Here is a 43,697-nt window from a genome sequence, read left to right on the forward strand (position 1 = left end):
GACATTGGCTTACAAAGTATTTGCCTGCTGCATTCGAACGTGCCACTGCGGGAGGCGAATCAATTGCCGTCCTCTTTATTGATTTAGACAAGTTTAAAAACATCAACGATACATGGGGACATTCGACAGGAGACAAACTGCTGCATCTGGTATCGTCGAGACTCCGCAGTGTGCTTCGGCCTGGGGATACCGTGGCGCGATTTGGGGGAGATGAATTTATCGGTTTGCTTGAAGGTGTAACGCATGAAAACCACGTTATCGAAATAGCGAATCGAATTCGTCACGCGCTTGCGCAGCCTTTTGACATTAAACAGCGTAGTTTCGCGATAGGCGCTTCGATTGGAATTAGCATGTTCCCTAAAGACGGGAGAGATGTGGAAACGCTAATCCGAAATGCCGACATCGCCATGTACGCTGCAAAGGCAGAACCGACAACCAGGCATCGCTTCTTCGAGCAAGAGCTATTCACACGTATCCACCACCAGACCGAGCTACAAAGAAGCTTGAATCGCTTCTTCGAGCAAGAGCTATTCACACGTATCCACCACCAGACCGAGCTACAAAGAAGCTTGACTCTGGCAGTTGAAGCGGACCAGTTTGTCGTCCACTATCAACCGCGATTTGACGTCAAATCTGCCCTCCCGGTAGGCATGGAAGCATTGGTTCGATGGCACCATCCCGAAAAAGGCCTTATCTTTCCCGCAGAATTTATTGCAGCGGCCGAAAGCTCGCATTTGATTGTACAACTCGGCGAAATCGTGATGAACAAGGCTTGTCAACAAGTCGCTGCATGGCGCAATCAAGGATTGAACCTCTTCCCTGTATCCGTTAATGTATCTGCGAAGCAATTCCATGAAAACGGTGTCAGTATGCTCCTGAAGTCAGCTTTGCGCCGCTACGACCTTCCGCCGTCGTCGATTGAAATTGAGTTGACCGAATCTATCATGGCTAGCCACTCCGAACAGGTTTTCAATGAACTGAAAACTATCCACGCATTGGGGGTCTCTGTTCATCTGGATGACTTTGGTACTGGTTATTCATCACTTTCAACTCTGCAAGAACTTGATGTGGATGTATTAAAGCCGGAGCAAAGAGGGTGAAGTCTTTTTCAAGGCCATAATATCGATGGCGAAGGCATTGGGCATGCGCGTCATTGCTGAAGGGGTAGAAACTGATAAGCAATTGCAAGCGTTGCGACTTCTTGAGTGCGATGAAATTCAGGGATACTTATTCTCTCAGCCCCTGCCACCAGAAGAGGTCGTCAAGTATTTTGAGAGGCGTGTTGAGGTTGATTAGATTGGACTTTCTTCGGTAGTCAGTCGAGAACCTTTTCCTTTGGTAGAAACTCAATGCCCGTCCTTCGAACCAGCTCAGCGTAGCTAATTGGTTTGCTCGCACGTGCTCCGTCATTGTTTCCAATCCAGTGTGCCCAGGCGCGCCCTGTTGTTGCGTCGTAGACCGGCTTGTATAGGTATTGGGTACCCACACTCGATTGTCACCAATCGTCTTGGGCTTGACTTCATAGACCGGGCCGGTGATGACGTAGACGCCTCCTTTTCCCGCACTGGCGGACGTCAAGCATGTGTTCGTCAAAGCGGCAGCCCGGGTCAACAACCGGGCCGAGAATAGCCATCAACCTACCCGGGAACGCGAGCGGCGGATGAAAGGTTTCCACTCACTGGCACGAACACAGACCTTCCTCTCCAGCTTTGGGCCGATTCGGCAGCATTTTGCCCTCAAGCGTCATCACCTTGCCGCCGCGCGCTATCGAACTGAACTTGCCAGGCGCTTCGTGTACTGGCATCAGATCATTGGTCTCGCCCAAAATCCGTGCACTGCTTTTTGAGCATTGATTGGACCAGCTCTCACTGTGTTCCTGATTCATTAACGTGACAGAAACGCATTCCCTTGGTGTTTAACATGGCCGTCCACTCAAGATCACAACAGGACCGTTGGCCTGAAGCCGCCGACCGTGCCGTTAATGCGACAGAACCCTTCATCGAGCGTCACCCGTTTCAGCTTGATTCCTCCATGTGCCGGCAATGAGTTCCTAAAATGTTTACTTAACTCGTTCGAAAAAACATTTGATGTAGCGGCCATGAACGTTACGTTGACTTGAGATCTTGTTCGTCTATGACCCGGCCCCATTTCAGATATTCTTCCCTGAGAAAGAGGCTAAAGTCGTTTGGACTGCTGGCAATCCATTGCGAGCCCTGAGCATTGATGCCATCACGCAAAGCCTGATCTGTAAAGGCTTTTTGGATGGCCGCGTACAGCCTGCCGACGACTTCCTTGGACATGCCGGCCGGCCCAAAAACGCCCCCCCATGCCTCGGCTGCAAAATCGGGCAGCGCTTGCTCACTGATCGTCGGCACGTCCGGGAACAACGTAGAGCGGCGCGTACCGCCACTTGCCAGCAACCTGACTCGGCCCGTCTTGATATGCGGCAGAATCGCCGATGCAGAGGTGAACATGACCTGAGTATTGCCAGAAATAAGGTCCACGATGGCGGCACCGTCCCCTTTGTAAGGTACGTGCATCATCTCCACCTTCGCCAGAGCCTTGAACAGTTCGGCGGCGACATGATAGGGGCCCCCTTGACCCGACGAACCGTAGTTCATTTTCGTGCCGTTTCGGCGCAGGTGCGCAATAAGCTCCGGCACGTTAGCTGCTGGCACTGATGGATTCACGACCAGTACGGTATCCCATGTGACGAGACAGCTGATCGGCGTGAAGTCCTTGAACGGATCGTAGGAGACCTTTTCAAGATGCGGAGCAATGGCCAGCGGACCGATTCCTCCCATCAGCAACGTGTAACCGTCCGGTTCTGCTCTTTTAACGTATTCGGCCCCCACTCTTCCATTGGCCCCGGCACGATTGTCGATCACCAGGGGTTGTTTTAAGATCGGCGCCAGAAATTTTGCGATCAGGCGCGCGGTATTGTCCGTCGCGCCCCCGGGAGAATAGGGCACGACGAATTGGATCGGTTTGACCGGATACATGGCCTGCTGCGCGTGGGTGAAGGTGGTGGTTGTCGAACCTGCCAATGCGGCAACCGCGCCAAGAAATCTCCTGCGTTCCATTGCTGTCTCCTTGCGTAATTGTTAATAGCAATAATGCCCGTTTCACCTACCCTGCATTGGCCGCTTTGGACGCTTTTCGACGAAAGCCCGCGCGCTTTCTGCAAAATCTTCCGTCAGGTGCAGCTTGAGCGGGTCGGTCAGGATGGCCGCTTCCCGCTCCGCCTTCTCGATGGCGAGCCGATGCGCGCGCACCATGGCCCGCACACTCAGCGGCGGCATTTGCGCGATTCCCCGCGCCAGCTCAAAAGCGGTCGTCAGATAAGCGCCACGGGGCGCTACGCGATTGATCAGGCCGGCGGCGAACGCCTGCTCGGCGCTAAAAAAGGAGCCAGTCAGCGTCGCTTCAAGTGCGAAGCTGCCAATGCCGCGCAGGCGCATGAGAGATGCATAGCGCACGCCGGATAGTCCCCGCGGCGTTTCGGTAACCTGGAATTGGGTGCCCTCCTCCGCCACCACGAGTTCGGCGCTGAATGCGACGCCAACCGCCATGCCGATCGCATAACCGTGGACGGCTGAAATGACAGGTTTCCAATTAACCGCCCGGGTAAAGATATCGGCCCCTTTGGCTCCAAAGCCTTCCGGGCCACCGAGCAGGGTAAGCTCTTCGCGGGTGCGCAACTGGCGTTGGTTAACGTCGGCGCCGCTTGAGAACGCGCGGCCGTTCCCGGCGAGCACAGCGACATTGGCGTTGGGATCGCCATCGAATCGCCGCAATGCGTCGACCAGCGCCAGCACGAGCTCGTCGCTAAACGCGTTGAGCTTTTCTGGCCGGTTCAGCCGGATGGTGGCGACCTGGTCGACACACTCGTAGTCGATTAATTTTTCCGTGGCAATAGTCATTCATTTTCCTTTACTGGATTCTGCTTGAACGAAGGTACGCTATAGATGGCATTGTCATGGCCGCATCGTGTCAGCCCGGTGTTACTGTGGCTCGATATTCGCGCTCTGCGCCACTCTCTTCCACAAGACGATGTTCTCCTGCTGGAATTTGCGGAATTCGGCCGGGCCGATCGGCATCACTTCCATACCGGTCTTTTCCAGGAACTCCCTGGTTCGCGGGCGCTCCGCAATCTGTGCTATCCACGCCGTGAGTTTGGCGGCAACCGGCTGGGGCGTATTCGCCGGTACCGCCGCCCCTACCCAGGTATAGGTGATAAAGTCGCGCAACCCGCTTTCGACCGCAGTAGGCACCTCTGGCAGGTTTTTCAAGCGCTGATTGGAAGCGACCGCCAACGCGCGTACCTTGCCGCCCTGTAGCGCCGAGAGGCCAGTGGTTGTATCGACCAGTGTAAAGTCGACCTCGCCGGACATGACAGCCCGAGCGGCATCGGGTGCCCCCTTGTAGGGCACATGGGTGGTCTTGATGTGCGCCATCTCGTTAAACCATTCCGACATGAGCTGATAGCTCGCCGCGCCCGCTGCGTAGTTGAGCGCCCCTGGCCGCTTTTGGGCATCGTTGATCAAATCCGTGATCCCCTTGTGAGGACTGTTCTGCGGCACCAACAGGATAACGGTCGAACCCATCAGCATGGAAAGAGGCGCAAAGTCCTTGACCGGATCATAGGGCAAGGTACGGAACAAGGCGACGTTGGTCGCCAGCGTCGACGTGCTGCCGATAAGGACCGTGTGGCCGTCAGCCGGCCCATTCAGGACGCTCGACGCGGCGATGAAGCCGCTGCCGCCAGGCTTGTTTTCCACAACGACCGGATGACTGGTCAGCTTGGACAGCTCGTTTGCGTAATACCGGGCTGTGGCATCTGTACCGCTGCCCGGCGGGAATGGCACGACGAACTTGATAGGCCGAGTTGGAAATTCCTGTGCCGCCGCCGGCGCGAACCAGGCCGTCAAGGCCAGGCAAGCTACGACAGCCGCCGTCGACAGGAGGGAGTCCCGCTTTTTCGCCCAACCATCTTGCATCCTGCTTTTCATGGTTTGTCTCCTATTTCCGTTTTTCTGTTGTCGGATACCTTTACCCTACTTGCCTTTAAAGGTCGGTTCGCGTCGCTGTCGCCAGGCATCGTGTGCCTCATGCGCGTCTTCGGTCTGCTGCAATATCATGAAACGATAGACGTCCACCAGTGCGGCGTCACCAACATTCGGAATGTCCAGGCCGCGGTTGATCGACTCCTTCACAAGGCGGCCAGCCAGCGGCGGCATGGCAGCAATTGTTTCGGCGACTTGCATCGCCTCTTTCATGAGAGATTCGTGCGGCACCAGCCATTGCGCGAGCCCGATACGATGGGCCTCGTCCGCTTTCAGCGGAAAGCCCATCGCCACGCGCATTGCGTTTCCCTTGCCAACCCAACGCGCGAGCCGCACTCCGCCGGCATGCGCGGGCAATATGCCGAGCCGAACTTGCGGCAGGCGCCATTCGGCCCGTTCCGAAGCGATGATCAAGTCGCAGGAAAGCGTGGCAATACAGCCGATGCCGATCGCATACCCATTGACCGCGGCGATAATTGGCTTGGAGAACTCGGTCAAGATATGGGTCACAAACTTCCTGGCCCTGGGCAATTCCTCGATGAACTGGGCGGCGGAATGCGTGGCATGCGTATTTTCGTCCTTCAGGTTGGCGCCTGCCGAAAACGCGCCACCCTCCTCATCGCCCGTAAGGATGACGCACCGGATGTTGCGGTCGCCTTCCATTCGTTCACATAGCGCAATGAGGTCTTCGTTGTAATCTTCGCCCCAGGCATTGCGCGCTGTGGGGCGGCTTAGCGTAAGAATTGCGACGTGCCCGCGTTGTTCAAATAACACTGGCATGGCTGTCTCCATTTTTATTGTTGCAGAAGGCTGCAGTCACACAATTCCCTTGCTGCAGAGCTCATCAAAGTCTTTGCCACCAAAGCCGAGTAACCGGCTCAGCACGTCACGCGTGTGTTCACCCAAAAGCGGCGGCGCCAAACAGTACTGGACTGGTGTCACTGACATACGGATTGGACTGGCAAGAATGGGGATTTCCCCAAGTTCGGGATGGCTGACGCTGGTTGCCGCGCCGCGCGCCTGTATATGGGGATCGGAAAAGACCGCGGCCATGTCGTTGATGGGTCCACATGGCACGCCAACTTGTTCAAGTTTGTTAATCCAGACTGATGCCGTGGCCGATTGCAGGACCGGGATAATTTGGCAGTCGAGCGCCGCGCTGTGTTGCACGCGTAAGCCGGAACTGGCAAAACGCTCGTCGCGCGCCAGTTCCGGCAATCCCAGGATGACGCAGAAGCGCGCGAACTGGTCGTCATTGCCGACCAGGATGACAATCTGCCGGTCGGCGCACGAGTACACGCCGCTTGGATGGGTGACCGGGTTGGTATTTCCCATCCGTGACTGGATGCGTCCGGTCGCGAGGTAGTTCAGGCCGAAGTAGGCCAGCGAAGACACTTGCACATCTAGCAGGCTCAGATCGAGGTGTTGTCCCACACCGCTTGCGTCGCGATGCCTCAGCGCGGCGAGAATGGCGACGGCAGCGTAGATACCGGTCATGAGATCGATCACCGGCATGCCGGAGCGCTGCGCCCCCCCTCCCGGTCGGTCGTCGCGCTCGCCGGTAATGCTCATTAGGCCCCCCATGGCCTGGATAATAGTGTCATAACCGGCACGCGCCCGGTACGGGCCCGTCTGCCCGAAGCCGGTGATGGAGCAATACACCAAGCGGGGATTGATCTTGGACAAATCCTCATAGCCCAATCCATAGCGCGCCAGGTCGTCCGCCTTGTAGTTTTCAATAAGGACATCCGACACCTCGGCTAGCCGCCGGATGATGTCGGCACCTTCCGCGCTCGCCAGGTTGACGGTAATGGATTGCTTGCCGCGGTTGGCCGCGCAGAAATAAGCCGACGCCGCCACGCCATTCTCACCTAACGGCACGGAAGGTTCCCACCGTCGTGAATCGTCACCTTGCCGAGGTCGTTCAACCTTGATCACTTCGGCGCCCAGGTCGGCGAGTATCTGCGAAGACCACGGTCCGGCAAGAATGCGGCTCAAATCAAGAACGCGAAGGCCATTCAGGGCAGTCATCGCGGGGAGATCATTTCTTAGTGGAATTTTTTGATCACTCATCACTTCATCCTGTGGTTCCATGCATTGCACTATGGCGCGCCCGTTATAATTCGTCCACTACGTTTTTTAAATCACACTAATTTCAAAATCAAATTACTGACATGGACTTGAAAGAACTTCGCTGTTTTGTAGCCGTCGCCGAAGAGCTCCATTTCGGGCGAGCCGCGAGCCGCCTGCATGTCTCCCAGCCACCTGTTACCCAAAGTATTAAGCGGTTGGAAGAAAGTCTGGGCGTGCAATTGCTTATCAGAACCAAACGCTATGTGCAGGTCACTGCTGCGGGTGCTGCGCTGCTGGAGGAAGCGCGGCGGATCTTGGCGCAGGCGGACAACGTGCAGCGTGCAGTGCAAGAGGCGGAACAAGGGCAAAGAGGGGTGCTGCGCGCCGGCTTCCTTGCGACCACGGTATTTACTGATGCCCGCGAACACTACCTGCGGGTCATTGCCGAGCTGCGCGGAGTTTCAGTGGGCTGGGAAGAGATGAATTCGATGGACCAGGTTAAAGCTTTACAGCTCGGTCAGATCGATATTGGCTTGGTCCATACGCCACTTGAACGGCATGGACTGGATGCCAGGCCTGTGGCGCGTGGGCCATTGGTCATCGCTGTGCACGCTGCGCACCGCCTCGCCTCATCAAGGGCGTTGCGGCTACAAGCGCTGAAGGATGACCATTTCATCCTGCCGCCGCGGCATACGGCTCCGGGGTTCTACGATAACATCATCACCGCCTGCAATGCAGCCGGTTTCAGTCCTGTCATTCCACATCAGGCGCGACATATGCTGACGATGATCAGCCTGGTGTCAATTAACGCGGGGGTTGCACTGGTGCCTGACTGGCTGAGGACCTGCGGCATACCTGATGTGGTTTTCCTGGACATCATTGGACAAACGCCAATGGCGGAAATTTCAGTGTTGTGGAATCCGCAGAACCAGTCGCCGGTGCTTGCGCGGGTGCTAAAGCTCTTCGAGACCTGTTATTGATCCGGCATCGGTTTGTAGAGTTAAGAATAATTCGAGCGGCATAACTAACTGGGCCATGTTGGAGGTATTTTTTCACCCGGTCAGGCGATTAACTAATTTTGCGCAAATGACGGATCACTGCGTTCTTTAAGTCTGCCTTATGGCGCGCTGGCCGGTTATCGAGAATCAGAAATACCTTGCGCTGTACATCGCGCACCAGGCGCTGCATGAACCTGATCAGCAACACTGGGTTCATCGCCTGTTTCAGAATCATCCAGCGCACAGTGCTACGATTGGTCACGGCAGGACAGGCAGCGAGTGAGTGTTTGGCTTAAGGCTATGCTGAACAAGCTGTTGATTTCTGAAATCAGGCCGACGTGATCGATTTGAATCGGAAATTGGCGGCGTTCAGCCGGTTATTTCATGCCCTTGCGGGCGGCTCACTGGGCGTTTCCGCCCGCTTTCGCCCATTACGGGCGCACCTGTGCCATCAACCGATGGCGTGACAGGTAAATATTTGCCAGGGTCAGCGCCGTGAAGGCGCGGCATGCATTCTTGGCCAGACCGCGATCGCGCACCCTGGTGAAGCCCCACAGCCACTTGACCACCGCGCACAGCGCTTCCCATGGCACGATGCGATTCATCGCCTCCAGAAATTGATCGCGCCGCGTCGGCTTGCGGTATTGCTCGAAGCCTTGGTCCGCCGCCATCGCCAGTGTCTGCTGCTTCATCGTCGTTCGCCGTGTCCGTCGTCAATGATGCCTGTAACGCTTGAGCAACCTTTCTCGTTTACTTGTTCAGCATTGTCCTAATTCCGGTGCAGGGTCAACGGGCCTTAACTTAATGATGCCGATGGTCCTGTAATACGGGGGCGAGAACAGAAGCATCCAGCAAGGCATATGACAGCTTTTCATTTATTTTTTTAGCCGCACTTAATATCGCGCGTCCATATAAGTACCTAACTCGATCAAAAAACTAATTCCCTGTTCATATTATGCACAAATATTCAATTTTCTTTGCTCTTTAGTTTCCCAGATGTTTGAATCATTCCTGCCATTTAATCATTGGTGGGGATAACACGAGCAGTGAAACGTTACTAATCTCGAATCAAGATGCAACTCGCCGCGTATGGTTGATCACATCGGCAAGATTCTGCTTCGCATGCCGTAGGAGTAGATGATGCGCTATGTCGTGGCATTTCGGCGTGAAATGTCTTAAATGCAAAATCAATAATATTGGAGGCTGACGTGCTTAATAGAACGAATCTCAGGCGCCACACGATTGTCGCTGGTGTATTTTTTATCGCTGTGCTTTCGGTGCAAAAAGTTTGGGCGGATGTGCCGGACTACCCGGATCGTTCGGTGAATGTCGTCATTCCTTATCCGGCCGGTGGCTCTGGAGACACCACAGTGCGTTTTATTGGGCGCAAGCTCTCGGAGCGCTGGGGCAAACCGGTTATCGTCGAAAATAAAGCTGGAGCAAGTGGAATTATAGGAACTCAGGCTGTGGGCAAAGCCTCTCCTGATGGTTATACGGCATTGTTCACAACTACGCTGCACATCCAGAATGAGGCTGTAGGAAAAAAAGCTCCTTATAATCCAATTACCGACTTTGTACCGGTTGGCCAAGTCTTGCGATCGCCCGCCGTACTCGTTGTGTCAAGCGCGGTGTCAGCGAACTCTTTCGGGCAATATGTCGATTTTGTTAAATCACAGCAAAGCAAACCTAGTTTTGGCTCTGCCGGGAATGCCACCACCTCTCATTTGTATGGAGAACTCTTCACCCGAAAGACTGGGTTGACGGCTGTTCACGTTCCTTACAAAGGGGGTGCGCCCATGATGACAGACCTTCTGGGCGGACATATTAATTATGCGGTAATTGATGTCGGGTCGGTCATGCCGATGCTAAAGGCTGGCAAGGTAAAAGTATTTGCAATTACTGGAGCAGAGCGTTCATCGCTACTTCCTAATATCCCTACCTTTAAAGAGCTTGGGTTTACTGGATTTGAGTCTTATGGCTGGATGGGGTTTCTTTTACCGAAGAATACACCGACGTCTGTCACTGAAAAGTGGGAAGTTGCTTTGTCCGCGATTACGAAGAGCCCCGAATATACAGAACTTATCAATGGACTCGGCATGGAGCCGACTACGATTCAGGCAGCGCAGTTTTCCTCCGTGCTCAAAAGCGATATAGCAAATTGGAGAAGAATTGCCGAAGAAGCTCGCATCACCGCTGAATGATCAGGTATTAACTTAAAAATAATCGAATTTAATGGAAATAAGGAGTGTTACCGTGCCCGTTTTACATGTGTATTTATTTGAGGGTCGGACTGAAGAGCAAAAGGCATTGCTTATGAAAGCACTAACTGACGCCGTGGTAACTACACTTGGCTCTCCTACTGGAAACGTCAGGATCATGATTCAAGAACTACAGAAGGAGGACTACGCGGTAGGAGGCGTATCCGTCAAAGCCATGGGAAGATGATTACGGAGGTCGTCTAACTTCAGCCCGTGCATCCAGGGAATGCTAAAGAGGCTAGGCATTCACGCGACAGGACGTTCAACAACCCATCGCGTTATGCCAAGGTTGGTGCTATGGCCGGCCCCGCTTACCGGCAATCGGCATTATTGAGTTAAGGCCTGTTGTTCCCTGAAACGCTGCGGCGGTAAGTATTTCAAGGCGCTATGCGGGTGCTTCGTGTTGTAGTGCTTAAACCAGCTTCCACGTTGCTGCATCACCATCGTAGCGTCCGGGCGCGCCGCCAGGCTCGCATAGTCACGTTTAATCGTCTTGACCAAGCTTTCCTCCATGCCGTTGCTCTGCGGGCTTGACACCGGCATGGTGACTGGTTTGAGGCCAAGCAGTTTGGCAAAGTAACGTGCCTCTGCAGCGGTATAGCAATTGCCATTGTCCGACAGCCATTCAATCTCTGACGGCGGTCCGGCATCGCCAAAGCGATATTCCGTTGCCTGCATCATCAAGTCACCCACCAGGCCCGCATCGATGCCTTTGGTGGCAGCAACCCAACTCATCACTTCACGGTCACAGCAATCCAGCGCAAAGGCAATACGTACCCGTTCACCGTTGTCGCAAGACAGCTCAAGCCGTCAGAGCACCAGCGGGCGTTGCTCTTCCCGACCGCTACATCTTGCCATCATGGCGCCGCTGGTTGACTGGGCGCTGTCCAGGTCGGTACAACAGCAAGTGATGATCACGCATGATGCGGTAGACGCGTTTATGATTGATAGGCCGACCATCCGGCATGCCATTCAGTCGTAGTACGCCCCGAACCCGTCGATAGTTAAAGCTCGCCAGATCGTGGACGACTGAACGAATGGCTTGTTGAGCGGCCGAATCATCGTTCTTGCTGCGGCTACGCCGAGGGCTTCGCAGACCAGTCTCAATGATTGAGCCTGAGCAAGACGGCGAGCGCGCAATCCACTTTTTTGCCTTGGCAAAGTCCACCGCTTCCTCGAGGAAATCGTTCTCCAGTGTCTTGCGCCCCAATTTGCGCAAGCAGAGCATGAAACGAGAAGAGATACAGCGAAGATGACGATTTTCGTCCGGTGATTTTACCGACTCCTATGCAATTTTATACATATAAAGGCACCGAATAATCCTAGCCCCTTGGATCTGCTGACTCATAATCAGTAGCGAATGTCCTGAATCCGCTCTGCCTCTGCTCCGTTACATCGGCGGCTTCAATCGCCTTTTGTGAGGAACTTTTGCTCTAGCCCTGGTTTTAGCGTCACATGTTTTTGTAGCCGTCCGCCTATTGCCCGTAAATCCCTGTCTTGACCAGACAAAGCTACCAACGAGATACCGAATGGAAGGCCGTCTGGGCGCATGCTGGCAGGTATCGCTAGCGCACACAAATCGAGTGGGCTAACAGGATAGGTGTAATAACCGATATTGTTGTTTAAGTCGATTGGATTCGCCTTAACTTCTTCACAAAAATACGCGCGACCGACTGTGGGCGTTACCAGAACATCGACTCCACGAAGAAGCTTTTTTACTTTTCTCCGAAGCTCAGTCATTTTATAAATTGCCCGGACAGTGTCTGTACCTGAATAGCTCAGGCCCTTTTGGATCATTGATGTCACTGCGGGATGCACTGTTTCTGGATGCCTTTTGACCAGCTCGCCATAACTAACTGCACGCTCGGCGAGCAAGCCGCTATCAAATGGTAACTTGCCCGCTTCAATAAAAATTGAAAAATCGACCTCAATTGGTTTTCCACCGATAGCCTTCATCGACTCAACGGCTCGCCAATACGCATTTTGCGCATGTACGTCATCAAAAAATTTCAGATGTTCCTTAGTCGGAATGCCGAAAGTGAATTCACCCTCTAATATCGGAGCAAGGGATATATCGTCCGCGTCTTCACGGCTGAAGATGTCAGTGTCATCATATCCACGAATGACTTCCAACACTTGGTAGCCGTCTTCAACAGTGCGAGCAAAAACAGGAACGCAATCGAAATAGCGATTGTTGTAGATTAAGCCGGAGCCGCTGACCAGCCCTAAAGTTGGCTTGACCCCAACGATATTATTCATGGCCGCCGGCACTCTGCCGGAACCGCCGGTGTCCGAGCCCAAGGAGAATGTAACTATGCCTGCAGCAACGGCGACGCCCGAGCCAGAGCTTGACCCGCCCGATATATATCGTTCGTCGAATACGTTGCGGCAATGGCCCCCCATTGTTCGTGTGCCGTTTAACCCGGTGGCAAACTGATCGAGTGCATTTTTGCCAATTAATATCGCGCCTGCATCAAGCGCTTTCGTAACGCTGGTGGCCGAGACGTTCGGTATGTGGTCGAATCCTTCGCAACCACAGGTAGTGCGCATGCCGATGATATCCACATTGTCCTTTACGGAAAATGGAATGCCATACAAAGAGGGAAAATCCTTACCCTGGAATTGTTTTTCGATACGCTGCGTTTCTCGCAGGGCGATTTCTTTATCGACTAGCTCTGTCCATGCATAATCCTGGCCTCTTGCCTCTATGCGTCGAAAGACCTCAGTCACGACATCTACCGGGGTAAATAATTTTTCCCGATAGCCGTCTCGAAGCGCTTGAATGTCTAAACCAAGGTTACTTAAGTCCATTTTCACTGTGTCCTTTCTTTGCACGATTTTCTATTCGGCGTGCGTTTCCTCAAGAGCCTCGGCTGTGAGGCGCTGCATGAATTTCTTTCGGCGATAAGGTGGAATATTAGGTATTCCAGTGAACCACTTTTGTCGAAAACATACCGAATAACTTGTCTGCAACCGTGGAAATCAGACCCAAGATGATCAGTCCCGCAACCATATGCCCGATTTGCATGTTCTGCTGCGTGACTTCAAGTCGATAGGCGACGCCACCAAATGCACCGGCCAACTCAGCTGCTACCAAGGTGTAAAACGATACGCTGATCGCCGTCCTCAACCCCATGAAGATGTATGGCAGTGCACCGGGCAGCAAAACCTCAAATAGCATCATTTTCTTGGTGGCGCCAAGACAGCGCGCCGCACGAATCAATGTTTCATTGACACGCTGGACACCCAAATGCACAGATAACCAAACGGTAAAGAACACGCCCCAGAACACCAAAAACCATTTTCCAAGTTCGGTCAAGCCAAACCATACGATGACGATTGGTACGAAAGCCACCGGCGGGATGGGGCGCAGCATCTGAAAAATTGGCGAGAAAAATGCAGCAGCTATCCGGTTTCCGCCTGTTAGCACGCCAACGAATATGGCGGTGATTGCACCCGCGAGATAACCAACGACGACGCGGGAGATACTCCAGCTCAAATCCGTCACTAAGGTTCCCGAAACAGCATAGTCATATGCTGAAACGGCAACCACCGTCGGCGGAGGAAATAACACGGCGTTGACTGCGCCCAGTCGAACCACGATTTCCCATAGAAGGACGACTAACGGCAACGAGCCCCATCTAGCCAGGTTTTCCCATACCTTGTGGGTGTTTTTCTTCATGATGCTTCTCTTAATTAAAGGTGATCTTCACTCGGTCAGGAGCAACCGACTTGAGGGGTTCGGTAAATATCACCTTGGAAAAGTCTGGCATCGTTGCGCCGGAAGGAGCATTGCCGGTGGCTAGGCGCCACGACGAGTGGGTCTTAAGCACGTCAAGCGTCATGTTGTCCAGTGTGACGCCGAAAACGTATTCATCCCATATTAACGCCAAATCGTCGCGGTTCATACTGACTGCCGAGGCCACCGTCGTAATCGCTTCATCACGATTCACCCTCATCCATTTTTCGGCCTCCAACATTGCTTTTATGAATTTGGTGGTCGCGTCACGGTTCGATTGCAAATAACTCTGCGTCGTGACTATATTAAAGGTTTCGGCATAAATGCCCTTGGTATCCAGTTCTTTTACTTTGCTACCGAGTGCTTTTTTTGCGTTCGCGATATGTGGTTCCCAAGTATCAATGACGTCAACACCGTTTGCCGCCAATCCAGCTACCATATCCTGCGGACGCAAACTCACTGTGGATACATCTTTTTGGCTTATGCCAGTTTTTTTCAGCAAAGCCATCGTATAGACTTCGCTTCCGGTTCCGACCGTTTGACCAATGCGCTTTCCTTTTAGATCCGCCAGACTATTTATCCCGCTGGCAGTACTGACAAGAGTCTTAAGATAGGAATACTCCATACGAGCGAGTAAAGCGATTGGCTGCTTCGCCATTGCTGAGGCAGTCACTGGGGCTTCTGCGGTTGTCGCAATATCTGCACCGCCACCCAGCGTCGTTTCTAGGGCTTGTTTGCCTGAGGTAAAGTTTATGACGGTGACATCCAAGCCGGATTTTTCGAAAAATTGCTTGTTTTTCGCGACGATCACGACGCCAGAAATCGGTGACAAGTTTTGCGCAAGCCTGACCTTGATGAGGTCGGCAGCAAAAGCCCCTGATGTCAGCACGCACGAACAAGCTAGCGTCGCGACAAGCACTGTACGGCGTAAAATTGGATAGCGTTGAGTATTCATGGAGGCAGTTCCTTCTATAGTTAAGTGTGACATTACGTTGTGTGCAATGGTCCTTCAGGCCCAAGTTCCATTGATAAGCCCTCTAACCCACCACTACTTATCTCGGAGCCCATCGATTTGATGCTTTCTTCGCGAATCAATGTCTGCAGTTCATGCCGGATGTCTAGAAATTCCTTGGAGCTTGTCATGTCGGGTGTGCGCGGACGCGGCAGTGGAATCTTTAATTCCGCCTTGATTTTTCCAGGCCTTGCCGTCATCACGTAGACCTTATCCGACAAAAAGATCGCTTCCTCGATGTCATGCGTAATAAACAGCACGGAGATACGTTGTCGCTACCACATGTTGGTTAGGATTTCCTGCATTACCACCCGAGTCTGGGCGTCGAGTGCGCCGAAGGGCTCATCTATGAGAAGTACTTGCGGACTGGTGACCAACGCGCGAACGATGCCGACACGTTGCTTCATACCTCCAGAGAGCTGATCAGGGTAGTGGTTTTCGAAAGCGAGCAATCCAGTAAGCCCCAGAAATGTTCTCGCAATCGTTTCGCGTTTGGACTGCGAAATGCCTTGTGTCTTTAGGCCGAACTCGACGTTCTTGCGAACAGTTAGCCAAGGAAATAGCGAGTATTGCTGGAATACGACGCCACGATCGACTCCGGGCTGGTCCACCGATTTGCCGTCGACCTTGACTGTCCCCCCCGATGCCGGCGTGAACCCTGCGATTACATTAAGCACGGTCGATTTGCCGCAGCCCGATGGTCCGATGATCGATACAAACTCGCCAGGCTCTACTCGCAGTGATACACCATCCACCGCAACCGTGTTGGATTTTCCGCTTTCAAATTCCACTTTCAAGGACTCGACAACAATACGTCCCCTTGCGCCTTTAGCGGGTTGAACTGCGTGCACTCCCGACGCTGCCGCTTCTATAGCAAAAGCAGTCCCGAATAATTCTTGGTTTGTCAAGTTGCATTGAATTGCCATGTCATTCATTTTGCTTCTCGCCCTTAAGTTATAACCAGTTATGACGAGCTGGGATCAGCAATATGCGTGCCACAGAAATTTTCAGGGATTTTGGTTATGCTGAGACGCAAAAAGGCGAGCAGGATCATCAAACACTTCAGGCTCGATTTTTAGGCTATTTAGCGCCCCTTTTTGATTTAACGAAGCACCAAATTGGAAACCGTGCACAGCATTGATGCACTTGCTAAAGCGGTGCGAGGCTGCGATACATAAACAGAGTTCCGACGATAAGGCACAATACGCCTACGAATTTCTTTACGTTGCCGCTATCGACGCGATGGATAGTATGGGCGCCTATGATCACCCCGCAAATTTCAAAGATCGTGATAAAGGATGCGAGATGAAAATCGATGGTTCCAAAATGCGCATTCGCAGCAGTTCCAGAAATCGCCCCGACAATTTGCACTACTTGGCTGATACCGATCGATGTTAATACCGGAAAGCCGCACAAGACCAAAAGCGGCACAGCGAGCACTGGCCCCCCACCCCTGCTAATCCCGAACCAAAACCAGCGATGCCACCGATCGCCATCAATAACAGCTGCTGACGCTTAATGCTCGAACTGAACAAAGGCGCGGCTTTTACTTTGCTCGCTTTAAAAGTATTGATACCTGCGAGAATGATGATCACCGCAAGAATGAGAGAAAGGGTTGTTGTGCTCAAGTATGAGCTGATCCACTGACCGTCCCCCGGAATTAGTACCGGGCTAAGGCAGAAATTTTCGGCTCAGTAATGGAAGCCTGTGGTGGCTCTAACTATTGGGCCCGACGATTCCAGGCGATGGGGCACCAAGTAGAGCTCATTAATGCCAGCTTGGTAAAACCTTTCGTTAAAGGTAACAAGAATGATAGGAATGATGCAGAGGCGATTTGCGAAGCGGCGTCACGCCCCACGATGCGTTTTGTGCCAATAAAGACGGCACAGCAACAAGACATTCAGGCAGTCCATCGCGTGCGTAGTTTGCTTATGAAGGAGCGTATCGCGATCAGCAACCAGATTCGAGGCCTGCTGGCAGAATACGGAATCGTTGCGCCGAAATTGCCGACTAGTGTTCGGAAACACATGCCTCGCATTCTAGAGGAATCAGGTGACGACTTAAGTTCTTTGGCCCGCAGTGTATTTACTGATCTTTACCAAAGACTTGTAGAAGTGGACGCAGCAATCGCTCGTTATGACCAACGTGTCCAGCAAATCTTTAGCTCCTGCTCGATCTTCAGGAAGATCGAGCAGGTTCGCGGGGTGGGTCCGTTGATAGCGACCGCTATCGTTGCAGCAGCCGGTGATGGCAAAGAGTTCAAACGAGGGCGGCAATTTGCTGCCTGGCTCGGTTTAGTCCCAAGGCAGCAATCATCTGGTGGAAAGTCACGTTTCGTTCACAAGGAATCGATCTCGATTGCCTATGCGAAAGGCTTGGGCGATGTAGAACTGTCAGGCAAGATCGGCACAACACAGACCGAGATCGACCGCCTGTGCAAGCGCCTGCAGGCAAAGGCGATGCATATTTATGTCGTTTATGAAGCAGGCCCCTGCGGCTATGGCCTGTACCGGCATCTCGTCGCGAAGGGACTCGCGTGCATGGTGTGCGCGCCTTCGCTCATCCCGCGCAAGCCAGGAGACCGCGTCAAGACCGACCGGCGTGACGCCATCAAGCTGGTGCGTTCGTTGCGTGCAGGCGATCTGTCAGCAGTGCATTTACCCAACATCGAAGATGAATCGTTTCGGGATCTGGCCCGGGCGTGGTCGGCTATGTGCATAAGAGCATTGAGCTCGTGAACTCAATGAGGTGCGAGTCAGCGGATTTCATCGGGGCCCGCAGCAGGGTTACTGGCTGCAGTAAGGCCGTATATACAGATGCAACCAATCCTGTGCGTCAGAGCAAACGAAACTGCTTCGCAAACGGGAAGCGTTCATATACATGCACATGATTCGCAAAGGCCAGTTCAGGGTCGAAGGCTGCGAGGGCATGTCGTTTGCCGAGCAGTTTTACGCATTGGCAGAACGAATCCGCCCTGTGTGAGCGTCACATGATTCGGTAGAGATTCCTGTGTCTTTTTCCAGCTAACGCGACAGAGCCCGAGGAAGAGTTCATGAAAATCCCGGATTGGTGCAGCTACGTTTCGCAACTCCAAAACTATCTTTTCCTTGTATCGAACGTCGGCCTTCCCGCCGATTGTGTTGAAAGCCTCCTTGAAACTTGACTTGAATATCCTTTTGGAAAGTTTTTCGAGACTCTAGAGACATACAAAAGTCTTTCGATGTTTAGCCTGACTAGAGCTATGTAGGACGAAGCTCGTGCGATACTTACCCGCAGGGCAACATGTTGTACCGCAAAGCATATCTTGTTATAATTGTTTCATAAATCGTTTCACATGAGCCGTGCATTTGTGGCGTTTTGACTGTAAATCAGTCTTCTAAAAATCGTTTCATATATGAGCCAAGCTGTTGCGCAAGCTTTGTTGAAAATTCTGCGCACGCGTGGCCGGATGCAGGCCGGTGAGTTACTTGCCCTATTAGGCGTCTCGCGCCCTACGATGATGCGTGCAGTACGCAATCTGGGGCGCGAAATCATGTCACGCGGCTCTGCACGTGCAACGTCTTACGCTGCCCGGCGTGCCCTGCGCGGCATGCTGGACAGCCTGACGTTGTACCGGGTCGATGAACTTGGTCATGGTACGCGTGTAGGTGTACTCGATCCCGTCTATCCGGAAGGTTGCGCGCTGGCACTCGAAGACAACGCATTGTTGGATTGGCCTCTCGACCGCGACATGATGCAGGGCTGGTTTGGCAGTATGCCCTATCCTTTAGACGACATGCGGCCGCAAGGCTTCCTGGGACGCAATTTCGCACGCAGGCACGCTAACCTCTTGCAGGTTCCAGAAAATCCCACTGAATGGCGTGAAGACGATATTTTGTATGCCCTGTCGATCATGGGTTCGGATACGCCGGGAAATTTCATTCTTGGCAAGGCTGCTTACCAGCGCTTTCTCGATGAGGACGTTCATGATGAAAGTTTCATTGCCGACGACGAAGCACTCATCGCTCAGTATCTGCGCCTTGCGCACGAGGCACTGAGATTTGGTTTAGAAGGATCATCAGCTGCAGGCGAATTCCCAAAGTTTACCGCGCGTCGGTGTGTCGACGGCCAGGCAGTGCATGTGCTGGTCAAGTTTTCCGGTGACGACGATTCTCCTGGAACTCGGCGCTGGGCTGACCTTCTGGTCTGTGAGCACTTGGCGCTAGAGGTACTCTCGCGGGAGCTTGGCTTAGCCACGGCAACAAGTCGCATCTTGCAGGCAGGCGGCCGCACGTTCTATGAATCTGTCCGCTTTGACCGGCACGGCGCGCGCGGACGCTCCGGCGTATGCACCTGGTCAGCAATGAATGCCGCGCTGTACGGCATGACCGGGAACTGGCTGGAAGCCGCTGAGAGATTGCATGCAGACGGACTCTTGCATTCGCATGACGCACAGGCGATCTGCAGGATCTGGCATTTTGGCCGCCTAGTCGCCAACAACGATATGCATGACGGCAATCTGGCGTTTCGCGCCGGTTCCACTCCGGCGCTTGCCCCAGTGTACGACATGCTGCCGATGCAGTATGCACCAGGGCGCGGCGTGGAACTGCCACCAGTACAATACCAGCCTACCAGGCCACTGCCGGAACAGGAAAACGACTGGAGTGCCGCTGCACGCGCGGCGCTTGCTTTCTGGTGGCGTGCTGCCGACGATGTTCGCATCAGCGTCGATTTCCGCCGGACCTGCGCTGACAATGCCGATGCACTGCGCGCACGGATCGTCGAGTACGGCCGCCCCGTTTAGCGGCAATTGGACTGACTGACGCCGGCTGAATTTGCCCGCCAGTGCTGGGCCAGGCACGGATTTGAAGCAACAAGGAGCTGAAAAACTCGACCTTAGAACGGCACTAATTCCAGGCAGGGGAGCAAAGTGTCTTGAATCCATTCGACTGGATCGAAGAAAAATGTGCAAACAAATCTTCTCCGCCCGCGTCCGGTGTAATGAAACCAAAACCTTTGGCATCGTTAAACCACTTTACAGTACCTGGCGCCATCACCTGCTCCTATCGTAATAAATCATTTTAACCAGCCGTCTCAAGCGTAACGAGCGCGAATGCCGGACACGCGAGTCTGCCTCGGTACTGACGAGCGGATTTTCATTGTTTCGGGGTTAGGATTGCGTTTTATTGATTTAACGCAATAGTTGGTACTTGTAGTTATTTATGTAAAGGAAGCGAGGGAGTTAAAGCAGGACTGGCGGGCCGGTCTATGCTGCACCACTCCTCAATTTCTTTGATGAGTTTTCGGCTTATGTAAATCAACCTTGCATCGCCGTTTTTCCGGGTTCCGCAGTACGGGCATTCAATCATCCCATGAGCGAGGCCATCGCCGAAGGATTTACTGAACTGCTCGACTTCAAACAAATGTCCACAGCGGTCATTTGTGCACTTGTCCAGATGCACTGACATGGGTATCTCCATTTATTGTCGTTTTAATGGGACGTATGAGCATAACAGGCGTCCATTCAGTTGCAAGCTCCGGCCCGCTCTGCAGAACGCCCTTCCGTTATACCTCCGCCTGTTTAAAGAACAAGGACCAGGCTGGCTCCTTATTGCAATTGGATTAATAAACGTCTACATTGAATAACAAACAGATGCTACTTGAGCGAAGAAGCCACCAATCACAATATATATGCTTCCTCGAAAACCTAAACTGCTGGTCGCTGAAGTGCCGCGTGTTATCCCGGTCGTAGAAGAAGCCTGGACCGGCTACTTTGATGTCACGTACTGCACGACCATGGACGAAGCGCAGTTGCTGCTGCATGAACCCTTTGACGTGATCGTCTGCGGTACGCACTTTGCACAAAGCCGGATGTTCGACTTGCTGCGTCATGCCAAGGCGTTACCACTAGCGTGCGACACTCCCTTCCTATGTATCCGCGTATTAGATGGCGAGTTGGACGGCAACGCGTTTCAGAGCATCAGCATGGCGGCGAAGGCGCTGTCGGCTGCCGGTTTCATTGACTTGAACCGCTGGCGACGCGAATACGGTTTTGATGAAGCGCGCGCAAAACTGCGACAGCTCGTTTATGAGTTAGCGGGTGCAGATCATCTGGCTTAGTGCGCACGGCCGGAAGCTACCAACAGATGATCGGTGTCCCTTGCGGTGATAGGATTTAATCGATGCGACGGTGCCGCACAAAAGCAAGACTAGCGAACCTGGACGAAGCGACATAAGGTTTCGGGTTCGCGCAGCCTGAATTGAAACAGCGGCATGATTCTCTCGCCATGTGACCTCACGAACCGCAGTCACGCAGACTGGACAGTGTCTTCCTCAACTGTAGGCAAACAATCGGGAACATGATGACTCGGCTAATTAATACTGAAAAAGGTCGCGCATCGTATTTTTATTGTACGCACTGTCGTGATACACCGGTGTCCGATATTGACCGCTATCAATAGTTCCAGGACCCGGACAGGCGTTTATCGCTGTAGAATCGCGTCCCATGCAGCCATCGGAGTGAGACCTCGATTTCAAAAGAACAGGCTGCATCCACCGGAGCTGGCGGGAGGAACGAATACCAGCACCACATTCCTTTACACGTTACCGCCTTGCTCACCTTTACCAGTGCGACGTTACTCTTCTCGAATGACAGTGCGGCGCAAAACCTTACGGGTGAACACAGGCGCTGAGCTGTGCTCCGGACGACTCACACCCCGTTTAACTGACGGCGATGACAGTGCTGGCAAGGCCTTTGCCGCTGGCATGATACTGGCGATCATGTGCTTGTAAATGAACTGCATGCTGGCGCCATGCCGCAACAATACTGCATGCTGATCGAATGACTCGATCATGCCAACCTGCTTCATGCCACTCACCAGGTACACCATGACCGTCATGCGTTGCCTGCGCAAGTCATTCAGGTATTGCCCTTGGACCGTATCGCTCTTGTTGCGTGCCATAGCTACCTTATTCCCTGCGTTACAACGCTACCCTCGCCCACTGCAGGAAAAGGTTCGTGCGCCGGACTAGATGTCATATCGCTCCAGCATAACTTCCGCGTTCAGCGGAATTGCCGGCAACGTGATGCTGGAGATGGGACCAGCGGCATCTTTTCTNGCGCCGGACTAGATGTCATATCGCTCCAGCATAACTTCCGCGTTCAGCGGAATTGCCGGCAACGTGATGCTGGAGATGGGACCAGCGGCATCTTTTCTTTTACGTTGCCCTGTTTTTGGCGTGGCCATCGTCAACAATTGCTGACGGAGTAATCTGGCCAGGGAAATGCGTTTTTGCGACCGGCTCAAGCCAATATGGCTTTGGTACTGAAAGCCGTCGTCAAAAATGATCTGGATCTGGCACTGGCCTTCACCCTTTTCTGGTGCATCCTTGGCCCACCGTTCCAGAACAGCATTTGCCAGGGCTAAACTGCTTACGCGCGCCTGTGCTACCACGCCATCGATGCGTTCAATCAGAATGCGTGCAATATCGATCTTGTCACCGTGTTCAATGACCAATTTCTCATCCTTTGGCGCGTCGTTGCGCTCAGTCTGGTAAGGCAATTAACAATCCACCGACCTGTACCTGCATCGGCACAAAGAAAAAAGCCCGCAGACCTTGCGGTGCGCGGGCGAATCCAATTCAAGGAGAGTTGGAGGAGACAAATCCATGATACTGCGGCGCAGCACAAATGTCCTCTTTATTATGGTTATATAGATATATTCACAACCCATATAACTAAAAGAAAAATGCCTGTACAGCGCTCGCTGCACAGGCATTTTCTGCCTCCGCCACTATCCTTTTGTATGGATTTTCTGAACTGCGACTGGATAGTACCTTAGAAGATCGTGATGCACTCATGGTGTTGCAATTCCGGCACGAACGCTTTGTCTACGCGCCGAATCCGGTAAGCTAACGGATTCATTTGGTCTTTTTATGTCTTCTCTTCCCACTCTCAAAGCCGCTTGTGTAGAAGCGCTGGACGCCATCGACAACCATCGTGACTGGCACGAACCGTATTGTGCGTTGGTCGATCCGGGTTCCGTGCTCGCCCTGATCCAACAGCTCGACGCCTTGGCGAAGGCAGCCACTGCCGACGAGCTGCAGTGCCTTGGCAAACTGATCCGTGATTTAACCGGCTACATCAAAATGGTTGCAGGCGATAAGCCAGACCCGGTGCGCGACGACCTTCTGTTACACGCACGGCAGGTAACGCAGCAACTTGGCTTGTAGCATTCACGCTCATCGTGTCCGCTGCTGCGAGTCTATCGCAGCCCCTCGCCGAGCTCCGATTTATAGGTTACATGAATGCTGCTGCAGCCTGCAAAATCAGTTGCCCAGTCAGCCAACGAGCAAACATTTCGTGATAACGAAAGGCGGTTTCCATGTAGAAGCCGTAGGTTTGTTTCCTTGTGCGAAGCGTATGTGTTAATGCGATAATCCGGCTCGACGGTGCGCACTACGTAAATTGCGAATAGCTGATGCCGCGTCCCGGATGAGGAGCTGGCAAAGGGTGCGCTGCTGCGCGTTCCGGACGCTCTACTACGCACCCGGATCGTACCGTTAGATCCCAATGCCTCGACTTAAAAAGACGATGACAGCGCTGCCACGTTTTTGTGCGGGATTGGCGCCTTCAACTCGTTTGTTCACCATTAAAGCTTTGTATGGCTACTAAAATGAAACCACCCGCTTCCTCCACGGTCATTAAATGGACCGACGAGGAGTGGGAACTGATCGCAAAACAGCTCTATACCACCATCGGCACAGCCCTGTTGAGTTCCGACACACTTGACGAGGTCAAGGCAAAGGATGTATTTCTGGCGCAGGAAACCGCGCTACCAGACAATCGGCACCGAAAGCTGATCTCCATTTATCAGGGCTTTCAGTCGGTCCGTGAAAAACTCAAGGGGATCTTTGCGAAAGCCGCCGCCGCGATGCGTCAACACGAATTGTTTGCCACAGAACAGCACAAGATCGAGACATCATCGCGTAAGCAGGCAAGATCGGTAGCGTCCGAGGCAGCTTCCGCGCATTCATCCACTGCAGAAGAATCGGGCACGTCAATAATGAGCAGTCTCGATGCGCACGCATCTCGAAACCAGCCTACCATTCCCGCCGGTGCTACTTTGCCAAATGAACGCCTGACGACGCAAATTAACGATCCAGTAAACAAGCCCGAAGTTGCTGCTGCCACCGCGGCGCCACATCCGGATGACGGACGCGTCAATGCACAACAAAACCCCCTGTTGGCGACAGGCACCGCGAAGCCACAACGGCCATCCCGTGAAGCGCCCGCCTCCACGTATGGTCGAGCCCCAAGGATTGAACAGACAAGGCCGGTCCCAGACTCGCGGGTGGCAATGCCGATTGATCTCAATGAAATGCTGCGTCCGTTCATTGCCATGGTGGCTCATGAATTCGCGCAGGCATTAGTCAATGTGGTGTCAAAACCGGAGAACCGGGACGTTTTGTCGGGCATGGTAAAAAACGTCATTGGCAATGCCGGTGCAGTCAATGCAGGGAATGTGAGCCACGGTAACGCCGCTCGCCGCACTCCTGCGCAATCGCAATCTGACGACCGCCGCAATCTTTCTTCCGCCGCCAATGAACTCGCGTTCCCAAATACCAGTGTGGTTTCGCAGGAAGAGGATGAGGATGCCGAACACGACGTCCAGCCGCTGTTTGACCCGAAGCTTCCTCCCTCCGCCAATAGCAGCGATAAGCCGACGGTCGGTGTCGTCGGTGCCAGCGTTCGTGATTTCGATGAATTACAGCAAATGTACCCGCAACTGCAGTTAATCGCTGTCGCTGTCGACGATGTGCCCCATGCGGCGAGTCTAGGGCAATGCCAGCGGGTTATCGGACTGCGTGAAGATGTGCCGGCACATACCGATGAACAATTACGGCATACGTTCCGCAATCGCTATCTGCGCCTGACCGGTGGCATGGGAAGAGTTCGCGAACAGCTGGGTGCCTGGCTGGATAAGCCGGGTTCAACGGGATCCCGTCGCCCGAAATTCAACAAGCCCCGCCACAATAACGGACAACCTGACGGGCAAAAGAAACGGTTTAATAATCACCCACGCAAGCCAAAGTGATTGACGCTGACGCACGCTTTCGAAGTTACCGTATCAAAGCCAAAGCGCGCGTCAACCTTCTTTATCTAATGCAATTTTAAGTACTTGCTCGTCATGCAGCGGCACTGTAGCGACGAGCCCGTCCCGCCCCTTCGCTGTTAATCGCCTTTGTATCAGCCAGCGTCTTGATTGCAACGCGTGCACGGAGATTGAGTTTGCGCTTGTCGTCTTCCGTGAGCCCTTTTTTCATTGTCTTTGCAAGAGTCGCCTCTGCCCGGGCGACCAGATCTGTGAACGAGCGTGGGCGCTTCCCCATCATGCTGATCCAGAATTCCCCGCTAGTCCTGGGTAGTCCCGCTGCCTGCTGGTTCGTCCGTTTTGCTGGACGTTGTGCCTGCTTACCGCTGTTCGCGACTTGACGGCCTCGGCTGACTGTCGAAGTTGGTGCGGACTCCAGCTTAGCCAGCATGCGCTCAACACCTGTCAGCTTTTTTGTCAGTTCCTTGATTTGTCTGGTCAGCTCCCTCTTTTCCGTTTTCAACATTGCACGTTCCGACTGATGTCCACTCATAGATCTCTCCATCATGTTGTACTAAGTTAGAAGTTTCTGCATCGTGTGCCGGCACGATACATCGACAAGCATATTTTGCAGAAGTTTAATATGTATTGAAACCTGAAGCCTGAAAGCTTCCTATTTAACTGCAAGCGTAGCTTGTGCCCATAACGTCGATTTGTATTGAAAGCGACGCCGACGCTTCTTCCAACTGGTTACAGTCCTTATCCTTTGCCGCATATAACGCTTTGTCAGCGGCGTTCATCAGGTCTTGCGTTCTCTGCGAGGGGCATTGCAAGGCGATTGCGACGTAAGCTGATCTGAGCAGTTGCTCCGACTGCTCAGGCTAAGCTGGGACACCGAGCCATTGATGTTTATTTGAAGCAAATAACGTGTCTATGCACCGTAAATCGCGTGCGGGTTCTTTAACGATACCGTTTGCAAAGCTCAGCTGGCTTGTAGTCACATCAATACGACGTGGCCTTGTGGCTGCCGGTTGAGCTTTAACAAGTGACAGCAGCAGTCCACGTACGCCGGCTCCCTATCGGGATCATCGGCAGTAAAGTGTGGCAACGTCCCGTTCGGGCACCCTTAGCTCAAACACTTCACCATTGTCACAGCTGTACGTGATGCGTATACGCTTCTGAACGCCTGGAACAGGGTCCCCGCATAAATTATTGTTTATTGCGACTGAAACATGCCGATGCGAACCAACAGCTGCTTGCAACGAGCGACGCGCATCGCATGACGCCCCACGCAGGCCGTATCTGGCTTCCTCTATACGGATATAAGGGGTTCGTCTGCTGTAGTCCTTATGATGGTTTTGCCTTTCGTATTCGTCCGGGTAACCCTGTTCATACGAGCGAGCATATTCGCCGCTATGTGCGGATGAAGGTAATGACACGATGCCCAATGTCGCAAAGGCGACTGCACATAGGAAGCGTTGCTGGATGCCTTGATGTTTCATGTTTTATCTAGTGAACGGTACGTATGCTTAACTTTGGAAATATGCGGCTCAGATCAGGAACACGCTTTGCCTGCAGATTCATAACGAACCAGAATTCATCTGCGATGACCATATTTACAAACTGTTGCAGTCGTGACTGCCTATAGATTGTTGATAGCATGCACAGCATGAAACTTCGCCTGAGACCGCCTAATTTGGTTTTTTATTAACTGGCCAGGCGCCGTAATGATTTGTCGAAATCGCTGCAGTTATCAGTAGTATGTTTTCCTGGCGAAGATCCAGAGGTTTACCACTCCAGAGAAAGCAGACGATTAGCCATCGCCTGTGTACATAGGCTTTTGATGTCTGACAGCGCCGCCCAGCGGAACCCATCCATTTCCACGGTCGGCAAACCCGTAACCTTGTGCAAAAAATGACTTGAACACTCGAGGTGCGAAAGATTATTCAAGCTTTCCGGTGCATGGACCAGGAACAGGTGCAGCCGTTTGTCCCACTGATAATCAAACTCGCCGATTTCTTCGAACAGCCTGTCCGCAAATGCAAGCCCCGTTTCTTCGTAAAGCTCTCTCTTTGCCGACTCAAAAACTGATTCCCCGTCCTCCTGCCCCCTTTTGGGATAGCCCAGTATCGTGTGCCTGTTACGTGGCAGAGAAGAATTTTTCTATTTTTATTAACAATGACTGTTCCACAGGAAGTGACTCGTTCGAGGTTTAGTTCTGTCGATAGCATCAAATCACGAAGAGTTTTTCAGTTGCCGGCTTTAATTGAGCCCAATATAAACCACTAGTTCCCGGCAGACATCAGCTAACGGTTGCGTGCTGGGGTAAACAATAAGCCACGGACATCAGAAACCCCATTGCATGGGCACGAACAACGATATGACCTCGGCGTAATGTCAACTTATTAGCGGTTTAAGCGTTGAGGGAAACAAGGCATGTGCCTTTTCTCCCAGGTGATATCCCATGAAAATGCTACTTTCAACGGCTGCGATTGCATTGATTTTTGGAAACGTCGCTTTTGCCCAGACGCCTGCGACCACGCCAGGTGCGAAACCGGCTGCAACGGCTGCCGCTCCATCAGGTTCTTCAAACTGTGAAGCGCAAGCAGTCAGCAAAAGCGGCAAGCCGCTCACCGGCGCTGCGAAAACTTCTTTCATGAAGAAATGCGAAGGTGGTACCACACAGGCTGCGGCAGCCACGTGCGAAACCAAGGCGGTCGGCAAGAACGGTAAACCGCTCGCAGGGGCTGCGAAGACCGCCTTCATGAAGAAATGTGAAGCAGACGCCGGAAAGTGAGCTGCATCCCGCGATCAGGTAGCCTGCGCTCCTGAACTTTACTGCTGGCTACCAAAGTAGCCGCATGTGTCTTGATGCGGGCCTAGTCACGCCCTGCGATGTCAATGTCGCTGTTGCGGCAACGGCGACATTGACATATGAACGTGACGTCCTGCGCTACCTGTCTGATCGGTCCTTACCGAAAAGTATCGATCAAGCCTTCGGCCAGGTGTGCTTGGCTGTTCACTTTTGACCGGGGCAGAAACGCAATGTTAGTCCGCCGAACCAACTCTGCATCGGTTATCGGCCGGCTCGCACGAGCTTCGCTTGAGTTTTCAATCCAATGCGCCCACGCGCGACCAGTATTTGGATCGTAGACCAGCTTATTTAAATATTTCGGAACCCCGACTCGGTTGCTCCAATCCTCTTTGGCTTGCCTTCATATACCGCGCCGCTGATGACATAGACCGGACCTTTTGCCCGCATCACATATTTACGGGTCACTTGCTCAATTCCGTTCCACGATTTTTGATTCTTCTTCGGCGCTTGCGGAACCATGTTTGCAGGTGAAAAGCTTTGGACCATCGCTTTTGCACTGGGCATGTCACCAGCAGGCGCCAAGTGACCACGGTCAAAGCCACTACCTTTGTAATCTGCCAGTTCAGCACGCTTGGCTTGTCTTATGTGACTTAGCGGCGCTTTATATTAGCGCCGTTATTGGCAAACTGGATCGCTTACAATAAAACTTAAGCCCGCTACGATCCAAGGCCGGCTGTAGCTGATAATCGCAAAAAGTTTTCTCCGGACTCTAAATCCAGGCCCGCAAATACTATTACTTCTTCTCAGCAAGTCGTTGAATACAAAAGATTTTTCTTCGTGCTTGCAATTAAGGCAAAATGAAGGCTACCGCCTGCGCGAACTGCCTCCTCATATTCCGGATGTTTATGTCAGAAAAGTCTATTTTCGACCTTCTTTTTGCCGGCGAAGGCGAAGTACGCAAACTTGGTCGGGTATTTGACTGGGATAGCGCACCTCTGGGACACCCGGACAGCTGGCCACATTCACTTGCCTCTGCAACGCAAATCGTCTTGGATTGCCAGTTTCCGATGTGTCTCGCATGGGGTCCGGAGCTTCGAATGATCTATAACGATGCCTACGTACCCATTCTTTCCGAGATGCATCCAGACGCATTCATGGAGCCTATGCAGAAAATATGGGGAGCAGTCTGGGACAGAATTGCACCTGCTATCAGCACGGTCATGAATGGAAAGCCGGTCTACTTCGAAGACTTTGCCGCTGAAGTTAAGCGGGAGGGCGACATCCGGACGGGATGGTTCACCTTCTCCTACTCTCCCCTCCGTGACGATAAGCATCAGGTCGCGGGCTTTTTATGCGTCGTAAGGGAGACTACGCGCAGAGTGAAGGCGGAAACGCGTCAAGCGTTCCGGCTGAAGGTGGCTGAAGAACTTCGTTCACTGGCCGACCCGAAGGAAATAGCGGAGACCGCATCCCGCCTGCTTGGTACTGAACTGAGGGCTTCTCGTGTTCTGTACATTGACATCGATACGAAGACCCTGGCATTCAGGGCGCATAACGACTGGACAGACGGAACCGTAACAAGCCTGACAAATGTAACGGGGACGCTGTACGACTTTGGCCCGGAGCTGTTCGCCGACCTGCGTGCAGGTCGCTCATGTGCTGTCGCTGACGTGACACGGGACTCGAGAACCATACGGAATACCGCCAATTACGCAACGTATGGCATTGGCTCGCTCATCAATGTGCCCGTCGTCAAAAAAGGGCGTTTGATTGCTGCTCTGAGTGTACACCGCTCGCACGCTCACCAGTGGACGGACGCCGATGTCGAATTGGCAGAAATCATCTCCGAGTACGTCTGGCCGGCAGTTGAACGTTCGCGGGTCGAAAAGGCACTCCATGCTCAGGCGCTTACAGAAGCAAATCGACTTAAGGAGCTGTTCGCTGCCGCTCTCAACCCCATTGTCGTACTACGAGGACGTGAACTGGTCATCGAACTGGCAAATCAGGCTTTCCATGAATGGGTAGGACGTCCTAATCTGGTCGGACGAGCGCTTTGGGAAGTACTGCCTGAAACACAAGGACAGGGATTCGAACAGCTTTTTGATACGGTGTTTGAAACTGGAAAGCCATTTGTCGGCCGCGGATTAAAGCTTAAACTCCAACGGGGGTCCGGTCAGGCTTCACTGACGGAGTTGTATCACGATGTTCTGTACCAGCCGCTGTGCGACAGCGATGGCAAAGTCACCGGAATCTTCATCATCGCAAACGAAGTCAGTGACGCCTATCGGGCTAACGCCGCGCTTCGTGAAAGCCAGGAACGGTTGCGGGAAGGCATGGAGGCGGCAAGGATGGTCGTATGGGACTGGGACCTTGATACCGGAAAAATCCAGCTATCAGACAATGTTTCAGAAGTACTTGGCGGCAACTGGAACTGGACTGACCATATATTTAAAGCCGTCCACCCGGATGACGCACAAAAACTGCGTCAGATCCGTTTGGCAGCAACCCCTGAGAATCCCCGGTATGGGATGGAGTTTCGAATGATTCGCCCGCAAGATGACGAGTTGATCTGGGTCGAAAACCGTAGCCAGGTGATATTCGATTCCAACGGCAGGCAACGCGCGGTGAAAGGCGTCACTATTGACATCACCCAGCGCAAACGAAGCGAAGAAGAGTTAAGGGAGGCTAACCGGCAAAAGGACGAATTTCTGGCGATGCTCGGCCATGAACTTCGCAATCCTCTTGCTCCTATTCGTGCCGCGGCCGAACTCATGGCGTTTGTTCGTCTTGATGAAAAGAAGGTACGCGATACAAGCGAGGTCATTGCACGGCAGGTTGATCATATGACCGCGCTCATTGATGATCTGCTGGACGTCTCCCGGGTGACACGCGGACTTGTTGCCCTTAACAAGTCCATCGTCGACCTCAAGCATGTTGTATCAAGCGCCCTTGAGCAGGTTGGCCCAGCCATTGAGTCTCGCCTGCATCAGCTGGCAATCCACGTAACTCCTGAACCTGCTCGCACCGTCGGTGACGAGAAGCGGCTCATACAAATTCTGGCCAACGTTCTCAACAATGCCGCAAAATATACCCCGGAACGTGGACTGATTGAACTGCGGCTGGAAAAGATAGAGGTGGGCACGCGGATTATCATACGTGACAACGGGATCGGCATCCCGGCAGACCTGCAGCCGCACGTTTTTGACTTATTCCGGCAGGCTTCAAGGACGCCTGACCGCTCTCAGGGTGGGCTGGGCCTGGGGCTTGCCCTGGTTAAGTCATTGATGGAACTTCATGGCGGCAGCGTCAAGGTGCAAAGCGCCGGGGAGAACATGGGAAGCACGTTCACCTTAGTTTTTCCGAAGCCCCGGAACGAAGTCGCCACGTCGGTCCGGCATCCGCATCAAACTGTTGCGCAAGCGGCTTCAAGGCCATTACGCGCGCTGGTTGTAGACGACAACCAGGATGCTGCCCGCATGCTGGTGATGTATCTCGATACCAAGGGACATAACGCCAGCTACGTAACTACAGCGAAGGCTGCGTTGACTGAAGCATCAACAGGAGGATTTGACGTCTTCCTCTTAGACATAGGTCTTCAGGACATTGACGGATATGAGCTGGCACGTCAGTTACGAGCTGCCCCTGCGAGTGCAAGTGCCTTGCTCATTGCTGTGACCGGATACGGCCAGGAATCTGACAGGATAAAAGCGCTCGATGCAGGCTTTGACTTCCATTTTGTTAAACCAGTCGATATTCGCGCATTACTTAATGCATTTTCAGCGTACCAGTCTGCGTCTCCAACGCAACACGACTAGCCTGACATGGCAACGAACGATTCATACAGCACCATAGACCCCGAACGCATGTCAACAGTGCAGAGATTGCACTCATCTGAATGTCATTCATCCAGCTTATATCTCTACATCACGGCTTGAAATTGGGAATGTTAATTGGCGAGGCCTATATTGTCTTCATCAGCCGAAGACATGACGACATACGAAAGGACCAGCCATGACAGCTCTTGCACTCAACACAGCGAACCGTTCCGCCGCCCTCTTTGGCAGCCTCATCGACGCATTGGACAAAGCCATCGCGATGACAAAAGCGGTCCACCACGCTAGCCCGACGGCAGCCGATATGGAAAACGTCCGCGCTATTGCTGCAACAATCTAGGACTTCTGTTGCGATGAGCAGGCGACGGTGTCTCCTGTCCGGCAAGGTGGCAGGCAGACTTTGAGATGCGACACCATACGAAGACATGTTGTTTCGTATGGATACCAGGCTTTAGTGATTGTTGCGAAGGTATGACCTCGCGTTACTGAATATTCCAGGAAAGTATTCCTAACCGTGACATTTGCATCACTCATTCACTAGCTGGGCCGGTTACCTCTACTTTAGGTAAAAACTCGATATTTGTTCGCCGAACAAGTTCTTCATAGCTGATCGGCTTGCCGGCACGAGCGTCATCGCTGTTCTCAATCCAATGTGCCCATGCGCGCCCTGTGGTTGCGTCGTACACCAGCTTGTAAAGATACGTAGGTACCCAAACCCGATTGTCACCAATGGTCTTCGGCTTGCCGTCATAGACTGGTCCGCTGATGACGTACACGTCCCCTTTCGCCCGCAACGCGTACTTGCGTGTCGTTTGCTCAATACCATTCCACGATTTCTGGTTATTCTCTGGCGCCTGAGGCACCATATTTGCCAGAGAAAAGCTTTGTGCCATTGCCTGCACAGTAGGCATATTTCCGGCCGGAGCCATATGCCCGCGTGAATAACCGCTGTGTTTGTAGTCATCAAGCTCAGCACGCTCACCACGGGGTATCCTCGCATCAGCAAAGAATTTATCGGTGCGCTTGCCCGATTTGTCGTTTTCAAGCTGTGCACGGCTCAACCGCTCCGCTACAAAAACAGGTGTCTTTGCTAAACCCGAGTGAAGTACGGCAAATGCGTCGTAACACAGCTCCCGCGGCTTGAGTTGCTGCATATTTGGGACGACCGGTGATATGCCACCCGCGAAGAACTGCGAGCAGCTTCGAAAGTCCGTTGGCTGTGATATGGCCGTGGACGCGTCCGATGGTGCCTTTACTTCTGGCGGCTGGAAGAGGCGCGACAGCTCATCAAGCAGCGTTGGTTGTTTTGCGTACGCTGAGAACGAGGCGACGACGGATAACGCGAGAAGTGCTTTTTTCATCCTGTGATTCTAACGCCCCGTGCCCATCGTAATGAGCGTCTTTCAGTATCCGTTTGTAAGCAATTTGCAACTTGGAACTTCATGTCAATAAAGTAGACTGAGCACGCGAAAGATTGTGGGCACTCCTCGTCCTTAAACGACAATGTGCTTCACATGTTACCTCGGCCCGGAGCGCACTATCCGCGGTCGTAGAGGAAGCGGCGGATCTTCGCATCGAGCCTCGTGTCACGTGCCCACCCACTGCACGGGAGGGATATACACGATGTACTTCGCGCCCCTTAGCGGCTACGAAGAGCTTTCTCGATCTTTTTATCAGTCTTGTACTGGCCCAATGCATAGACAGCCCAAATGGCCGCTGGCAGCCAGCCGATCAACGTGATCTGAAGTACAAGGCAAATGAGCCCTGCAAAAGGGCGACCGATCGTAAAGAAGGCGACAAAAGGGAGAAAAATAGCTAAAAGGAGTCGCATACGAGTGAATTCCGTAATTAATATTAGTTTGTCGACTATACCTGAGCTTTAATAACGTTCAACCTGACAAGCCGCCAATTTTCTTCAGGTAAAACGCTACATCGATATTGCTTGCGTGTGTTATTCCCAGGTCTGGTCACAAGCGCAGTTGCTGAGCAATTGCTTTGCCCGATTCAGTGGCGCTCCACCTGCCGTTTTCATCCCTGACGATGAGCCCCCATTGGCGAAGAACAACCATAGTTTCGTGATTGCAGAGATGAACGCCGTTCATGGTGATACCTTGCTCCGCACCGTCCTCGACCGGACGGCCCTGGCCTACCAGTGCCATGACGCGCTTTTGCGTTTTACTCAGGAGCATAGTTTTTCCTGTCTCTTCACTACGCCTTTCCAGGCTGTACGTCTTGCTGATGGCAGTGCAATTTGTTGAGGCTAACTGATAAACCATGTTTCGAATCAGCGCTTTGCAAGATTACACCGTTTGATTCTGTGATTTGAAGTGCATGTTCAACGCGGAGCTCAGCCCTGCTAAAAACAATGCGAATGCTTCATCGGGGCAAATGGTTAAATCAAACCCGGGATCGGCTTCTTTCTGGCGGCCGCTCGTCGACTTTAATTCCAGGACCGGCAGCCTGTATTTTGTCATGAGCGTTCTGGCAGTGATTCCGAGCACGCCAACGGTCACATAGAATTCGTTGTCTTGTATTTTCGCGATCCGGTCAGTGTGAAACTGTTGCCGAAACTCGGGACGCGGATCGACGACCGCTATCCACTTTTCTGTCTTTGTCGGTACCAAAATAAAGCCGGCGTCAGCCAATTTTTGACTCAGATCTTGCATCTTCTTTTTCCTTTCGAAGGCCTCGGTACGGCCGCAGCTCCGAAGAGCACTGTTTCGTCAGCTAGCCAGGTAATCGAATCAGCGTGAATTTTACCGTTTGGCTGCACAGAAATGACGAAATGGTTGAGTGTCCTGTGCGTGATCACCCGGACGTCATGTTCAAGTCGTCAGTCAAAACGCATAAAATGGTTATGGCACTACGCGGGCTTTCCTGCGTAGTGCCATAACATTGTGAGTGTTCTTTTTCGTATTCAGGCTACTCGGGGCATTCGGTTATGCGACCCATGCCTCGGTGAGCGCTGCCATGCCAATTGCGGCAGCCGACATGACAAATGACAAAAAGACCGCCCTTCCCTTCCGCTTCGCCGGTAACGACTTGCCCTTCGCATAGGCCTGCTCGATCTCTTCGTCATTTTCGACAATCATCTGTGAAACCGAAGTGATGAAGTGCGCCGATATCAGAACGAGCAGGCACTGAAGAATCAGAAGCGCCTGGAGACCGGGAGGTATCCCGCGTGGTTCGAACAAGCCCGCTTTCATCGCTATGGAAGCGCCATAACTGGAAATGACCATCGCCGCCCATAACAGTTGACCACTACCGAGTGCCGCCTCCAGACGCGCTCGGACAGCTGGTCCTTTTGTACCGGTACCCCATGCCAGCACAATCGTTGCAACCGGGAGCAGTACCGGTACGATGAATTTCACTATAGACCAAGTATTTTGCATTTGCATTCTCCAAATTAAGTAAGCTTGTTATTGTTTCTGTGGACTCCAGCGATCCGCCTGGTCCGTATACTGCCTAGTGCAGCCTTTCACTACTTCTCATTAGCACTGTTCCCATGCCAAGAGCATGAAACCGGTCCGCCTCGTCGTGCAGCCATTGCGCCATGCCATGGAGGTGGACAATCTGCTCGTGCAGGGTTTTTGCTCCGTGGATAAGAGATAGCATCACTTCGAAGACATCCATCTGTAGCTGCTGTTGTTCTCCATTAGCGATAAGACTTGGGCCGGCAAGAAAACTTCCCGTCTTATTCAACTGGCTCGACCATGCCACCTCTTCTGCGAAGGCGTCCAATAATGGCATGTCTTCGAGGTCGTCATTTTCCATATCCGTCTCCGTTCATTTAACGACTGGTCGCATTCACGACTGCCTTGGCTTCCGCGCGTTGCTTAGCCTGGTTGGCGCGCTCAATATGCTTACCCATAGCATCTTCCCCCGTGCGCACGAAGGGGTTCAGACTGTTGACCAAGGCAGTCGGATCCAACGTCTTGGAATTCTCAACCTGTTCAAACGCGGCAATGATATTGGGCAGGCGGTCCGATCGAACGACGTTTGCCGGGCCGTCCACGATTTGTGTGTGCTCGCCGTGGATGGCGACGATCGGTACCAGCTTGTAGGGCAATGACAACGCCTGTTCCAATACCCGCGCAGAGTTCTTTACCTGGGACAGCGCATTACGCATTGCTCCTTCGCTGCCGCCCTGCGCTGTTGTCCTCCATTGCGGTGCCGCTGTTGCCGCATGGACAGTAGCATTCCGATACTTCGTTTCAATCAGGTAGCAATTGTGTCGTGTGACAAATAGATGGTCTATCTCAATCGAGTATTCACCCTGCTGGGGCAATGCACTGTCGAAGACCAGCAGTGTCCCATGCAACGCCCGCGCCTCCGGATAGACGGCGCTGAGTGCATCAATCGTCGATTTGACGTACGCTTCAGCTTCGTTGCCTGCGGCATGCCGGCGTATATCAGGATCTTCACTCAACTCCCCGATCCAATGAATGATGTTGTACGCAAAGGTCCCACTGGCTGCAGTACAGATGGCTCCCAACGTCCAGATGAAACGCTCGATCCAGACGTCTTTCGACGGCGCGATAACGAACAACGCGTATATTGCACCGGCATACATGCAAATGACCAATCCTTTCAGCAGCTTGATGCCGCCGGCCGAGTGCACGTAGCGCTCAGCTCTTTTCTCCAGGCGTAATGCTCTAGTGATTGGCTCCCTGAAAAGAAAACCAATTGCCAGAATCGGATAAACCAGGAAGACAGTTACTGCGAGTAATAGAAGTGCAGGAATCCATTCGAATGACGTTTCGCTGCTTTGCTCCTTGGAGTTTTTCGGTTGGCTCATTTGGCTTCCTCAGTGCTGTCGCGTGCATCCTCGCTTTGGTAAGTTTTTTTGGGCGTGCCGATTTGAAAACTTCTAAGCACATAGCAAAATGCCGCAATGAGGGGATGGTCCTTTCTGCGTTCACTGGCATCAATCTTGTCAAGCTCGCGATGGTGCTTCGCCAGTGAAGCACGACGCTCTTCGCCGCAATAGTCGAAGGTAAATATATTTTCATTCGTGATGTTACGTGGGTTAGTCATCGTATCTCCTTAGTAGACGGGAAACCATCCGCTCTGATATGACTTTCCTGTTGTTTGGATCAGGGCGAGATGTTGATACGAGTCTTACATACGAATTTCGCCGCGCAAGTCGACTTTCCGTCCCGCCAATACGATTTCGTTGCCGCGCAAGTCGAGCACTGATGCGCCGTGCAAATGTGGGATCGCCTCAAGGTACTGAATAATGCAGCTGCGCGCTGACCATCATGGGTTTAACCACGACGATATGACGCAGGCCTAAGAGACAACGTGCGTCAGATGGATCTCAACAGAAAGTCACGAGAGGAGTAACTCGTCGCGTGATGCGACCAGTCGTGGTGACGTTGCCTATTTCGCTGCACGGTTGCTCTTGGCGGCAGCTACGACATAACCAAGCACTGACTTCGGTTTAAAGTGCCCGAGCAGCTCACTGACCTCGGACGGTGAACGGTTGTCCATGAGCTCAAAGACCGCGAACGTATTGCGCAATGTGCGCCCCCCACGCCTGGTCTTTTTTATCCCCGCGCGTTCGTAGGTATCTCTTGCAATACGATAGACCGTCATTTTCGATAGCGGCTTGCCCCCGGCACGGGATGCCGGAAAAAGAAGATCGCCTGGTATCTTCAGGCGCGTACGAATGTCTAACCAAGCCGTGAGGTCAGGGTCGGCAAACGGCCGCAGAAAGGTCTTATGCTCCTTGGAACGCCCACCGACCGCTTCTGGCTGGATCGTGATGGTCCTGGTGCCGTCCGCTCCCGGGAGGCTGACATGGCGTTTTTGAAGGCTGACGACTTCGGCGACCTTCAGTCCGGCACCTAGCATCACGACGAGCATTGCTCGGTCACGCTGTCGTTTCCATTGTGTAGGCGTCGTGCCCACCTCGGGAAGGGCTTTCAGAAACCGTTCGCACTCTGCAGCATCAAGGACTTCCTTTGGGGCATCGATGCCCAATGCACTGCGGCTGCCTTGCATCTGTGCCATGGCAGTGAGCGCAGGGTTATTGTCGCCACTTCTTCCAAGGTGCGTATAGGTGCGATACAGCAACCGTAAATAGTCCCGGCGTACCCGGCTGCGCTTCTCGCCGCCCTTTCCCCTGCCTTGTCGCTTATGCGGGGTATTGAGGAAGTCGATAACGTGGGACGAATCTGCGTCCAGAAGCGGAACGTTTTTCTCACGCAGCCATTCGATGTACAGCCGGAACATCGTCGTGTATTGGTCGACGGTTTGCAATCCCAAAGGATAAAGCTGGCCGGTTTTATCGCGCTCTGGTGGTCGTGGCCCGAGTGCCTGAAAGCGCGAGGTGATCACGAAGTCGGCAAAGGCGCCAAGCGGATCGCGCTTGAACCGTGCGATTTCGCGTTTGAGTTGAACGGGCGTTAGCGGATCGGTCAATAACGGCACTTGTGGCTCCTCTGTTACGATCGGGCATTATCATGATAGTACAAGAATTATATTAAGTATCCGAGCAAACCATAAATCACAAAGCCTCTACGCATAACCATCCCATTCTGAAAAGCATAATTAACTCACTATAGGCCACCAGGGCTGGAGGCCTGGTATGCGGGGTGGGGCAAGTTGCATCTTAGCTGGCGCGTCTGCGGGATAGGATGGTGGTATTTTCGCTACTGGAACCTTAATAACATTTCTGCTGATTCGGCAAAGTCCAGTCACAGAGACTATTGGCGCGGCATTCAGCCAAAGAGACAGTTGTATAAAGCAAAATGGGCAAAGGTGGTTGCGGTCCAGACCTGCGCCCGTCTCAGGGTTGCTACGACGGTACTTTGGGGTTCCCTTGGAAAATCTTTCGTTTAAGAACTCCGTGCTTTTGCACGAAATCAAATCTGCTTAGCGTGATGTACTTGGCGCCGTTAACTTATGTGCACCCTTTCCTGCTTGCTACATCAGCCGGCGCTTCGTGCCCCTTCCGCAATTGAGCCTCAAATCTTGAGTGTGCGCATCGTGTAACCCAAGAAAAATCTTCCAAGTGAGCTCTGCTACGAAACTCTGTAATAGATGCGGTCTTAAACAGAGGATGCATCGAGTTCTTAGCCATACCTGGAAGCGGCGTGGTCGCTTGAGTGTGAATACCGAACCAACAATAGAATCAATCAATACTTTGTTAGACCCGCGCGGCGGGTCTAACAAATCATTTCTATTCTTGATCAGTAATACGTCCGTGCAATCTATGGATAAGGTGCTTGCTCGACAGTCGTCAGCGACAAATCTACCAGCGACCTCACAATCGGAAGAGCTCCGACGCCTTGGGCAGAGGCGCACTCGATCGCCATGAGAGCCATAATTGTTGCTACGCCAAACGCAGAGATTCCCGAACCAAGACCGGACACAAAAAGATCCGCACACTTGCTACGGAGATCAGTTATCTCATTTTGTAGAAGAACATCGTTTTCCATGTCGGTCTTGGAATGGGTGGTCGGGGTGTAATCTAATGCAATTTGTACATAACGCAAGCCTGCTTGCGCTGTCAGCAGCACGCCATCCTTCGACATTGCGCGCTCAGCCATAAGTTCTTCTGTTGCATTAGGATAGTTGTCCTTGATTTTGGCCTTATCGTCCGCACTCAGTTGCGCGGGATAGATCTTTGCCATCACAGCTAACGATGCATTTAGCAATGTGAGGGCCGCTTCATTCGGATCAGTGGCAATACTATCTTTTAACGTATATAGAATGTTCTTTTGCTTAAGCAAGCGGTCTTTCTGGATCGATGGCATAAATGGCTCCTTAAATGGCTGGTTAACTTCGTCAAAGTGAGGTTTCGAATCAACCGACATGTTGTAAGTTGGATTAAAAAGAGTGCCGCGAAAAGTACAGTGGTCAAAATCAAAAGCAAAGGTATTGTCAATTCTTTGGGCACTTCCTTGCCGTGTTGCCTTCCGTTTACCTTCGCTGGGCGATGATAATGTACGTGAAGGTATTTAACTGACTTGTAGCAGGCTAACGTACGGTAAATATATACATGGTTGCCACAGCGCCTATGTGACGGAATACCTCCTTAATGAAAAATGTGTCAATCCGCAAACCCTATAACTTAAAAAGGCAATCGCAATAAAGTAGTGCTTAAATCTTGCGCCAACGCCTCCTAATAATTTCCTCACCTTTTTGCATCATTCAAAATAGATTGAACGGTTCCTTTACTTAGTTTGGGTGCAATAGCTTCCACCTGCCGGCCATATTCCAGATGACGGATTTCATCCGAGGTAAGCAAAAACGTTTTAGTAGAACCTGTGGATGCAACGACGAAGCCTAACGTGAAGGCCACTAACATTAGCGCCGTCATTGCACCGGCGAATCGGACTTTCCACACTGACGGCGACGCGTGAGTTGCTTCATTTCGGAGTTCCGATAGCACCTTGCTTGCTGTGCCCTCCAAGGCTTGTTGTGTACGTTTGATTTCGTCCTTGAGAGTCTGCCTTGTATGTTCATTGATTCTTATTCGGGCATCCTTCTCAAAGGTAAGGATAACTTCGGCGAACTGACGCTCCCGTTGAATACTGATCTCGATTTCGCGTACGACAGACCGCAAGTTATGCTCGAGTGCAATTGAAGCTTGGAACGCGGTATCCTGCAGCAACGCTGGAAGGGATGCCTTGATCTCTTGTACCTGATGATGCAGTATCGAGACATCACCGATTAAGTCAGCAGTCAACTGTTCTAGTAGGGTGAGTGTTTTCATGTCTCACTAAACATGGTGTTGAAAACATGCTCAAGCTGTCGGTCGACGCCGATTGCCAAACGCCGCAAGTTCAACCTAATAGTCCACTGGAGTTTTTCCTCCCGCGTTGGCGCCTCGGCCTGCATCCGCTTGAAATCGCGATCATCGGAAAGCACCTCGGTAATGCTTAATCCTGCCAAGCGCAGTTTGGCAAACAAGTCAGTAGTTCGGACTACTGCATCTGGATATATTCGGAACTTCTGGTGCAATCGTTGATACTCAAAGAGACCATGAAATGTCTCTTCTATCACTGTGTCACGGTCAATGTTATTGAACCCCACGCGGATTTTTTCTGGTGGAACGCCCAGGTCGGCAAGTGCTTCAATCGTCGTGATTGTGTCACGTTGCTGCTTAAGTGGCTCTGTACAAGGGATCACGAAAACGTCAATGTCGGCGTGGCTGTCGGGATATCGTGCCATTTCGTACAGCAACTGCTCAGCGTTGGATGCACCAACGTCCACAACGGCGTCTTCAACAACGCCCACCGCTTCAATCAACTGATCATACTTTCTGGCGCTAATCTTCGGGCCAGTATTTTCACTGTCATTAATGGTTTCCACTTCAAAGAGCTGTGCAGGGAGCCTTGGCAGAATGATGTAACTCGTCCATGTTGATTTTCCTGCGTTGCCAGAATAGCTTAGAACGAACACCTTCCTTATTGTTCTAGATTTCCTACTCATTACTTAGCTCCAGTGTTTTTAGTAATAAAAGCTTTATGTTGACGTAAGGTTGGCGAGTAATTGGTTAGCAGGAGTGATGTACATGTCGGCCATTTGTTGGCCTTTCGCTCGTGCCGCAGATGGGTTGCCTATTACATCGAGTTCTTTGGAGGAAGGTGATCTTGTAATTGACGGAACGGCCTTAGCGAGCTTATGCTGCTTAGCTCTACTGGCGACCAATCCTTCATCTCGCCGGATTTGCATTAGCATGCGGCTAAGTGACTTTACGGTTACGTCAATTCCGATTTCCTTCAAGGCGGTGACAAGTGCGACGTGACTTACACCGTTCCGCTTTGCTTCTTCCAATGCATGAAATAGCTCGCGTATTTTGCTAATTTTCGTTTGCCGCTTGTCTGGCGTTGTTGAACGGATAATGTCCCCTGCATTTTTCTGCATACCGACTCCAAGTAATAAGCAACTGCATTCTGTTTTATTTCAAGAAAGGTGACTAGTGTCATCCGGCGGACATGGCCGCCTTAAGTTCATCCGCAAGTTCGTCCGCCGGCTAACTCTTTACGGCGCGGTCTTCGTTCCGGTAAAACAGCGCATCTAAACGTTAGAGGCGCTTTAATGGGAATCAGACACAAACTCGAACACCAGATTTCGGTCTTCAATCGTCAATTAGGCGGAGCGTATGCGACGCGCGAACAACGTGGACGAAACGGCAGGCAGTTTGTCTCATGGTATGTGGACACATTGGGAAGGCGGCTTAGACGGCTCGCTGACGTTGATCCTAGTACCCTGCCCGAGTATGCCGCACACTTGAGCAAACGAATGACACCAGGATCGATCCAGACTTCAATTGGGAATGTCCGTAGTTTGCTGCGGGCTGCTGGAGTCGACCTAACCGGATATGACACCAGTCGTGCATTAGGGGTGCCCGAACGAAATCGCGATGGCACTAAACTTCCCTTTCCGGATGAACGCTTCGACGAACTGTTAGTGCGCGCTTACGAGATGGATCCGGGCATGTACCACTCGATAAAGATGCAGCGGCTGCTTGGACTTCGTGGTTTGGAAGCGTTGATGTCTGGCCCGTCGATTGAACGATGGATCGACGAGATACAGTATCTGCATTCTGTGCATGTGACATCCGGAACCAAAGGCGGTCGCCCGCGCTTCACGGATATCCTGCACGGCCGGGCGACCGAAACGCAAGTGGCGCTTCGCGAAGCTATGGAGTATTTACAGCACAATAAGCATCTAATACAGGGCAAAGGTGGTGACTTAGAGTCTGCACGTAATCGATATCATGCGCTGGCCCGGAAGTTAGATATGACAGGCGAGTTTGCGCCGCACTCACTTAGATATGCCTGGGCGTGCGAAAAAGCCCGTGAGCTGATTGATCTTGGACTGGGGCGTCGGGAAATTCTATCTTTTTTGAGCACGTGTCTCGGACATGGCGAATCCCGAGGCCGTTGGATTAAGCAAGTATATATTGCGGGGGTTGTGCATTTGCTTCCCCGGCCAACCCGACTTGCGCGCAGGTTGTATAAGCTCTTACAGAAACTTGATCGCGTACAAACAGAAGAAACATAATAAAACGATTAAAAAGGTGGGCAAAGCCTTCCCACGAGGGCTTGATTCATGTACTATTGAAACAGGTCGCTCCGCGGCAGCAGGACTAAAATGGCTTTCGAGCCGAGAAACAAATCTAAAGAGTTTTTGTCAGTAGGGCAGAATCTCCTAGATGCTTAATTTTGCTACGTCACTACGTGACCTTAGTAAAACAATGGCTATTGATCCATGCAATAATGTACCAAGTGTTTTTTGTCTACTCGACAAAAAGTACTTCGTCTTACCAGTTTCCTTTGCCGCTACGCGGCACTCCTCCAAGCTTTAATTATAAATTTCCAACTCAGATACCAATTCCCGGTGCTCTGACTTCTAACGAGCAAGGTCTATCGCTGTGCGGTAGCGCCCGTTGTTCTCGACTATCGCTCAATCCTGTTAGGGTTAAGGAGATGGCTAACAATGGTCTGTCAGTGGCTATTCCTGACAACGGACCGTTAGCGATCACTCTACTCCCCTACTTCTGCCATTCGCGTGACGTCGTCACCACCCTCCTACACATTGCCTGCAATAAGGTAATCGCATAACTATTCATTGAATTGGCACGCTAGCGGGGTAACCACACCCGCTCTGCAACCTAACCTATTCCTGCGTTGCCAATTCAACTTACGCCATCCCTTCTTTACTCTGCCGTTTACGCACACGCATCACTGCTTCCTCGCACGTGCTGCCTTGAAAGTAAGCACCCGGTGATGGCACCTTGACGGGATTTTGATGAGCTGATCAGGCAGGCGTCCAGCGATGTGGCAGCAGTTCGCGAACACGATTGGCAGGC

At 52.4% G+C, this 43,697-nt stretch carries 45 protein-coding genes and 9 pseudogenes; 16 read left to right on the forward strand and 38 right to left on the reverse strand.

What is annotated here, in order from left to right:
• Window positions 1-20: 20 nt before the first annotated feature.
• A pseudogene (locus ASE07_RS20975) lies at window positions 21-1,296 on the forward strand (putative bifunctional diguanylate cyclase/phosphodiesterase).
• Between the two features lie 19 nt (window positions 1,297-1,315).
• On the opposite strand, the pseudogene ASE07_RS29960 reads toward ASE07_RS20975, so the two are convergent.
• A pseudogene (locus ASE07_RS29960) lies at window positions 1,316-1,554 on the reverse strand (DNA/RNA non-specific endonuclease); the annotation flags it as partial.
• A 4-nt stretch (window positions 1,555-1,558) separates the two neighbouring features.
• Here ASE07_RS29960 and ASE07_RS28350 point away from each other — a divergent pair.
• Window positions 1,559-1,846, forward strand: a pseudogene (locus tag ASE07_RS28350) (IS6 family transposase); the annotation flags it as partial.
• Window positions 1,847-2,105: 259 nt separating this feature from the next.
• On the opposite strand, the gene ASE07_RS20985 reads toward ASE07_RS28350, so the two are convergent.
• From ASE07_RS20985 to ASE07_RS21005, 5 genes are all read right to left on the reverse strand, one after another.
• A complete protein-coding gene (locus ASE07_RS20985) occupies window positions 2,106-3,083 on the reverse strand; it encodes a Bug family tripartite tricarboxylate transporter substrate binding protein (RefSeq protein WP_057292780.1) in 978 nt (325 codons plus the stop codon).
• 42 nt (window positions 3,084-3,125) lie between these two features.
• Complete coding sequence (locus ASE07_RS20990; protein ID WP_057292781.1) at window positions 3,126-3,923, reverse strand: enoyl-CoA hydratase/isomerase family protein; 798 nt, start codon at window positions 3,921-3,923, stop codon at window positions 3,126-3,128.
• An 81-nt stretch (window positions 3,924-4,004) separates the two neighbouring features.
• The gene (locus ASE07_RS20995) at window positions 4,005-5,012 is read right to left on the reverse strand and encodes a Bug family tripartite tricarboxylate transporter substrate binding protein (protein WP_235548554.1); all 1,008 of its coding nucleotides are present in this window, start codon (window positions 5,010-5,012) and stop codon (window positions 4,005-4,007) included.
• Between the two features lie 45 nt (window positions 5,013-5,057).
• Complete coding sequence (locus ASE07_RS21000) at window positions 5,058-5,846, reverse strand: enoyl-CoA hydratase/isomerase family protein (protein WP_057292782.1); 789 nt, start codon at window positions 5,844-5,846, stop codon at window positions 5,058-5,060.
• Window positions 5,847-5,882: 36 nt separating this feature from the next.
• On the reverse strand, window positions 5,883-7,139 hold the full coding sequence (locus ASE07_RS21005) for a CaiB/BaiF CoA transferase family protein (protein WP_235548555.1): 1,257 nt from the start codon (window positions 7,137-7,139) through the stop codon (window positions 5,883-5,885).
• Between the two features lie 101 nt (window positions 7,140-7,240).
• Between ASE07_RS21005 and ASE07_RS21010 the strand changes: the two genes are divergently transcribed.
• Complete coding sequence (locus ASE07_RS21010; protein ID WP_057292784.1) at window positions 7,241-8,119, forward strand: LysR family transcriptional regulator; 879 nt, start codon at window positions 7,241-7,243, stop codon at window positions 8,117-8,119.
• Window positions 8,120-8,207: 88 nt separating this feature from the next.
• Here the strand turns inward: ASE07_RS21010 and ASE07_RS29030 are convergent, their stop codons facing one another.
• From ASE07_RS29030 to ASE07_RS30885, 3 genes and pseudogenes are all read right to left on the reverse strand, one after another.
• Window positions 8,208-8,399, reverse strand: a complete 192-nt coding sequence (locus ASE07_RS29030) for a hypothetical protein (RefSeq protein ID WP_156396860.1) — start codon at window positions 8,397-8,399, stop codon at window positions 8,208-8,210.
• 169 nt (window positions 8,400-8,568) lie between these two features.
• A pseudogene (locus ASE07_RS29500) lies at window positions 8,569-8,721 on the reverse strand (IS5/IS1182 family transposase); the annotation flags it as partial.
• Window positions 8,698-8,829 (reverse strand): annotated as a pseudogene (locus tag ASE07_RS30885) (IS5/IS1182 family transposase); the annotation flags it as partial. The pseudogenes ASE07_RS30885 and ASE07_RS29500, both read right to left, overlap by 24 nt.
• Before the next feature lie 516 nt (window positions 8,830-9,345).
• On the opposite strand from ASE07_RS30885, the gene ASE07_RS21020 reads away from it, so the two are divergent.
• Window positions 9,346-10,338, forward strand: a complete 993-nt coding sequence (locus ASE07_RS21020; protein ID WP_162256925.1) for a Bug family tripartite tricarboxylate transporter substrate binding protein — start codon at window positions 9,346-9,348, stop codon at window positions 10,336-10,338.
• Between the two features lie 31 nt (window positions 10,339-10,369).
• Window positions 10,370-10,582: a 2-hydroxymuconate tautomerase gene (locus tag ASE07_RS21025; RefSeq protein WP_235548557.1), complete on the forward strand. Its 213-nt coding sequence runs from the start codon at window positions 10,370-10,372 to the stop codon at window positions 10,580-10,582.
• Window positions 10,583-10,722: 140 nt separating this feature from the next.
• On the opposite strand, the gene ASE07_RS28355 is transcribed toward ASE07_RS21025, so the two are convergent.
• From ASE07_RS28355 to ASE07_RS21050, 7 genes are all read right to left on the reverse strand, one after another.
• Window positions 10,723-11,196 carry an integrase core domain-containing protein gene (locus tag ASE07_RS28355; protein ID WP_082584359.1) on the reverse strand — a complete coding sequence of 158 codons (474 nt, stop codon included), beginning with the start codon at window positions 11,194-11,196 and terminating at the stop codon, window positions 10,723-10,725.
• Between the two features lie 43 nt (window positions 11,197-11,239).
• Entirely contained in the window at window positions 11,240-11,623 is a 384-nt protein-coding gene (locus ASE07_RS30890; RefSeq protein ID WP_082584360.1) for an IS3 family transposase, read from the reverse strand.
• A gap of 176 nt (window positions 11,624-11,799) precedes the next feature.
• On the reverse strand, window positions 11,800-13,206 hold the full coding sequence (locus tag ASE07_RS21035) for an amidase family protein (protein WP_156396862.1): 1,407 nt from the start codon (window positions 13,204-13,206) through the stop codon (window positions 11,800-11,802).
• A 106-nt stretch (window positions 13,207-13,312) separates the two neighbouring features.
• A complete protein-coding gene (locus ASE07_RS21040) occupies window positions 13,313-14,077 on the reverse strand; it encodes an ABC transporter permease (RefSeq protein ID WP_057292788.1) in 765 nt (254 codons plus the stop codon).
• Between the two features lie 10 nt (window positions 14,078-14,087).
• Window positions 14,088-15,089 (reverse strand): ABC transporter substrate-binding protein, encoded by a 1,002-nt coding sequence (locus tag ASE07_RS21045; RefSeq protein WP_057292789.1) that lies wholly within the window; start codon window positions 15,087-15,089, stop codon window positions 14,088-14,090.
• A gap of 32 nt (window positions 15,090-15,121) precedes the next feature.
• Window positions 15,122-15,406 carry a hypothetical protein gene (locus tag ASE07_RS29965; RefSeq protein ID WP_235548559.1) on the reverse strand — a complete coding sequence of 95 codons (285 nt, stop codon included), beginning with the start codon at window positions 15,404-15,406 and terminating at the stop codon, window positions 15,122-15,124.
• Between the two features lie 15 nt (window positions 15,407-15,421).
• Window positions 15,422-16,081 (reverse strand): ABC transporter ATP-binding protein, encoded by a 660-nt coding sequence (locus tag ASE07_RS21050; protein ID WP_235548560.1) that lies wholly within the window; start codon window positions 16,079-16,081, stop codon window positions 15,422-15,424.
• A gap of 53 nt (window positions 16,082-16,134) precedes the next feature.
• Between ASE07_RS21050 and ASE07_RS29035 the strand changes: the two genes are divergently transcribed.
• Window positions 16,135-16,287 carry a hypothetical protein gene (locus ASE07_RS29035; protein WP_156396864.1) on the forward strand — a complete coding sequence of 51 codons (153 nt, stop codon included), beginning with the start codon at window positions 16,135-16,137 and terminating at the stop codon, window positions 16,285-16,287.
• 8 nt (window positions 16,288-16,295) lie between these two features.
• On the opposite strand, the gene ASE07_RS30895 is transcribed toward ASE07_RS29035, so the two are convergent.
• Together ASE07_RS30895 and ASE07_RS29040 are read right to left on the reverse strand one after the other, a co-directional pair.
• Complete coding sequence (locus ASE07_RS30895; protein WP_162256927.1) at window positions 16,296-16,586, reverse strand: sulfite exporter TauE/SafE family protein; 291 nt, start codon at window positions 16,584-16,586, stop codon at window positions 16,296-16,298.
• Entirely contained in the window at window positions 16,541-16,807 is a 267-nt protein-coding gene (locus ASE07_RS29040) for a TSUP family transporter (RefSeq protein WP_327196068.1), read from the reverse strand. Before ASE07_RS29040 ends, ASE07_RS30895 begins: the two co-directional genes overlap by 46 nt.
• A 36-nt stretch (window positions 16,808-16,843) precedes the next feature.
• Here ASE07_RS29040 and ASE07_RS29970 point away from each other — a divergent pair.
• From ASE07_RS29970 to yjjJ, 3 genes and pseudogenes are all read left to right on the forward strand, one after another.
• Window positions 16,844-17,473 (forward strand): annotated as a pseudogene (locus tag ASE07_RS29970) (IS110 family transposase); the annotation flags it as partial.
• A 9-nt stretch (window positions 17,474-17,482) separates the two neighbouring features.
• Window positions 17,483-17,857 (forward strand): annotated as a pseudogene (locus ASE07_RS29975) (IS110 family transposase); the annotation flags it as partial.
• Between the two features lie 683 nt (window positions 17,858-18,540).
• A complete protein-coding gene (gene yjjJ, locus ASE07_RS21065; protein ID WP_082584363.1) occupies window positions 18,541-19,929 on the forward strand; it encodes a type II toxin-antitoxin system HipA family toxin YjjJ in 1,389 nt (462 codons plus the stop codon).
• 124 nt (window positions 19,930-20,053) lie between these two features.
• Here the strand turns inward: yjjJ and ASE07_RS28370 are convergent.
• Window positions 20,054-20,179: pseudogene (locus tag ASE07_RS28370) on the reverse strand (cold-shock protein); the annotation flags it as partial.
• Window positions 20,180-20,341: 162 nt separating this feature from the next.
• Window positions 20,342-20,593, reverse strand: coding sequence for a hypothetical protein (locus ASE07_RS29045; RefSeq protein ID WP_156396869.1), 252 nt, complete (start codon window positions 20,591-20,593; stop codon window positions 20,342-20,344).
• A gap of 223 nt (window positions 20,594-20,816) precedes the next feature.
• On the opposite strand from ASE07_RS29045, the gene ASE07_RS21070 reads away from it, so the two are divergent.
• Window positions 20,817-21,245 carry a hypothetical protein gene (locus tag ASE07_RS21070; protein ID WP_057292792.1) on the forward strand — a complete coding sequence of 143 codons (429 nt, stop codon included), beginning with the start codon at window positions 20,817-20,819 and terminating at the stop codon, window positions 21,243-21,245.
• Window positions 21,246-21,760: 515 nt separating this feature from the next.
• Here the strand turns inward: ASE07_RS21070 and hfq are convergent.
• Together hfq and ASE07_RS21080 are read right to left on the reverse strand one after the other, a co-directional pair.
• Complete coding sequence (hfq, locus tag ASE07_RS21075; protein WP_057292793.1) at window positions 21,761-22,087, reverse strand: RNA chaperone Hfq; 327 nt, start codon at window positions 22,085-22,087, stop codon at window positions 21,761-21,763.
• A gap of 165 nt (window positions 22,088-22,252) precedes the next feature.
• Window positions 22,253-22,687 (reverse strand): hypothetical protein, encoded by a 435-nt coding sequence (locus tag ASE07_RS21080; RefSeq protein WP_057292794.1) that lies wholly within the window; start codon window positions 22,685-22,687, stop codon window positions 22,253-22,255.
• A gap of 373 nt (window positions 22,688-23,060) precedes the next feature.
• On the opposite strand from ASE07_RS21080, the gene ASE07_RS21085 reads away from it, so the two are divergent.
• Together ASE07_RS21085 and ASE07_RS21090 are read left to right on the forward strand one after the other, a co-directional pair.
• Window positions 23,061-23,357: a hypothetical protein gene (locus ASE07_RS21085; RefSeq protein WP_057292795.1), complete on the forward strand. Its 297-nt coding sequence runs from the start codon at window positions 23,061-23,063 to the stop codon at window positions 23,355-23,357.
• 443 nt (window positions 23,358-23,800) lie between these two features.
• On the forward strand, window positions 23,801-25,222 hold the full coding sequence (locus ASE07_RS21090) for a hypothetical protein (protein WP_057292796.1): 1,422 nt from the start codon (window positions 23,801-23,803) through the stop codon (window positions 25,220-25,222).
• Between the two features lie 91 nt (window positions 25,223-25,313).
• Here ASE07_RS21090 and ASE07_RS21095 read toward each other — a convergent pair whose 3' ends face one another.
• Together ASE07_RS21095 and ASE07_RS30900 are read right to left on the reverse strand one after the other, a co-directional pair.
• Entirely contained in the window at window positions 25,314-25,772 is a 459-nt protein-coding gene (locus ASE07_RS21095; RefSeq protein WP_057292797.1) for a hypothetical protein, read from the reverse strand.
• A gap of 1,235 nt (window positions 25,773-27,007) precedes the next feature.
• Window positions 27,008-27,370 carry an NUDIX domain-containing protein gene (locus tag ASE07_RS30900; protein WP_162256930.1) on the reverse strand — a complete coding sequence of 121 codons (363 nt, stop codon included), beginning with the start codon at window positions 27,368-27,370 and terminating at the stop codon, window positions 27,008-27,010.
• A gap of 313 nt (window positions 27,371-27,683) precedes the next feature.
• On the opposite strand from ASE07_RS30900, the gene ASE07_RS21100 reads away from it, so the two are divergent.
• Window positions 27,684-28,016: a hypothetical protein gene (locus tag ASE07_RS21100; protein ID WP_057292798.1), complete on the forward strand. Its 333-nt coding sequence runs from the start codon at window positions 27,684-27,686 to the stop codon at window positions 28,014-28,016.
• Window positions 28,017-28,191: 175 nt separating this feature from the next.
• Here ASE07_RS21100 and ASE07_RS28375 read toward each other — a convergent pair.
• Window positions 28,192-28,667: pseudogene (locus ASE07_RS28375) on the reverse strand (DNA/RNA non-specific endonuclease); the annotation flags it as partial.
• Between the two features lie 272 nt (window positions 28,668-28,939).
• Between ASE07_RS28375 and ASE07_RS21110 the strand changes: the two are divergent.
• Together ASE07_RS21110 and ASE07_RS29050 are read left to right on the forward strand one after the other, a co-directional pair.
• Window positions 28,940-31,849 (forward strand): ATP-binding protein, encoded by a 2,910-nt coding sequence (locus ASE07_RS21110; RefSeq protein WP_162256928.1) that lies wholly within the window; start codon window positions 28,940-28,942, stop codon window positions 31,847-31,849.
• A gap of 196 nt (window positions 31,850-32,045) precedes the next feature.
• Complete coding sequence (locus ASE07_RS29050; RefSeq protein ID WP_156396871.1) at window positions 32,046-32,207, forward strand: hypothetical protein; 162 nt, start codon at window positions 32,046-32,048, stop codon at window positions 32,205-32,207.
• Between the two features lie 190 nt (window positions 32,208-32,397).
• Here the strand turns inward: ASE07_RS29050 and ASE07_RS21115 are convergent, their stop codons facing one another.
• The 13 genes from ASE07_RS21115 to ASE07_RS21175 all read right to left on the reverse strand — a co-directional run bounded on the left by ASE07_RS21115 (window position 32,398) and on the right by ASE07_RS21175 (window position 41,746).
• A complete protein-coding gene (locus ASE07_RS21115; RefSeq protein ID WP_082584365.1) occupies window positions 32,398-33,228 on the reverse strand; it encodes a DNA/RNA non-specific endonuclease in 831 nt (276 codons plus the stop codon).
• Window positions 33,229-33,506: 278 nt separating this feature from the next.
• Window positions 33,507-33,698, reverse strand: a complete 192-nt coding sequence (locus ASE07_RS21120; RefSeq protein WP_057292801.1) for a YqaE/Pmp3 family membrane protein — start codon at window positions 33,696-33,698, stop codon at window positions 33,507-33,509.
• Window positions 33,699-33,834: 136 nt separating this feature from the next.
• Window positions 33,835-34,143 carry a hypothetical protein gene (locus ASE07_RS21125; RefSeq protein ID WP_156396872.1) on the reverse strand — a complete coding sequence of 103 codons (309 nt, stop codon included), beginning with the start codon at window positions 34,141-34,143 and terminating at the stop codon, window positions 33,835-33,837.
• A 24-nt stretch (window positions 34,144-34,167) separates the two neighbouring features.
• Window positions 34,168-34,533 carry a hypothetical protein gene (locus ASE07_RS21130; protein ID WP_057292803.1) on the reverse strand — a complete coding sequence of 122 codons (366 nt, stop codon included), beginning with the start codon at window positions 34,531-34,533 and terminating at the stop codon, window positions 34,168-34,170.
• A 273-nt stretch (window positions 34,534-34,806) separates the two neighbouring features.
• A complete protein-coding gene (locus ASE07_RS21135) occupies window positions 34,807-35,259 on the reverse strand; it encodes a hypothetical protein (protein ID WP_156396875.1) in 453 nt (150 codons plus the stop codon).
• A 73-nt stretch (window positions 35,260-35,332) separates the two neighbouring features.
• Window positions 35,333-35,641 (reverse strand): hypothetical protein, encoded by a 309-nt coding sequence (locus ASE07_RS21140; protein WP_057292805.1) that lies wholly within the window; start codon window positions 35,639-35,641, stop codon window positions 35,333-35,335.
• A 16-nt stretch (window positions 35,642-35,657) separates the two neighbouring features.
• Complete coding sequence (locus ASE07_RS21145; RefSeq protein ID WP_057292806.1) at window positions 35,658-36,665, reverse strand: nuclease-related domain-containing protein; 1,008 nt, start codon at window positions 36,663-36,665, stop codon at window positions 35,658-35,660.
• Entirely contained in the window at window positions 36,662-36,904 is a 243-nt protein-coding gene (locus ASE07_RS21150; RefSeq protein ID WP_057292807.1) for a hypothetical protein, read from the reverse strand. Before ASE07_RS21150 ends, ASE07_RS21145 begins: the two co-directional genes overlap by 4 nt.
• Window positions 36,905-37,249: 345 nt before the next feature.
• The gene (locus ASE07_RS21155) at window positions 37,250-38,302 is read right to left on the reverse strand and encodes a tyrosine-type recombinase/integrase (protein WP_057292808.1); all 1,053 of its coding nucleotides are present in this window, start codon (window positions 38,300-38,302) and stop codon (window positions 37,250-37,252) included.
• A 782-nt stretch (window positions 38,303-39,084) separates the two neighbouring features.
• Window positions 39,085-39,630 (reverse strand): hypothetical protein, encoded by a 546-nt coding sequence (locus tag ASE07_RS21160; protein ID WP_057292809.1) that lies wholly within the window; start codon window positions 39,628-39,630, stop codon window positions 39,085-39,087.
• A gap of 380 nt (window positions 39,631-40,010) precedes the next feature.
• The gene (locus tag ASE07_RS21165) at window positions 40,011-40,592 is read right to left on the reverse strand and encodes a hypothetical protein (protein ID WP_057292810.1); all 582 of its coding nucleotides are present in this window, start codon (window positions 40,590-40,592) and stop codon (window positions 40,011-40,013) included.
• Entirely contained in the window at window positions 40,589-41,311 is a 723-nt protein-coding gene (gene stbB, locus ASE07_RS21170) for a StbB family protein (protein WP_057292811.1), read from the reverse strand. Before stbB ends, ASE07_RS21165 begins: the two co-directional genes overlap by 4 nt.
• Window positions 41,312-41,344: 33 nt before the next feature.
• The gene (locus tag ASE07_RS21175; RefSeq protein ID WP_057292812.1) at window positions 41,345-41,746 is read right to left on the reverse strand and encodes a hypothetical protein; all 402 of its coding nucleotides are present in this window, start codon (window positions 41,744-41,746) and stop codon (window positions 41,345-41,347) included.
• A gap of 378 nt (window positions 41,747-42,124) precedes the next feature.
• Here ASE07_RS21175 and ASE07_RS21180 point away from each other — a divergent pair, with 378 nt between their 5' ends.
• Window positions 42,125-42,889 (forward strand): integrase domain-containing protein, encoded by a 765-nt coding sequence (locus ASE07_RS21180; RefSeq protein WP_162256929.1) that lies wholly within the window; start codon window positions 42,125-42,127, stop codon window positions 42,887-42,889.
• Window positions 42,890-43,697: the final 808 nt, after the last annotated feature.

The organism is Noviherbaspirillum sp. Root189 (assembly GCF_001428545.1).
Classification (GTDB): Bacteria; Pseudomonadota; Gammaproteobacteria; order Burkholderiales; family Burkholderiaceae_D; genus Noviherbaspirillum.

Bases quoted from the DNA above. Each gene is read 5' to 3' on its own strand.
- ASE07_RS21040 (WP_057292788.1), bottom strand. From the start codon at position 14,077: ATGAAGAAAAACACCCACAAGGTATGGGAAAACCTGGCTAGATGGGGC.
- ASE07_RS21000 (WP_057292782.1), bottom strand. From the start codon at position 5,846: ATGCCAGTGTTATTTGAACAACGCGGGCACGTCGCAATTCTTACGCTA.
- ASE07_RS21160 (WP_057292809.1), bottom strand. From the start codon at position 39,630: ATGCCATCGATCCAGAAAGACCGCTTGCTTAAGCAAAAGAACATTCTA.
- ASE07_RS21145 (WP_057292806.1), bottom strand. From the start codon at position 36,665: ATGAGCCAACCGAAAAACTCCAAGGAGCAAAGCAGCGAAACGTCATTC.
- ASE07_RS21005 (WP_235548555.1), bottom strand. From the start codon at position 7,139: ATGAGTGATCAAAAAATTCCACTAAGAAATGATCTCCCCGCGATGACT.
- ASE07_RS21165 (WP_057292810.1), bottom strand. From the start codon at position 40,592: ATGAAAACACTCACCCTACTAGAACAGTTGACTGCTGACTTAATCGGT.
- hfq (WP_057292793.1), bottom strand. From the start codon at position 22,087: ATGGCACGCAACAAGAGCGATACGGTCCAAGGGCAATACCTGAATGAC.
- stbB (WP_057292811.1), bottom strand. From the start codon at position 41,311: ATGAGTAGGAAATCTAGAACAATAAGGAAGGTGTTCGTTCTAAGCTAT.
- ASE07_RS21175 (WP_057292812.1), bottom strand. From the start codon at position 41,746: ATGCAGAAAAATGCAGGGGACATTATCCGTTCAACAACGCCAGACAAG.
- ASE07_RS21110 (WP_162256928.1), top strand. From the start codon at position 28,940: ATGTCAGAAAAGTCTATTTTCGACCTTCTTTTTGCCGGCGAAGGCGAA.
- ASE07_RS20990 (WP_057292781.1), bottom strand. From the start codon at position 3,923: ATGACTATTGCCACGGAAAAATTAATCGACTACGAGTGTGTCGACCAG.
- ASE07_RS29035 (WP_156396864.1), top strand. From the start codon at position 16,135: ATGCGTGCCACAGAAATTTTCAGGGATTTTGGTTATGCTGAGACGCAA.
- ASE07_RS21115 (WP_082584365.1), bottom strand. From the start codon at position 33,228: ATGAAAAAAGCACTTCTCGCGTTATCCGTCGTCGCCTCGTTCTCAGCG.
- ASE07_RS21120 (WP_057292801.1), bottom strand. From the start codon at position 33,698: ATGCGACTCCTTTTAGCTATTTTTCTCCCTTTTGTCGCCTTCTTTACG.
- ASE07_RS21070 (WP_057292792.1), top strand. From the start codon at position 20,817: ATGCTTCCTCGAAAACCTAAACTGCTGGTCGCTGAAGTGCCGCGTGTT.
- ASE07_RS21125 (WP_156396872.1), bottom strand. From the start codon at position 34,143: ATGGTTTATCAGTTAGCCTCAACAAATTGCACTGCCATCAGCAAGACG.
- ASE07_RS21090 (WP_057292796.1), top strand. From the start codon at position 23,801: ATGAAACCACCCGCTTCCTCCACGGTCATTAAATGGACCGACGAGGAG.
- ASE07_RS21010 (WP_057292784.1), top strand. From the start codon at position 7,241: ATGGACTTGAAAGAACTTCGCTGTTTTGTAGCCGTCGCCGAAGAGCTC.
- ASE07_RS21140 (WP_057292805.1), bottom strand. From the start codon at position 35,641: ATGGAAAATGACGACCTCGAAGACATGCCATTATTGGACGCCTTCGCA.
- yjjJ (WP_082584363.1), top strand. From the start codon at position 18,541: ATGAGCCAAGCTGTTGCGCAAGCTTTGTTGAAAATTCTGCGCACGCGT.
- ASE07_RS21130 (WP_057292803.1), bottom strand. From the start codon at position 34,533: ATGCAAGATCTGAGTCAAAAATTGGCTGACGCCGGCTTTATTTTGGTA.
- ASE07_RS20995 (WP_235548554.1), bottom strand. From the start codon at position 5,012: ATGAAAAGCAGGATGCAAGATGGTTGGGCGAAAAAGCGGGACTCCCTC.
- ASE07_RS30890 (WP_082584360.1), bottom strand. From the start codon at position 11,623: ATGCTCTGCTTGCGCAAATTGGGGCGCAAGACACTGGAGAACGATTTC.
- ASE07_RS21135 (WP_156396875.1), bottom strand. From the start codon at position 35,259: ATGCAAAATACTTGGTCTATAGTGAAATTCATCGTACCGGTACTGCTC.
- ASE07_RS29045 (WP_156396869.1), bottom strand. From the start codon at position 20,593: ATGTCAGTGCATCTGGACAAGTGCACAAATGACCGCTGTGGACATTTG.
- ASE07_RS21085 (WP_057292795.1), top strand. From the start codon at position 23,061: ATGTCTTCTCTTCCCACTCTCAAAGCCGCTTGTGTAGAAGCGCTGGAC.
- ASE07_RS21050 (WP_235548560.1), bottom strand. From the start codon at position 16,081: ATGAATGACATGGCAATTCAATGCAACTTGACAAACCAAGAATTATTC.
- ASE07_RS29050 (WP_156396871.1), top strand. From the start codon at position 32,046: ATGACAGCTCTTGCACTCAACACAGCGAACCGTTCCGCCGCCCTCTTT.
- ASE07_RS21035 (WP_156396862.1), bottom strand. From the start codon at position 13,206: ATGGACTTAAGTAACCTTGGTTTAGACATTCAAGCGCTTCGAGACGGC.
- ASE07_RS21025 (WP_235548557.1), top strand. From the start codon at position 10,370: ATGGAAATAAGGAGTGTTACCGTGCCCGTTTTACATGTGTATTTATTT.
- ASE07_RS21045 (WP_057292789.1), bottom strand. From the start codon at position 15,089: ATGAATACTCAACGCTATCCAATTTTACGCCGTACAGTGCTTGTCGCG.
- ASE07_RS21150 (WP_057292807.1), bottom strand. From the start codon at position 36,904: ATGACTAACCCACGTAACATCACGAATGAAAATATATTTACCTTCGAC.
- ASE07_RS21100 (WP_057292798.1), top strand. From the start codon at position 27,684: ATGAAAATGCTACTTTCAACGGCTGCGATTGCATTGATTTTTGGAAAC.
- ASE07_RS21095 (WP_057292797.1), bottom strand. From the start codon at position 25,772: ATGAGTGGACATCAGTCGGAACGTGCAATGTTGAAAACGGAAAAGAGG.
- ASE07_RS21180 (WP_162256929.1), top strand. From the start codon at position 42,125: ATGACACCAGGATCGATCCAGACTTCAATTGGGAATGTCCGTAGTTTG.
- ASE07_RS20985 (WP_057292780.1), bottom strand. From the start codon at position 3,083: ATGGAACGCAGGAGATTTCTTGGCGCGGTTGCCGCATTGGCAGGTTCG.